The sequence below is a fragment of the Gimesia sp. genome (assembly GCF_048262075.1).
In the GTDB taxonomy this organism is placed as follows: Bacteria; Planctomycetota; Planctomycetia; order Planctomycetales; family Planctomycetaceae; genus Gimesia.
The window spans coordinates 230,687-288,357 of record NZ_JBLXFK010000004.1 but is presented as its reverse complement, the minus strand read 5'-3'; the positions used below and the strand labels follow the sequence as shown (position 1 = coordinate 288,357).

The 57,671-nt window shown below is 51.9% G+C and carries 40 protein-coding genes (2 of these 40 running past the window's edge); 21 read left to right on the top strand and 19 right to left on the bottom strand.

Features of this window, described 5'->3' with window-relative positions:
• Positions 1 to 362: the end of a SecDF P1 head subdomain-containing protein gene (locus ACN0YH_RS10855; RefSeq protein ID WP_417379596.1), read on the top strand. The gene continues 496 nt to the left of window position 1, outside the view; only the last 362 of its 858 coding nucleotides appear in the window; its start codon lies off the left edge, out of view; the stop codon is at positions 360 to 362.
• A 10-nt stretch (positions 363 to 372) separates the two neighbouring features.
• Here ACN0YH_RS10855 and ACN0YH_RS10850 read toward each other — a convergent pair whose 3' ends face one another.
• On the bottom strand, positions 373 to 1,749 hold the full coding sequence (locus tag ACN0YH_RS10850; RefSeq protein ID WP_417379595.1) for a DUF1501 domain-containing protein: 1,377 nt from the start codon (positions 1,747 to 1,749) through the stop codon (positions 373 to 375).
• 626 nt (positions 1,750 to 2,375) lie between these two features.
• Between ACN0YH_RS10850 and ilvB the strand changes: the two genes are divergently transcribed.
• From ilvB to ACN0YH_RS10830, 4 genes are all read left to right on the top strand, one after another.
• Positions 2,376 to 4,157: a biosynthetic-type acetolactate synthase large subunit gene (gene ilvB / locus ACN0YH_RS10845; protein ID WP_417379594.1), complete on the top strand. Its 1,782-nt coding sequence runs from the start codon at positions 2,376 to 2,378 to the stop codon at positions 4,155 to 4,157.
• Between the two features lie 143 nt (positions 4,158 to 4,300).
• Positions 4,301 to 4,495, top strand: coding sequence for a hypothetical protein (locus tag ACN0YH_RS10840; RefSeq protein ID WP_417379593.1), 195 nt, complete (start codon positions 4,301 to 4,303; stop codon positions 4,493 to 4,495).
• Between the two features lie 97 nt (positions 4,496 to 4,592).
• Positions 4,593 to 6,026, top strand: a complete 1,434-nt coding sequence (locus tag ACN0YH_RS10835; protein WP_417379592.1) for a hypothetical protein — start codon at positions 4,593 to 4,595, stop codon at positions 6,024 to 6,026.
• A gap of 114 nt (positions 6,027 to 6,140) precedes the next feature.
• A complete protein-coding gene (locus ACN0YH_RS10830) occupies positions 6,141 to 7,535 on the top strand; it encodes a glutamate decarboxylase (RefSeq protein ID WP_417379591.1) in 1,395 nt (464 codons plus the stop codon).
• Between the two features lie 12 nt (positions 7,536 to 7,547).
• On the opposite strand, the gene ACN0YH_RS10825 is transcribed toward ACN0YH_RS10830, so the two are convergent.
• Positions 7,548 to 7,961: a hypothetical protein gene (locus ACN0YH_RS10825; RefSeq protein WP_417379590.1), complete on the bottom strand. Its 414-nt coding sequence runs from the start codon at positions 7,959 to 7,961 to the stop codon at positions 7,548 to 7,550.
• 120 nt (positions 7,962 to 8,081) lie between these two features.
• Positions 8,082 to 9,092 carry a DUF1559 domain-containing protein gene (locus ACN0YH_RS10820; protein WP_417379589.1) on the bottom strand — a complete coding sequence of 337 codons (1,011 nt, stop codon included), beginning with the start codon at positions 9,090 to 9,092 and terminating at the stop codon, positions 8,082 to 8,084.
• A 624-nt stretch (positions 9,093 to 9,716) separates the two neighbouring features.
• Between ACN0YH_RS10820 and ACN0YH_RS10815 the strand changes: the two genes are divergently transcribed.
• On the top strand, positions 9,717 to 10,499 hold the full coding sequence (locus tag ACN0YH_RS10815; RefSeq protein WP_417379588.1) for a 3-keto-disaccharide hydrolase: 783 nt from the start codon (positions 9,717 to 9,719) through the stop codon (positions 10,497 to 10,499).
• Positions 10,500 to 10,508: 9 nt separating this feature from the next.
• Here the strand turns inward: ACN0YH_RS10815 and ACN0YH_RS10810 are convergent, their stop codons facing one another.
• Positions 10,509 to 12,071: an alkaline phosphatase D family protein gene (locus tag ACN0YH_RS10810; protein WP_417379587.1), complete on the bottom strand. Its 1,563-nt coding sequence runs from the start codon at positions 12,069 to 12,071 to the stop codon at positions 10,509 to 10,511.
• A 241-nt stretch (positions 12,072 to 12,312) separates the two neighbouring features.
• Between ACN0YH_RS10810 and ACN0YH_RS10805 the strand changes: the two genes are divergently transcribed.
• Complete coding sequence (locus ACN0YH_RS10805) at positions 12,313 to 13,095, top strand: SGNH/GDSL hydrolase family protein (RefSeq protein ID WP_417379586.1); 783 nt, start codon at positions 12,313 to 12,315, stop codon at positions 13,093 to 13,095.
• Here ACN0YH_RS10805 and ACN0YH_RS10800 read toward each other — a convergent pair.
• Together ACN0YH_RS10800 and ACN0YH_RS10795 are read right to left on the bottom strand one after the other, a co-directional pair.
• Positions 13,092 to 14,207, bottom strand: a complete 1,116-nt coding sequence (locus ACN0YH_RS10800; RefSeq protein WP_417379585.1) for a WD40/YVTN/BNR-like repeat-containing protein — start codon at positions 14,205 to 14,207, stop codon at positions 13,092 to 13,094. The two genes, ACN0YH_RS10805 and ACN0YH_RS10800, sit on opposite strands and share 4 nt — an antisense overlap.
• 52 nt (positions 14,208 to 14,259) lie before the next feature.
• Positions 14,260 to 14,529 carry a MoaD/ThiS family protein gene (locus ACN0YH_RS10795; RefSeq protein ID WP_417379584.1) on the bottom strand — a complete coding sequence of 90 codons (270 nt, stop codon included), beginning with the start codon at positions 14,527 to 14,529 and terminating at the stop codon, positions 14,260 to 14,262.
• 211 nt (positions 14,530 to 14,740) lie between these two features.
• On the opposite strand from ACN0YH_RS10795, the gene ACN0YH_RS10790 reads away from it, so the two are divergent.
• Positions 14,741 to 17,128: a redoxin domain-containing protein gene (locus tag ACN0YH_RS10790; RefSeq protein WP_417379583.1), complete on the top strand. Its 2,388-nt coding sequence runs from the start codon at positions 14,741 to 14,743 to the stop codon at positions 17,126 to 17,128.
• A 64-nt stretch (positions 17,129 to 17,192) separates the two neighbouring features.
• Positions 17,193 to 18,395 carry a hypothetical protein gene (locus ACN0YH_RS10785; protein WP_417379582.1) on the top strand — a complete coding sequence of 401 codons (1,203 nt, stop codon included), beginning with the start codon at positions 17,193 to 17,195 and terminating at the stop codon, positions 18,393 to 18,395.
• A 75-nt stretch (positions 18,396 to 18,470) separates the two neighbouring features.
• On the opposite strand, the gene ACN0YH_RS10780 is transcribed toward ACN0YH_RS10785, so the two are convergent.
• The 3 genes from ACN0YH_RS10780 to ACN0YH_RS10770 form a co-directional block, all read right to left on the bottom strand.
• A complete protein-coding gene (locus tag ACN0YH_RS10780; RefSeq protein ID WP_417379581.1) occupies positions 18,471 to 19,028 on the bottom strand; it encodes a hypothetical protein in 558 nt (185 codons plus the stop codon).
• A complete protein-coding gene (locus tag ACN0YH_RS10775; protein WP_417379580.1) occupies positions 19,025 to 19,573 on the bottom strand; it encodes a pyridoxamine 5'-phosphate oxidase family protein in 549 nt (182 codons plus the stop codon). Before ACN0YH_RS10775 ends, ACN0YH_RS10780 begins: the two co-directional genes overlap by 4 nt.
• Positions 19,574 to 19,710: 137 nt before the next feature.
• Positions 19,711 to 20,448 carry a helix-turn-helix domain-containing protein gene (locus ACN0YH_RS10770; protein ID WP_417379579.1) on the bottom strand — a complete coding sequence of 246 codons (738 nt, stop codon included), beginning with the start codon at positions 20,446 to 20,448 and terminating at the stop codon, positions 19,711 to 19,713.
• A gap of 182 nt (positions 20,449 to 20,630) precedes the next feature.
• Here ACN0YH_RS10770 and ACN0YH_RS10765 point away from each other — a divergent pair, with 182 nt between their 5' ends.
• From ACN0YH_RS10765 to ACN0YH_RS10755, 3 genes are all read left to right on the top strand, one after another.
• The gene (locus ACN0YH_RS10765; RefSeq protein ID WP_417379578.1) at positions 20,631 to 21,923 is read left to right on the top strand and encodes a Gfo/Idh/MocA family protein; all 1,293 of its coding nucleotides are present in this window, start codon (positions 20,631 to 20,633) and stop codon (positions 21,921 to 21,923) included.
• A gap of 71 nt (positions 21,924 to 21,994) precedes the next feature.
• Entirely contained in the window at positions 21,995 to 24,556 is a 2,562-nt protein-coding gene (locus ACN0YH_RS10760) for a DUF1080 domain-containing protein (RefSeq protein ID WP_417379577.1), read from the top strand.
• Positions 24,557 to 24,687: 131 nt separating this feature from the next.
• Complete coding sequence (locus ACN0YH_RS10755; RefSeq protein WP_417379576.1) at positions 24,688 to 26,769, top strand: ATP-dependent helicase; 2,082 nt, start codon at positions 24,688 to 24,690, stop codon at positions 26,767 to 26,769.
• A gap of 2 nt (positions 26,770 to 26,771) precedes the next feature.
• Here ACN0YH_RS10755 and ACN0YH_RS10750 read toward each other — a convergent pair whose 3' ends face one another.
• The gene (locus tag ACN0YH_RS10750; RefSeq protein ID WP_417379575.1) at positions 26,772 to 28,145 is read right to left on the bottom strand and encodes a THUMP domain-containing class I SAM-dependent RNA methyltransferase; all 1,374 of its coding nucleotides are present in this window, start codon (positions 28,143 to 28,145) and stop codon (positions 26,772 to 26,774) included.
• Between the two features lie 135 nt (positions 28,146 to 28,280).
• Between ACN0YH_RS10750 and ACN0YH_RS10745 the strand changes: the two genes are divergently transcribed.
• Both ACN0YH_RS10745 and ACN0YH_RS10740 read left to right on the top strand, forming a co-directional pair.
• On the top strand, positions 28,281 to 29,282 hold the full coding sequence (locus ACN0YH_RS10745) for a sugar phosphate isomerase/epimerase family protein (protein ID WP_417379574.1): 1,002 nt from the start codon (positions 28,281 to 28,283) through the stop codon (positions 29,280 to 29,282).
• A gap of 348 nt (positions 29,283 to 29,630) precedes the next feature.
• Positions 29,631 to 31,238 carry an arylsulfatase gene (locus ACN0YH_RS10740; RefSeq protein WP_417379573.1) on the top strand — a complete coding sequence of 536 codons (1,608 nt, stop codon included), beginning with the start codon at positions 29,631 to 29,633 and terminating at the stop codon, positions 31,236 to 31,238.
• 84 nt (positions 31,239 to 31,322) lie between these two features.
• Here ACN0YH_RS10740 and ACN0YH_RS10735 read toward each other — a convergent pair whose 3' ends face one another.
• Both ACN0YH_RS10735 and ACN0YH_RS10730 read right to left on the bottom strand, forming a co-directional pair.
• The gene (locus ACN0YH_RS10735; RefSeq protein ID WP_417379572.1) at positions 31,323 to 32,468 is read right to left on the bottom strand and encodes a hypothetical protein; all 1,146 of its coding nucleotides are present in this window, start codon (positions 32,466 to 32,468) and stop codon (positions 31,323 to 31,325) included.
• 268 nt (positions 32,469 to 32,736) lie between these two features.
• The gene (locus ACN0YH_RS10730; protein WP_417379571.1) at positions 32,737 to 34,911 is read right to left on the bottom strand and encodes a cation:dicarboxylate symporter family transporter; all 2,175 of its coding nucleotides are present in this window, start codon (positions 34,909 to 34,911) and stop codon (positions 32,737 to 32,739) included.
• A 224-nt stretch (positions 34,912 to 35,135) separates the two neighbouring features.
• On the opposite strand from ACN0YH_RS10730, the gene ACN0YH_RS10725 reads away from it, so the two are divergent.
• Complete coding sequence (locus ACN0YH_RS10725) at positions 35,136 to 35,711, top strand: class I SAM-dependent methyltransferase (protein ID WP_417379570.1); 576 nt, start codon at positions 35,136 to 35,138, stop codon at positions 35,709 to 35,711.
• A gap of 70 nt (positions 35,712 to 35,781) precedes the next feature.
• Here ACN0YH_RS10725 and carB read toward each other — a convergent pair whose 3' ends face one another.
• Positions 35,782 to 39,036 (bottom strand): carbamoyl-phosphate synthase large subunit, encoded by a 3,255-nt coding sequence (carB, locus tag ACN0YH_RS10720; RefSeq protein ID WP_417379569.1) that lies wholly within the window; start codon positions 39,034 to 39,036, stop codon positions 35,782 to 35,784.
• A gap of 704 nt (positions 39,037 to 39,740) precedes the next feature.
• Here carB and amt point away from each other — a divergent pair.
• Positions 39,741 to 42,392, top strand: a complete 2,652-nt coding sequence (amt, locus tag ACN0YH_RS10715) for an ammonium transporter (RefSeq protein ID WP_417379568.1) — start codon at positions 39,741 to 39,743, stop codon at positions 42,390 to 42,392.
• A 25-nt stretch (positions 42,393 to 42,417) separates the two neighbouring features.
• On the opposite strand, the gene ACN0YH_RS10710 is transcribed toward amt, so the two are convergent.
• The 6 genes from ACN0YH_RS10710 to ACN0YH_RS10685 form a co-directional block, all read right to left on the bottom strand.
• A complete protein-coding gene (locus ACN0YH_RS10710; protein WP_417379567.1) occupies positions 42,418 to 42,876 on the bottom strand; it encodes a DTW domain-containing protein in 459 nt (152 codons plus the stop codon).
• Positions 42,877 to 42,960: 84 nt separating this feature from the next.
• Positions 42,961 to 43,152: a hypothetical protein gene (locus tag ACN0YH_RS10705; RefSeq protein ID WP_417379566.1), complete on the bottom strand. Its 192-nt coding sequence runs from the start codon at positions 43,150 to 43,152 to the stop codon at positions 42,961 to 42,963.
• An 83-nt stretch (positions 43,153 to 43,235) separates the two neighbouring features.
• Complete coding sequence (locus ACN0YH_RS10700; RefSeq protein ID WP_417379565.1) at positions 43,236 to 45,485, bottom strand: BatA domain-containing protein; 2,250 nt, start codon at positions 45,483 to 45,485, stop codon at positions 43,236 to 43,238.
• A 21-nt stretch (positions 45,486 to 45,506) separates the two neighbouring features.
• The gene (locus ACN0YH_RS10695; RefSeq protein ID WP_417379564.1) at positions 45,507 to 46,412 is read right to left on the bottom strand and encodes a DUF58 domain-containing protein; all 906 of its coding nucleotides are present in this window, start codon (positions 46,410 to 46,412) and stop codon (positions 45,507 to 45,509) included.
• A complete protein-coding gene (locus ACN0YH_RS10690) occupies positions 46,369 to 47,457 on the bottom strand; it encodes an AAA family ATPase (protein WP_417379563.1) in 1,089 nt (362 codons plus the stop codon). The genes ACN0YH_RS10695 and ACN0YH_RS10690 overlap by 44 nt, the downstream gene beginning before the upstream one ends.
• 108 nt (positions 47,458 to 47,565) lie before the next feature.
• Positions 47,566 to 49,674: an alpha/beta hydrolase family protein gene (locus ACN0YH_RS10685; RefSeq protein ID WP_417379562.1), complete on the bottom strand. Its 2,109-nt coding sequence runs from the start codon at positions 49,672 to 49,674 to the stop codon at positions 47,566 to 47,568.
• Between the two features lie 379 nt (positions 49,675 to 50,053).
• On the opposite strand from ACN0YH_RS10685, the gene ACN0YH_RS10680 reads away from it, so the two are divergent.
• The 5 genes from ACN0YH_RS10680 to ACN0YH_RS10660 form a co-directional block, all read left to right on the top strand.
• The gene (locus ACN0YH_RS10680; RefSeq protein ID WP_417379561.1) at positions 50,054 to 51,007 is read left to right on the top strand and encodes an AAA family ATPase; all 954 of its coding nucleotides are present in this window, start codon (positions 50,054 to 50,056) and stop codon (positions 51,005 to 51,007) included.
• A 201-nt stretch (positions 51,008 to 51,208) separates the two neighbouring features.
• Positions 51,209 to 53,833 carry a DUF255 domain-containing protein gene (locus tag ACN0YH_RS10675; RefSeq protein ID WP_417379560.1) on the top strand — a complete coding sequence of 875 codons (2,625 nt, stop codon included), beginning with the start codon at positions 51,209 to 51,211 and terminating at the stop codon, positions 53,831 to 53,833.
• A gap of 72 nt (positions 53,834 to 53,905) precedes the next feature.
• Entirely contained in the window at positions 53,906 to 55,372 is a 1,467-nt protein-coding gene (gene pyk, locus ACN0YH_RS10670) for a pyruvate kinase (protein WP_417379559.1), read from the top strand.
• A 27-nt stretch (positions 55,373 to 55,399) separates the two neighbouring features.
• Positions 55,400 to 56,710: a PQQ-binding-like beta-propeller repeat protein gene (locus ACN0YH_RS10665; protein ID WP_417379558.1), complete on the top strand. Its 1,311-nt coding sequence runs from the start codon at positions 55,400 to 55,402 to the stop codon at positions 56,708 to 56,710.
• 413 nt (positions 56,711 to 57,123) lie between these two features.
• Positions 57,124 to 57,671: the 5' portion of a DUF1559 domain-containing protein gene (locus ACN0YH_RS10660; RefSeq protein WP_417379557.1), read on the top strand. The gene runs 439 nt beyond the window's last position; 548 of the gene's 987 nt are visible here — the first part of the coding sequence; its start codon is at positions 57,124 to 57,126; its stop codon lies off the right edge, out of view.

The following is a 57,671-nucleotide window of genomic DNA, read 5'->3' as shown; positions in this document are numbered from 1 at the left end:
TTTACCTGGCGGAAACCAGTCCCGGGGAAGGATTAGAAGAACACGTCATTCCCGCATCGGGGGATTCCATCTGGCTACCACAGGAACCAGTATTATCCAACGAACACTTTCTGGAAGCTCAGATCAATCTGGACCAATACCAAAATCGCAACATAAATGTGAAATTGAATCAAGAAGGCGCGGCGTTGATCTCGAAAGCAAGCCAGAAACATCGCTCGAAGCCTCTGGCAATTCTGGTCGATGGAAAAATTATCATGGCCCCGACCATTCATGATGCCGTTGGGAGTGAGTTCACTATCGCTGGAGCCATATCTCTCGAAGAAGCAGAACGGATCGCACGCTCTCTCTCCCGCAAGCAATAATCCCCCCGTATCAGCTCAATTCAACAATTGGTTTTCCACTGGGAAGAATCGGCATAGGGCGGCCGCTGTGGTCGAAGAATTCGTGGTTCTGGTCGATACCCAGGAAACGATATACGGTCGAAAGCAAATCGTTGGGATCAAGCTTGTTATCTTTTGCGTACGCACCGTTGGCTGTAGTGGAGCCGATGACCTGCCCCATCTGCATACCGCCACCGGAAACCAGGACCGACATCGCGCCGGGCCAGTGGTCGCGACCGGGCTGCATGACTTTGGAACGGGTCCCTTTCTGCGGGTTGATGCGGGGCGTACGACCGAATTCGCCGCTGACGATGACCATCACCTTTTCATCCAGGCCGCGCTCGTAAATGTCTTCAATCAGGGCAGAGACCGCACGGTCAAAGATGGGAAGGCGTCCGCGCAGGTCATCATAGAGGTGACCATTCACGGCGTGGATATCCCAGTTACCGGCGCAACCTGAAACACCCGGGTTCTGCATCTGCATCGTCACGAAACTGCTGCCCGCTTCGACCAGGCGGCGGGCCAGCAGGGCACGCTGTCCCCACTTATGGCGCCCATATTTGTCACGAGTCGCTTCACTTTCCTGCGTGATATCAAACGCATCGCGGGATTTATCACTGGTTAACATATCCAAAGCACGGCTGTTAAATTTGTCGATGGACTCCAGCGAACCGTTCTGATCCAGATCGCGGCGCATGTTGTCGAAAGAAGACAACAGTGTCACGCGGTCATCCAGGCGGTCTTTCAATTTATCGTCCAGGGTAATATTGGGGACGCGATAGTTTTTCGCATTCGGGTCGGAGCCCACGACAAAGGGGAGTGCAGACTCGCCCAGGTAAGCACTGCCACCACCGTACACGTTGGGTTGGTTTCCGATATAATTCGGGATGCCGATATTCACATGATCGCGCATTCTGGAAACGATGGGACCGATCGTGGGAAATTGGGAAGTGCGTTCCAGAGGTCGTAAGGGATCGCGACCAGACAGAAAACGACCTGCCCCGCCGGCATGATTCGCGAAGCCATGAGAAATAGAACGGATCAGCGTGAAACGATCGGCTACCTTCGCATGCAGGGGAAGCTGCTCGCAGATATCCATGCCCAGGACATTCGTATGTATCGGATTGAATTCCCCCCGATATTCAATCGGCGCGTCGGGTTTCATGTCATACGTTTCCATATGACTGGGGCCGCCTTGCAGCCAGATCAAAATCACCGAGGTATCAGGGGTCGATCCTGAAGTCGTAGCCGCCGCGGCTCTCAATCGCAGCAGATCCGCCAGACCCAGCCCCCCCAGGGTCAGAAAACCAGACTGGAGAAAGGATCGTCGGGAAAGCGTCGCCTGCATCAGATTTGCTGGATCTTTCATGTTCAATACCTCAGCTAGCTGATTATGGGTAGGAAGTTCAGGTGGGGTGTAAACAGACTCGCTTTGCTGCCTGTTATTACTGGTCGACAAAGCGACCAGAACAAATCATTTCAAAGTTCACTTATATATCATATCAAATCAAATTCCTGCCCACAAACCTTTCCTGCTAAAACCGTGTTTTCCGTTCAAGCCCGGGGTTTCACCAGACCATAAATGACTAATACCAATGCACTTAAATTGTTTTTACTTTGATTTTCGCGCAACGGATTTGTCAGTTCTTGACAAGCTGGCTGGATCGAACGTGTTAATCTGCACAATCGAAACAGCCTGTGTAACCTGCTTGCCGAAGCTGAATAACGGGGCTGTGTCTCGACGAATATTGGATTCTGGACAGGAAATGACTCGTTATTGTCTCTGGGAGAAGATAGAATTGACCGCCAATCAAGTGATTGAATACCAGAACGAACATTTGGCGTACGAGGTGCGTCTACGTATCTGTCTGTTGTGGTAACAGCGAAAGAGCGATCCATCAGTAACCGGAATTGAACCAGTGACAGTGATATCCGTTCGATTCCGCCATTAAATTTTGAGACAATTAGAGATTATCGAAACAGAAGGGTGAAACAGTGGCCACTGCCAACGAAAAAAACACGCAAACGAAGACAATCAATGGCGCTGAGATTCTGGTTCAGGCATTGGTGCGGCAGGGCGTGAAAACCATCTTTGCTTATCCCGGTGGTTGCAGCATGCCGTTACACCAGGCTTTAATGAAATACAAAGACGATATCCGCACATTACTGCCCCGCCATGAACAGGGGGGCGGATTTGCTGCTCAGGGGATTGCCCGCACGACCGGAGAAGTCGGCGTCTGCATGGCAACCAGCGGCCCTGGTGCCACCAACCTGGTAACGGCACTGGCAGATGCCAAGCTGGATTCGATTCCCATGGTGGCCATCACCGGTCAGGTGCCTCAAGCTGTCATTGGCAGTGATGCATTCCAGGAAACTCCCATGGTGGAAATTTCCCGCGCCATCACCAAACATCATTATATGGTGACTGATGTGAAAGACGTGGCCCGGATCGTGAAGGAAGCATTCTTCATCGCGAACACAGGGCGCCCCGGTCCCGTACTGATCGACTTCCCCAAAGACTGTCAGTTGGCAACACTGGATGCAGAACCCGATTACGATCCCGAAACTTATCTGCCCGGCTATCGCCCGGAAATGCGTAAAGCGGCTCCCGAACAGATCAAGCAGATTCTGGCAGCCATCAAACGTTCCAAAAAACCGGTTCTCTATGTTGGTGGTGGAGCCATTATTTCGGACGCTTCCGAAGAACTGGTCAAGTTTGCCCGCCGAACAAATATTCCCGTCACCACCACCGTGATGGGGCTGGGCGTCTTCCCGGGGGAAGATCCCCTGAGCCTGGATATGCTCGGAATGCATGGCACGGTCTATGCGAACTACGCCGTCAACGAAGCAGACCTGCTACTCGCATTTGGCGTACGCTTCGATGACCGTGTGACTGGTAAGCTCGAAGAGTTTGCCAAACACGGCAAGATCGTGCATGTCGATATCGATCCTTCTGAGTTGCAGAAAAACAAGGAAGCGCATATCCCCATCAATGCCGACCTGAAACATGTACTGGCCTCGCTCAACGAAGCCATTACCGATGACGACCTGCCACAGGTCGACAGTTGGCTGGCACAGTGTAAAGAGTGGAAAGAAAAATTCCCGCTGAAATATCCTGAGCTGGGTGACGTGATGTCGCAACAGTATGCGATCCATGAACTCTGGCAGCAGTCCAAAGACAGAGACCCCTACATTACCGTAGGCGTTGGTCAGCACCAGATGTGGGCAGCCCAGTTCTACAAATTCAACAAGCCCCGCCACTGGCTCAGTAGTTCCGGACTGGGAACGATGGGCTTCGGACTGCCCGCTGCAATGGGTGTGCAGGCACAGTTCCCCAATGACCTGGTAGTCGACATCGACGGCGATGGCTCGATGCTGATGAATATTCAGGAACTGGCGACACTGCATACCGAGAAGCTGCCTGTCAAAATCCTGTTATTAAACAACCAGCATTTGGGCATGGTAGTGCAATGGGAAGACCGTTTCATGGAAGGTCGCCGTGCTCATACTTATCTGGGTCCGGTACATCATCCGGAATGGGAGGGGAAAGGATCCGGGGAACATGCCGAAGACACCTATCCCGACTTTGTCTCCATCGCCAAGGGTTTTGGTCTGCAGGCAAAACAGGTACGATCCAAAGCAGAATTCCCGGCGGCTCTCGCAGAAATGCTGGCCTCGGATCAACCCTATCTGCTGGATGTGATCTGTACCTACCAGGAACATGTATTGCCTATGATTCCCAGTGGTGGTACTGTGAACGATATTATCACCGAGTGATCAAATACAGTAAACTGAAATTTCATTCCCGGGCCCCTCAATTACAGATTGACGGGGCTCGTGTTTTTTGGGCATTGAGAAACAGGGCCCCCACCTGATCTGACTTAGCGAAATTAATCTGATTATTTCAGGAAGAAACAAACATGTTCATTGCAGCGCAAATCCCTCAGGAATCCGGATACCTGGTCGGTTGGGGATCACTGGCATTGATCAATGCCGGCCTGGCACAGGGGAAGAACCGCAGTGGCCTGGCCTGGTTTCTGCTCTCTTTACTACTGGGACCAATTGCCACTTTTATACTCGTCGCTTTCTGCAACAAATTACCCGGGGTCCCGTAAAGTCAAAAAAAATCTCTGCACCAGGGTGGAGAAACATTCTGGTAGGCCGATAAGATAACAGTGATAGAGTTTTATTCTGCTACCACGTGAGGAAACCATGAGCCAGCAGAGACAGATCGGCGTGACGGTCTTACCGGAATACCTGCAGCACGAGGGAGTCGAGGCGGTTCTCGATAATCTCATGAAGCGCGCAGGGATCACGGCAGTTTCAACTTCTCCTTATGTAATGCAACTGGCTGACGAGCAGACGGGAGTTCGTGAGCCCCCTGCCGACGCCGGTGCCGGACAGGTCCGCCTGCTGGACCGCCCGCTGTGGGAAGGGAAGCGGGAACTATGGGTCAAAACCTCACCCAGTTTCGTCCCCGATCAATCACTTTACTCGGGGCTCCGCTATCAGCCCGCGCAAGCAGATGATCTCACTCACAGCGCAGGCCATGTCGTCGCAGAGTTGATTGAAGCCGCACAGGAACGGGGACTGGAAGTCTATTTCCAGGTCCAGGCTGCGATTCCCCCCGGGTATCGCGTGCAGTTTGGCGGACCGGTTGAAGAAGACATCCCCCGCCTGCCTGATGGATCACTGCCTCGCAGACGGGTTGCGAATAACGGCAGCCTGGCCAGTCCCCATATCATCGAATACCAGCATGCGTTGATTCGTGACTTACTCAACCAGTACCCTGATATCGACGGCCTGCGTTTTGACTGGCCGGAGTATCCGCCTTACTTTCTGGACTCTGCATTTTTTGATTTCAGTGACCATGCCCGGCAGGCAGCAAATCGCCTGGGTTACAATTTTGAGCATATGCAGTCAGATTCACAGGCGTTGTATCAGAAACTCAATGGGGGCTTGACGAATTACGATCTGGAAACCTGGCTCTCGGAAGATAATCAGGCCGCGAATTTCCCGGTCTGGCTGAACGACCATTTTCCCGGAGCCGCTGAGATGCTGCTGATGAAAGCCCAGCTTTCCAAAGAACTGCTGGCGGGTTTCCGGAACACAATGGACGATTGTGGAAAACCGGGTGTCGAACTGGCACCCAGCGCGTTTCCTCCCCCCTGGTCGATTCTGTCGGGTATGAATTACTCCCTGGCTGCAAAGTACTGTAACTCGGTGAGTGTGAAACTGTATGGGATGCACTGGTCGATGATGCTGCGTTCGTACGGCGATCAGATGCTGGCGGCCAATCCTGGCATCTCCGAATCACTGCTGGTCCGCGCCCTGTTCAAGTTTCTTGATATCACGGACTGGGCACACCCGACACGCCTGGCAGAAGTTTATTACCCGGGCCCCGATCAACCCCACATCGCAGGGCCGCTGGCACAAGAGCGAAAAATTCTGGCTGCCAGAAAACTCGCACGCCCCATGCCCATTTATGCACTCGCGCACGGTTACGGCCCCACAGAAGATTTTCGAAAGCGAATGCAGGTGGCAACCGACATCAGCCCGGATGGTGTCTGGATTAACCGCTACTGCTATCTGAACGATGACAAACTGGACATCATTGGACAGTGTGCCGTCGGCTGCAATACATAAACTTTGCAGAAAAACAGAACCTGCTTGTGATCTTCATTCAATTCTCAGCGCCAGACTGTAGGATAGCGGTAAACACTTTTGAATCCGTACTGATCAACCAGGAGGGCACTGTTCATGCTGCACGGCCAGAAAAATCTGCATCCCACTGACCCCGAATCTTTCATCACCCCTGCTTACGGAGGACGCTTCGTCGAGGAGCCCGTCCCCAAGTACGAAATGCCAGGCGAAGGTCTGCCTCCCAAGGTGGCCTATAACCTGATCCGCGATGAACTGATTCTGGATGGCAACTCGCGGTTGAACCTGGCTACCTTCGTCACCACATGGATGGAAGATGAAGCCCGGCAGTTGATGTCAGAAACGTTCGATAAGAACATGATCGACAAGGATGAATATCCGCAGACAGCCGAGATTGAACTGCGCTGTACCAACATGCTGTCGAAACTCTGGAATTCACCCTCAGAAGAAAATGCCGTCGGGTGTTCCACCATCGGGTCCAGTGAAGCAGCCATGCTGGGCGGGATGGCCCTCAAGTGGAACTGGCGGAAACGCAGAGAAGCCGCAGGGAAACCTGCTGATAAACCGAACATGGTTATGGGTATCAACGTGCAGGTCTGCTGGGAAAAATTCTGTCGGTACTGGGAAATCGAACCACGGTTTGTGCCGATGGAAGGGGACCGCTACTGCCTGACCGCTGAAGAAGCCTTGAAACTGGTTGATGAAAATACGATTGGTGTGGTCGCGATTATGGGGAGTACCTTTGATGGTCGCTATGAGGACGTCAAAGAAGTCAACGACGCGCTGGTCAAACTCAATGCCGAAACCGGTTGGGAAGTCCCAATTCATGTCGATGCCGCTTCGGGTGGATTTGTCGCACCCTTTCTACAACCGGACCTGGAATGGGATTTCCGGCTGCCCCTGGTGAAATCAATCAATACTTCGGGACATAAATTCGGGCTGGTTTATCCCGGTGTTGGCTGGATCATTTGGCGAGAGAAAGCAGAACTGCCGGAAGAACTGATTTTTCACTGCAATTACCTGGGGGGCGATCTGCCCAACTTCGCGCTGAATTTTTCCCGCCCCGGTAATCAGGTGGTAGCGCAATATTATAATTTCTTACGACTGGGGCACGAAGGCTATCGGGAGATCCATCAGACATCGCAGGATGTCGCCTTGCATCTGTCAGCGGGTATCGCAAAACTCGGGCCCTTCGACCTGATCTCGGACGGAAGTGACATTCCCGTGTTTGCGTTTACCACCAATGAAACCGCAAATTTCAGTGTGTTCGATATTTCAAATAAAGTACGTGAACGTGGCTGGCTGGTACCCGCTTATACCTTCCCCAAAAACCGTGACGACCTCGCCGTATTACGTTGCGTCTGCAAAGAAGGATTCACGCGCGATATGGCCGAAATGCTACTGGGTGATCTGCAGCATGCGATCGATTATTTCGCAGCCCATCCCCAGCATACACCCCAGACAGAAGCAGAGGGTTCCGGCTTTCACCATTAAACTGTGCTGAGTTTATTTGAGGTCGAACGTAAACTCGTTGCTGCCTGCTTTGATTTCCGCCTTTAACGGACTGTTTTGCAGACTGCGATACTGCGCAGGGATCTCGGGGTAGTCTTTTTGGGGAGCCGGGTTGTCGGGAGTCCCTTCCGGTGGCGTCACCGTCACAGTGTAGCTGCCGAGCACGACATCAGAGAGTTCAACCTGCCCTGATTCGTCGAGTACGCCCATCGCCCCCTCGCCTTTACCGTCCATCATCAGCCGCAGTTCCCCTTCGGTGACGGGTGCACCATCGTGCGTCACGGTGACCGTGATGTCAGCACGCGGCTTATCTTCCTCACTGCTTCCGCCACAGCCAACCAGGATTGAACTGGAACCAAGCAGCAGAGAGAACAGAAAAAATCGCTTAACATAATTCTGAGTGAACATTTCAGAGTGAATCCATTTATGATCAATTAATATAGTACGAAACACAGCACAGACCCCGTTTGTCTGACGAACAGGGTCTGCGCCTTCATTCACGTTTTAATGCAGCGTTGGTGATTTCAGTTAAAACTCGCCCAGCACCTGACCGTCATTTTTCGATGCCAGATTCGCCAGGGTACTGAAATCAATGTTTTCAGAGACAAAGCGGACGGCTCCATCGGTCAGCAGAACATGGGTTCCGCCGGTATGAAAAGAGTTCAGAACCGTATTGGCCCCATAGGGAGCACTGGCTTCAGTCGGTGCACCGGAAGTCCAGAAGCTGTTAATGGAATACATCACCGTCGTCGTTCCTGACCCCCAGGCAGAACCAGAGCCCAGTGCAGACATTTTGGAAGTAGTACCAATTCCGCTCCAGCCGCCATAGTAGTTGGAACGACAGTCTTTGCCATTCACCTGGCCAGACTGCTCTGCCACGATCATCGTGTTTGAAGTGCCGTCTTTCACATCGCGGATTCGGAAACTGTCATTGGGAGCCAGTAGACCGTTATTACAGAATGTGCCGTTCCCATAACCGGCTCCCGTAGCAGAACAGGAACCTGTGCTGCTACCCGGCGCAGGAGTGGCACCGGCGATCCCGACATAATCCATCGTTTGCCCCTGGTCATAGTTATTCATGCCGTTCTCGTTGGATGAATTGGAAAATGGACTGGAAGGGCAGTTATAAACGGGGACACGCAATGTTTTTAAAACCTCGTTGGTTCCAGTACCAGTCCCGTAGCCATACGAGCCACCGCTATTCTCTGACATAAAGCCCCCCACCGTGGTGCTGATATCAAAGTTCATCTGGTTGTAAGCGGGTGCCTGATCCAGGTAGGGGAGAATCGGGGCGCGCCAGTTCGGGCGAATCCGGCCGAACTGTTCGCCGATCGGAAAACGCAGAAAGTTATCGTGGTAGTTGTGCAGCGCCAGACCGATCTGCTTCAGTTGATTTTTACAAGTGCTGCGCCGGGCGGCTTCCCGCGCCTGCTGAACCGCCGGTAAGAGTAACGCAATCAAAATCGCGATAATCGCAATCACAACCAGCAATTCAATTAACGTGAAACCACGTATACGTAATTTGTGCCTGCTCAACATGGATGTTTCCTTCAATAAATACGGAATGACGAGAGTTCTTTTCTTTAGTGGGAAGTAGGCAGGAAAGAGGGTGGGATCTTCAGGGGAGTAACCAGTCTCTTCTCAATCTGTATCTCAGTTCAAAAATGTCGACTCTCTACCTTTCACAATGACGTGAGAATAAAACCAATGCTAACGATCATGCAGAAACTGCAACCAAATCTATTAGCTGACATATCAAGTATGCGAATCTCATGCCTAACCAGCTTCCCCAAACAAAGCAACGATTCTGTTGAACAGTGAAAAACCAGGTTGAATCCGCTGCTTTGGAATCGAGACTGCCGCCCTTAACTTTTTTTCAATAACCAAAAACTGCTGGTTTATTTCAACTTAGCGAATACCCACACACACATCATAAATCACTGATATCGCTTACATTTCTTTTTGGTTTTAAAAATATTAGTGAATCGATTCTACCTGTAGAGTGTCTTCCCGGTTCAGATTGCCCAGTAAAGTGGCAACCTTAAGCAGGAACTCGACTTTCGTTCAGAATTGCTTCAAATCGATTTCTCTGTTTGTGCTGCTCTCAGAATTATCACATAATACTACTTTGATCTCACTCTCCCGATTTCATGAGGATTCACCATGCGCTTCATCAGTCCTGCTGTCACTCTCTGTTCTCTCCTGTTTCTGTCCCTGCTCTGTTCAATTGCGCAGGCCGATGTAGGCATCGGTGCACAGGCACCCACGGATGCAGAAATCCTGCTGGACGGCAGCCGGGAAATGCTGGATCAGAAATGGACTTACTGGGAGGGCCCCCGGTTCAGTTCCTCGCTGCCCATTAAATGGAAAGTAGTGGAAGATCCCATCGACGCGGGTACGGTCATCATGTCAGACGACCCGGCTGCGGCGGGTGGCAAATATGGAACCGCCGACATCGTCACAAAAAAGAAATACCGTGACTTCCGCCTGCACGTGGAATTTCTGGTCACAAAGCCGGGGGGCAATAGTGGTGTTTACCTGCAGAACCGCTATGAAATCCAGGTTCTGGATGGCGATAAAACCAAACACGGCATGGCGGCCGTCATCAACGAAACTGAGTCACCCTACCACGCTTATAACGGAACCGGCAAATGGAACGCCTACGATATCACATTCCGCGCGGCCCGGTTCAAAGATGGCAAGCTCGTTGAAAAACCTTTAGTCTCGATGTATTTCAACGGGAAAAAAGTCCACGAGAATATCACGATCAACAAAGTCTGGGGAGGTGCAAACTCCGGACTGGACGGAGGCAATGATAACGGTTTCGGCATCACCGACACCCCCGGCGGGATTAAACTCCAGTGTGAAGGCCATGACGTCCGTTATCGCAATATCTGGATTCAACCCCTCGATCTGAAAACGGCGGATACCAATTTTAAAGAATAGCGGAAGCGATTAATCCGCTTTCTTCCCGCTGTTCTGAGGAACGTCATGCTGGTAGAGCAGCTTGCCTTTTTCATCGTGAAACAGAAAGGACAGGGTCGCCGGATCTTGTTTATCAGCTGGTGTAACTCTCACCTGCAGAAAACCACCCGATCGCGGGTCCTGAAGATAGGGCTGCTTGATCAGTCCTTCAGGGTCCGTAGATTTCGGGTCGCCCGATTTGCGCCCCAGCCGCGAATTAGCATCAACAAGTGCCCCACTGGAAAACTCTTCGAAGCCACTCGGATCGATGGCATGATACTGCCAGTGACGATCTCCACAGACTATGAAAAAATTCTGCTGATCCAGCCCGTTCTCTTTGAGCCAGTTGAAGAACTCATCCCGTTCATGACGGAATCCGCCGATGTCACAGTGATTATCGGTCTTACGCAAATCATCGGGTCCAATCATCGGCGTCGGCGAGATGAGCAGTTTGAAAGTCGCATTGCTTTCTTTGAGCGTTTTCTTCAACCACGCTTTCTGCTCAGCACCCCAGATCGATTTCTCAGGACCGTCTTCCATGGCATTGGGGCTGCGATACATACGGTTTTCCGGCAGCCAGATCTGTAAATTTTTATTCACCCGATGCGTACGGTATGTCTTGGCTTCGGTATCTTTCATGGGTGCTACGGGAAGCTGCTCCAGCATCATCGCGCGCCCTTCTTCCGGGGTCGGATGATGATCGCCGGTGTTATCGCCATCATCAATACGGTAATCGTGATCGTCAATTTCCCAGTAGGTCGGCACCGCAGCAAACAGTTCCTGGTAGCGGGGCTGCACAAACTGCTCGTGCCATTTCTGACGCATTTCGGGAATGGTTTCGGCGCGGGGTTTATCGGGTGTGTCGTAATACACGTTATCACCGGTGCCAATAAAGAAATCAGGTTTCTGTTTGAGAATGGTTTCCAGGGCCGGATATCCCAGGTGCTTGTCCGGACCGGAATAGGGTTGAGGAAGATTCGTGTTGTTTTCTTCGAGATGTTGTTTTTTATCGATTCGATCGTCGCCGTGAAACTTGGCATAGTTCATACCAGTTACCACCACAAAATCGACAGGCGTCGCATAGCTGGCCCCCGGTAGTGTTTTAAAGCGGGCAGTGGGGCCGTCGTGCAGGTTGTCCTCGGTTTCACCGATCTGCGTCTTGCACTCATACTCGGTGCCGGGCATGAGACCGTTAAACGAAGCCCGCGCAATAAAATCATGATCGGCAACCGCTTTCACGACCTGCGTATCAACCAGTTTGGAAACAGTCTTCACCTTTGTATAAGGATTGATTGAGAATTTGACGATCCCCGGCATCCCCGGCACATCGCGATCAATCAGTTTGTCTGTTCTGGTCAGCCGCACCTGTACCAGAGCCGTATCAGAGGTGACCTCTCCCGTCATGATTCCCATCCCCGCCAGGGGCAGAGCCGTTTCTCCTTCACTGGGCGCTGACGCTTCCTCACCCTGTTCCACGGCAGGGGTAACAACTTCCGGCTTAGGTTTTTCACAGCCGAACACAAATAATAAGCAGCAGAGACAGTAAATTCTCATGTGAGCACTTCCTTGAATTCCAGACCTTGATATGTTTTCGCTTCCCATTCTATTGATTCCCCCTTCCGGCCCCAACAGAAAACCGCTGTGATTTATCTTATTCCTGAGATGCCGGGTTTTTTAGATTTCCTCAGCAAATCAACTTGCTGTTCTGATCGGAAACTTACCAGAATAGAACAGACGTGACGGAGCGACGTTCTGGTTATTCCTGCAGATACCCTTTAAGAAAAGAAGACGCATCATGAAATCCATCAAACTGCTAGCCTTGTTCTCCGCCTGCCTGCTCGCAGGTTCCTCTACTGTTTTCGCTGAGGAACAGGCATCCGATGCCTGGAAAAAACTGGTCCGCTCTCCCCGCTTCAATAAGCGTCCCACCTTTCAGTTTGTGGAAAATGACCCAAACCTGCCCAATGTCTTTCTGTACGGCGATTCCATTTCCATCGCGTACACCGATGCCACCCGCGCTGCCCTCAAGGGGAAAGCCAATGTATATCGTTTATACTGTAATGGAGGTGATTCATCCTCTGTTATTACCAAAATGAAAACCATGCACGATACGATGCGTAACCCCCAACTCGCCGGCCACTGGGACTTTGACTGGGATGTGATCCATTTCAATGTCGGACTGCATGACCTGAAATACATGAACGGGAAAAAGCTGGACCGCGTGAATGGCAAACAGGTCACCTCCCCCGCAGACTACGAAAAGAACCTGCGTGCGATAATTGCCTACCTGAAAGAACTGGCGCCCAAAGCGAAACTGATTTTTGTAACCACTACCCCGGTCCCAGAAGGCGAAGCAGGCCGCATTAATGGGGATGCTGCCAAATATAATCAAGTCGCGCTGAAAGTCCTGAAAGACTATCCCGAGATCGGAGTCAACGATCTGTATGCATTCACCAAACCACATCACGCCAAATGGTGGACCAAACCGGGTAACGTGCATTTCAATTCGGAAGGCGCCACAGCGCAAGGCAAAGAATCCGCCCGCGTGATCGAACAGGAACTGAAGAAACGGGATTAACTCTTCACAAAGCGGACGCAATGGATCGGAGGCAGGCTGGTGGAGATCGTCTGCCAGCTGTCGCCTCCATCTTCGGTGATCCAGAAGTTGCCGGTGGTCGAACCGACGGCCAGACAGTCGCCGGTTTCATCGGTGTCCAGTGCATGTCGATAGACAATGTCGTAGCTGTGTTCTCCCGGTAAACCATTCGAGAGCACTTCAGAAGTCGCGCCGCCATCCGTCGTGCGGGCGATGACGAATCGGCCGTCCACGGGGATACGACACTCGTCTTTTACGCCTGGTGCAAACCATGCCGTCTCTGGACGCTGCGGATGGACGGCGACCGCGAACCCGAACACGGAAGGTTGGATCCCGGTCACTTCCTGCCACGACTGTGCACCATCGGTCGTTTTAAACACGCCGTTATGATGCTGAATCCAGTAGTGGTTCGGCTGCGTGGGTGACTGCACCATGCGATGCGCATCCTGAATATTGGGATCGTGCGCGAGATCCGGAGGCATATACTCGGCCCGCAACCCGTCCGCCTTGCAGGTCCAGTTGACGCCATCATCTTCAGTGATCCACACTCCGCCACAGGAAATCGCAACAGCAACATTCTGACTGTTTTCCGGATGCACACAGATGGAATGAATACCGGGATCGTCCTTGCCGCCGCCAAACCATTTCAGGCGTTCGGGCAGATCCCATAATGAATCCACCAACTGCCAGCTGGAACCGCGATCATCCGAACGAAACAGGCCGCCGGGAATCGTTCCACACCAGAGTCGATTTGGCTGATCATCGCCCCCCGGTTCCAATGACCAGATTTCGCTCAGACTGGCCGGTTTGGGCTCTGCATTTTCTGTAAAGGGATCGGCTGCTTTTTTGGCCCCTTCCGGGTAAACGGGCACGGCGCACTCTTCCCAGTTTTCACCCGCATCCGCACTGCGATGCAGCTTGACCCCGAAGTGACCATGATTCAAAGCGGCGTACGTCGTGTCATCCCGCGAGTCATGCAGGACCATCGAAACATTTTCACCGGGAAAATCGTGACGTCGAATTTTCCAGCCGTCTGAATTTCGGTCGAGCTGAAACAGACCTTTACGGGTCGCAATCTGTACCTGAGAACTCATGGTAAACGCCTTCGGAAATGTTGCTGACAGAAATGAACAAACGGTAAAACCATTAACCGCCGGAAAGTGCCTGCATCACATAAATCTCACTCTCGGGTGAGATGGAATCACTTAAATGGACCCGGTCCACAATCGTCTGGCCGTCTACGAAGATCACCATATGCTGACGCAGTCGGCTCTGATCGTCGAGAATATAACTGCGGAGTCGCTGCTGCGTTTCAAACACCACCTCCAATGCTTCCCGCACCGTTGTGCCGGAGACAGTTTCTTCCGGACAACTGAGATGACGTTCCAGATTGGCAGTAAATACGACTCGGACCATATTCGTCATATCCTACACTGTACATATTTCGGAGGCAATGAAAATCAGGTTAGCGATCAAAAGCAGACCATCGGGGTTTTTGAAATTACTGCCTGAAAATACCCGGAAGCATCGACATTCCCCAAGTGGTCTCGGTAAAATGGCATGTTCTACATCAAGTTTCTCTCCTGAAGATAAACCACCATCCTCATTCTCATAAAAGTTGACTCACATGAACAACTTCCTGCCCGAGACCATGCGTAGAAATCGTGTTTTTCTTATATTGACTGCCAGCCTGCTCTGCCTGCCGCTGACAACGGCTTACAGCGCCGACAAAGCAGCAACAGACGTGGAGAAAACGGAAACGAAATCCGCCGAGGAAACCCTGGCCGGTCACTCGTATCATGGCGAAGTTTTTAATGAAGGTCCCCGCCGTCAGGCCTACCTGATGGGGGGCACCGGTGATGTGCACTTTGATGTGACGGTGAAGAATCCGGCCGCACAGAAGTTTCTCGACCAGGCGCTGGGGCAGCTCCACGGTTTCTGGTACCTGGAAGCCGAACGCTCCTTCCGTCACGCCGCGAATTTAGACCCCGACTGTGCCATGGCATTCTGGGGCGCTGCGATGTGTAATCTGAAAAATGAAAAACGCGCCAAAGGATTTATCGAAGAAGCCAACAAACGGCTGGACAAAGCCAGCCCGCGCGAAAAGCAGTACATCAAAGCGCTCACAGCCTACATCAACGCGGATAAGAAAAAATCCAAAGAGCGTAACGAAGCTTATACCAAAGCGCTGGAAGACCTGATCCTCGCGTACCCCGATGATCTGGAAGCCAAAGCCTTTCTGGCGGTGCACCTGTATAATTCACGTTCTGCCAGTACCAGCTACATCGCAGCCGAAGCGCTGCTACAGGACATCTTCGCAAAGAACCCGATGCACCCCGCTCACCATTATCGCATCCATCTGTGGGATCACCGCAAACCGGAACAGGCGCTGACGTCGGCAGCGAACTGCGGACAGTCCTCCCCCGGCATTGCCCACATGTGGCATATGCCCGGCCATATCTATTCGCGATTAAACCGCTATGAGGATGCGGTCTGGCAGCAGGAAGCCTCGGCCCGCGTCGATCACGCACACATGATGCGCGACGCTGTCTTGCCTGATCAGATCCACAACTACGCCCACAATAACGAATGGCTGATCCGCAACCTGATCTTTATCGGTCGTGTCCACGATGCCCTGGCACTCGCCAAAAACATGACAGAACTGCCTCAGCATCCCAAATTTAATACCTTCAAAAAACGAGGCAGTGCTAAATACGGACGCATGCGTCTGCTGCAGGTGCTGCGAACGTATGAACTGTGGGACGAACTGATCGCTTTGAGCCAGACCCCATATTTAGAGCCAACCGATGAGGAAGAAGAACAGATCAACCGCCTGCGGTATCTGGGACTGGCGTATTACCAGACCCAAAATATCAAACAGGGTGATGCCCAGTTGACTCAACTGAAAAAGCGGCTGGAGAAAGTTTCAGCCGAACGCAAACGAACCGTTGAAAAAGCGGAAGCCAAAGCAAAAACCAGCCTGACTGCAGAACCTCTGGTCGCCCTCAGACCAGACGAAAGTCGTACTTCTGTCATTGAAGATGCTAAAAAATCGGCAGGAAAACCATTTATTTCGCGCGTCCGGAAACTGGAACAGAATATTAAAGCTCTGGAAGCACACCAGACCATCGCCAAGGGTGATCTCAAAAAAGGTTACGAACTGTTGAAGAAAGCGGGGGGCGCGGATGAAGTCTATCTGCTCGCCATACAATGGAAATCAGGCGATCGGAAAAAAGCAGAGAAAGCGTTACGCAAACTGATTGGCTCTCATAAAAATGAAGTTTACCCGCAGGCGACACTCGTGGAACTGCTCTGGGAAGCCGGTGACAAAGACACAGCGAAAAAAGAATTCGAAAAGCTGCAGAAGATCTCCGCCTCCATTGATCTGGACATGCCCCTCTTTACGAGACTAGCGCCAATCGCTGCCGAACTGAAATTCAAACCGGACTGGCGGATGGAAAAAACAGCCGCCACCGATGTGGGGGACCGTCCCGACTTGAATTCACTGGGTCCCTTCCGCTGGAAACCCAGTCCTGCTCCGACCTGGGAGTTGAAAGACGCGACCGGCAAAGTGCGCCGCTCTGACGAATTTCGCGGCAAACCTCATGTGCTGATTTTCTATCTGGGCTTCAGTTGTCTGCATTGTGCCGAGCAGCTGCAGGCATTCGCTCCCATGGTGCAGGAATTCGAACAGGCCGGCTTCCCGCTGATGGCCATCAGTACGGATAACATTGAAGGTTTGAAAACTTCCATCAAAAATTATGATAAAGGTGACCTCCCCATCCCGCTGTTTTCCAACAACAAGCTGGACGTCTTCAAATCCTTCCACGTCTTCGACGACTTCGAAAAACAACCCCTGCATGGCACCTTCATCATCGACGGCAAAGGCAACGTCGCCTGGCAGGATATCAGCTACGAACCGTTCATGGATCCGAAATTTGTCCTGCAGGAAGCACAACGACTGCTGCCGAATACCGGTAACAAAGAAGTGGTCGGCGCCATTTCGAAGAAGTAAAGGAGTGATCCTCGGGTGGTCGCGAGTATCATTTGGAATTACCAAAGGCAACAGGAAATTGACGATGATCGATATGCTTGAGTCATTCGATCCTGAATATCTCTCCTCAGAGCTGGAAAAATATATAAAACCGGATGTTTTGAAGCGGATTTCAGAATGCTGTTATGCCAAAACTGTCACCTGGCGATGGGCGTCTGACGATATGTCTCGCAAGGAACCGTTTCGCGCTGAACTCTACAACACGAAGCATGAATGGCTCAAAGAGGGGGCTAGACCGAAGCCGGGAGATCTTCGACACGGACTGGACAATAATGGCAGAATCCAGGTCATTGAAAACTACTGGCTCAACGATAAGCGAAAGAAAGAACCGTATAGTACTTGCTACCTGATTTACGGAAAAAGTCATTCAGATGAAATCCAGGTCACCAACTATAATTCCCAGGTAATGTATCTGAGACGTTTCCGATTCAAAGCAGGTCATCCCATCAGGTCTTATACCCAGCATCATTTCGGGTCCGTAGCGGAAAGTCATTACTCGTACGCGAATGGTAAACTCGTCACAGAAACGTCGGTCAACTGGAAATCTGGAGAGGTTTCGGCACGCACTCAGCGTACATACGAATGTGATGAATGGGGCGGGCTTGAAAGGATCATTCAGCGCTATCTGAATGAAGATGGTTCCGTGTATGAGAAGATTGCGCCGATTATTGAGTATGAGCGCCCCAGAAAGAACGAGAACTTAAGTCAACTGGCAAAACAGATTGAACCGATGCTACTGGAACAGATTCTGGAAACCATCGAGCAAGCGTCTCCCCCGGAAAGGTTTTATTGTCTGCTCCTCTGCTATTGCGAAGAAGATTTTAGTGCAGGCTGGCCTCCATTTTTATTACTGGGCAGTCTACAGGAACGTGAACGGATTATGAACAGTTCGGATCCGCAGTGGTATTTGCTCTGGGCTCCTGATGAAATGCGCAACAGAGAACAGAATGTCGAACTTCCACTGAATGATAATATTTTAGAACGGAAGTGCGCGATTCACTGTCGGCAGATGGACCAGATTGATGATTATCGATCTGGAAAAAAGATTCTTCGAAAGGTTGTGAAGAAATTAAACAAGATCGACTGGTCTCAAACCATTGACGTGACACCTGATTTTATTGTCGCTGCCATTGATAACACCGGAGAAAAAAATCCTTATCACGATATCAAATCAGCCGTTTCCTGGAGCCGTTTTCGGTCTTTGAAAAAACAGGGCTATCTTTCATAAGGATGACTCCTTTTTCATTCACAACTTCCTGCTCGCTGCGCTCGGCCCGAATTGTATTCGGGCTTACCCTTTTCTTTATTCATCCACTGTATAAACGGCAAAAATACGATACGGGCCTGGTTCGCAGCCTTTGAAAACACCTTGTGATAAAAGTGTTTTCGCTTCATCAAATGTTTCAATCAGACAATGGCGATTCACTTTGATGGTTTCTGCCATGTGATTGCAAGATAAGTAAGAACATTCTGGCGCATGGCCCATCGAAAACGATACGATATCGTAACCTTCAAGTTGTTTGTCTACAGGAACCTTCACATTGGTCAACATCGATTTTTCTGGTTTGAATGTCTCCCATACAGAATCTTCTTCGTCGTACTGATCTTTGTAAACTTCATAGTAAAACAGCTTTGTGCCCTGTAAATTGATGTCATGCGCTGTGGCTAATGCTTTGATTATTTCCGGTGAATCGAAGAACCAGTAGCCGTTGTGTTTCCAGAATTCGGTGTAATCTGCGAATTGGTCAGAGATACAGTTGCTGACGGAGTAGATATCTTCTACCTGATAATTCTTTAGAAAGTCCGGTTTGCTTTCGACTCGCTTGGCCATATACCCGACGGGAATCATGTCAAGCATCATTCACCATCCAGAATATTCGTCGGAATGCCGTCCAGGCTCTGCTGGTTTTTATCGTGCCAGTACTGGTGGATGCCGGCGTCTCCCTGTTTGCTGGCCCAGGTGGCAAGCTGTTCGCGTTCCTCGACGTAATCAAAAAAGGGAACCGCCATCCCGCATGAGGTCTGTACCAGATCGACGCTCATGTCGAACACCTGTCGGGCACCGGGAATCGAAGGAAAGTGCGCAAACAGTTCGTCCCAGTCGGCATCATAGGGATGAATGACGCGTGCCTGACCGTAGAGTCGCAGGATCAAAGGCTTGCCGGTAAACGCGCAGAACATGACCGTCATGCGTCCGTCTTGCTGAATATGGGCCGATGTCTCATTGCCGCTGCCGGTCACGTTCAACCAGATCACACGATTCGGCCCCAGCACACGAAATGAATCCATTCCCTTCGGCGACACATTGATGCGACTGTCGGCGGTTGCAGTGCCGACAAAGAACAGCTTTTGTGCGGCGATGAATTTGATATGCTGTTCTTCGAGTTCGGGTATTTGTTTTCCCATGTTCTGGATGCTCTTAGTTTGAATACTAGATCAGAAAGTCGGCAGTCAGCAGATTACGATGTCGCAATCATAGCAGAGGGACAAGAACAGGGCAAAATCGGTTCGAGAAAATTAACCACACACAAACAGATCAGCGGTTACTGATACTGACGGCGGTAGACGGTCGGGCTGACGCCGGTCTGTGATTTAAAGACTTTCGAAAAATGACTGTGATCGTAAAAGCCGGTCTGGTTCGCGATTTGCGAAATTGTGGCGGTCGTCGAAGTCAACAGTCGACAGGCGGCCTGAATGCGAACGTGACTAATATAACTGGCCGGGCTCGTATCAAACAGCTTGCGGAACCGTCGCTGAAACTGACTGGTGGAAAGCCCCATCAACGCCGCCAGTTCCGTCACGAAAATTTCGCGATGAAAATGATCGTTAATGAAATCAAAGACGCGCTGCATTTCCAGGTAGGGAGCAATCGCCAGACCCGCGCGACGGAAGTCGCGCATCATTCCCACGATGCCCGCCACATTACCACGCACATCAAACAGCGGTTCTTTGATCACCTGAAACCAGGTCGTCGCCCCTTCGCCGCCCGTCACCGGATGCACCAGATCAACCAGCGGCTCCCCTGTCTCCATCACACGTCGATCTTCCCGCCGATACGCTTCGGCCTGATCGCGGGCATGAATGTCATAGTCCGTCTTGCCGATCAGCGTTTCCCCCGATTCCACCTTGAGCCAGCTTAACAATGCCGCATTATGATTGATGAAACGTCCTCGTTCATCTTTCACCACCAGGTACACATCGGGCAGATGCTCGAACAGGCGGCAGGTCTGCTCAATACCGGGGACTTTTTTGAAAAACTGCTGTTGTAACGAAACATTCATAACAAATTATCAAAACTAGAAATGCGCCAAATATACACAAATTCGCCTCGAATTTCCAAGACGCCCCCCGTCCCGTCGATTACAATTTACAAACCCAGGCAGACACTGGTTTCACCAACCCGCTATAATCATTGATTCATATACCAGCCAACTCTTCCCCCCAGGCTAACGAGGAGAAACAGATGACGAAGAAAAGTGCTCTCAATCGTCGTGACTTCATGAAGACGGCAGCCGCCGCCAGTACTGTTTTCACAGCCCCCACGATTATCCCGGCAACCGCACTCGGTCTGAATGGAACCGTGGCTCCCAGCGAACGGATTAATCTGGGAGGCATCGGTATTCGCAGACGCGGCGGTTATGTGTTGAGCCACATGCTTGAGCAGCCGGATGTCCGTTTCGTCGCTATCGCCGATGTTCGCGCCGATCAACGGAAGACCGTCAAAGAGATGGCCGACAAACAGAACGGCGACCAGAAATGCGACACCTATCGCGACTTCCGCGAACTGCTGGCCCGCGATGATATCGACGCCGTCCTGATTGCCACGGGCGACCGCTGGCATGCGACCGCCTCGATGATGGCAGCCGAAGCCGGCAAAGATGTCTACTCGGAAAAACCTTGTGCGATCTCCATTGAGCTGGCACGACGACTGCAGGAAACCATTCAACGGACCGGTCGCGTCTTCCAGGCGGGGACCCAACGCCGCAACGTTTCCAACTTTGGCCACGCCGCCAAACTGGCGCAGACCGGACAGCTGGGAAAAATTCATACCGTCCACGCTTCGATCTACCAGTTGATCGATCGCCACGACTGGCTGCCTGCTGAACCGGAACCCGATCCCGAAGTCGTTGACTGGAACATGTGGCTCGGCCCTGCACCGTGGCGTCCTTATAACCATGCGTATGTGGATGGTGCGTGGAGAGGTCATTACGACTTCGACTCTGGTGCCAAACTGCTCGACTGGGGCGCACACACGCTCGACATCTGCCAATGGGCGCTGGATGCCGACGATACGATGCCCGTTACCTACGAGCCCAAGGACGTTCCCAATGACAATGTCATTGAGTGTGTCTACGAAAACGGGGTAAAACTTGTCATGCGTCGTAATGGCTGGCTGGGACTGGGAACCTGTCCCGTCCGTTTTGAAGGGGAAGCCGGTTGGGTCGAAACGGGTGACTCCGGTCAGACCGCGGTCTCTTCGAATGAGCTCCGCGCCTCACTCCCTTCACCCAGTTCGATTCCGGGGACCTCGCCCAAGTTTCATGTGCGTGACTTCTTTAACTGTGTGAAAACCCGCTCCAAGCCTGCAGCCAATGAAGATGTCATGGCCCGCTCACACATCGCCTGTCACGCAGCCGCGATTGCCTGGAAACTGGGACGCAAGGTGCAATTCGACCCCGTCACGGAACAGTTTGTCAACGACGAAGAAGCCAACCGCATGCGAAGCCGCGCGATGCGCGAGCCGTGGACTGTCTGATTCGCGTCTTGCTTTTACAACGAATTTGAATATTTCCGATAACGTCTTCTTCCCCCGAGGATTTTGTGCTCATGTCTATCTGTCGATTTACCGGTTTCATTTTGTGCGCATCCAGCCTGCTGCTGACACCGACAATGAATTTTGCCGCTGATAATTCCACCCCCGATAAAAATGCACCCGAAGCCGCCCGGCTGGTTAAGGTACTCAACTCCGATGCCGATACCTACGACAAAGCGATGGCCTGTCGTCGGCTGGCAGCCATTGGAGATGCATCGTCGGTAACTGTCATTGCCAAGTACCTGGGCAATGAAAAGCTGGCAACTTATGCCCGTTCGGCCCTGGAAAACATCCCCGCTCCAGCAGCAGACAAAGCCCTGCGGGACGCCTTGAAAACGGTCAAAGGCAATCTGCTGGTTGGCGTCATCAACTCCATTTCCAAGCGGAAAGACAAACAGGCGGTCAAAGATCTGACTCCGCTCCTCTCCGATAAAAACACAAATGTGGCTATTGCCGCCGCCCACGCTTTGGGCGAAATTGGTACGCCCGCCGCTGCAAAGTCTCTACAGGCAGCATTGGGAAAAGGAGATAAGAAACTACAACAGGAAGTCGGATTCGCCTGCCTGATGTGTGCGAAGTCACTGGCGGAAGCGAAAGACAGCACAACCGCTGTCGCATTAACAACCGCGGTTCGGAATGCGGATTTTCCGGAAAACCTCAAGCTGGCAGCGACGCAACGATTGATCGTACTGCAGGGTAAAGCGGGCCTGGGACTCCTAGCCGAACAACTCAAATCGGACGATCTCAAACAGTTCCGCACCGGTCTGCAGGCGGCTCAGAAACTGGGAAAACTATCCACGTCCACTCTCATTGAAACCTACCCGAGACTGCCTGAAGAACGCAAAGCATTATTGGTGGCGGCGATGGGGACCATACACGATCCTGCAGCCCTGCCCACGATCATCAAAGCCACCACAGGCGATTCACAGGAACTGAAACTGCAGGCGATTTTTGCCGTTGGAGAACTGGCTCCTGCTGCGAACAACAAACAGAAAACACAGGCTCTGGACCACCTGCTGGCGATGGTGAAACAGCAAGACGCCGACCTCGCGGGAGCGGCAGAATCGGTAATCATCAAACTGAATTCCAGCCAGCCTTCTGCTGAAATCGAAAAACAGATCGATACCAGTATCCGCAAGCTGCTGGAGAGCGAAACTCGCGAACAACAGCTGGCAGGCATCAAACTGGCAGGTGGCTGTCGCCTCAGCTCAGCGACTCCGGTCCTGTTGCAACTGGTGCATCATTCAAACCCTGAAGTGAAATCGGCAGCGATCTCCGCTTTAGGCGGTACCACATCCCTAAATGATCTTCCGCAATTGATTAAGCTCGCTCTCACTTCCGGCCCCGACTCCCCCGCCAGCCAGGCACTCATCGCCGCCTGTTCGCGACTGCCGCTGGATGAAACCGCACAGGCTCTGGCCGGCGCGATGGGGGGAGCAACCAATGACCAGAAACTGATCCTGCTCAACCAGTTGGCAGCCATCGGAGGCGAAACCGCGCTTAATACCGTTGTGGCAGCTGCCCGTTCGAATGACGACGCACTGCAGAACAAAGCGACCGACCTGCTGGGGAAATGGGTCACCATCGACGTCGCGCCTCCCTTGCTGGAACTGGCGAAAACACTGGAGAACAACAAATACAAAATTCGCTCGCTGCGTGGTTACATCCGCGTCGCCCGGCAGTTGAATATGACGCCAGAAGAGCGTCTGGAAGTCTGCCGCAATACACTGGCGATTGCCGAACGCAACGATGAAAAGAAGCTCGTGTTCGAAGTGCTCCGCCGCAACCCGACGCCTCAGGCCGTCAACTACACAGTTTCACTGCTCAAGGATAAATCATTGAATGTCCCTGCGAGTGCGACGATTGTCTCCTGGGCCGAACGGGGAACTCCGATTGACGACGAACTGCTGGCCGATGCGTTACAACGCGTCATCGCTTCCACATCAAATAACGGTCTCAAACAGCGGGCCACCCAGCAGCACGAACGGATCTCTGCACAGGCGAAACAGAGCGAGAAAGAACTCGGCTTTCAAGCCTTGTTCGATGGTAAAACGTTCGACGGCTGGCATGGCAATGAAGAGATCTTTCGCATTGAAGATGGTGAAATCATCGCGGGCAGCCTGACCGAGAAAGTCGAACGCAATGAATTCCTCCGCTCGAATAAAGAGTACGATGATTTTGAGCTCAAACTTGAATTCAAACTGCTGGGTGAGAAAACCAACGCCGGCGTGCAGATTCGGACCGCGGAAATACCCGATCATCACGAAGTCAGTGGCTACCAGGCGGACCTGGGAACCGGCTACTGGGGCTGCCTGTACGATGAATCCCGCCGTAAAAAGATTCTGGCAGGGCCACCCGCAGAACTGCGTGATCAGCCTGTCCGCATGAACGACTGGAACAGCTACCGTATTCGCTGTGAAGGGCCCCGCATCCGTATCTGGATTAACGATGTACAGACAGTCGACTTTACGGAAGCAGACCCCCAGATTCCGTTGAAAGGCATCATCGCATTGCAGATTCATGGAAATCTGGTGAATGAAGCGCATTACCGTAATGTCCGCCTGCGGGAACTGTGATCGCATCCTGAATCGCAGGAAAAACAGTCGTTCAGCAACATTTTTGATTTCCGCCCCTTGCGGTCACCGTCTGTCTGGCGAAAATAGAAAGAAAGCAGATTCGCAATTCTTTCGACCTCGGCGAGGCATGGATGTCAGAAATCCCCCCACAACTGGAAGACCTTTTCAAACAGCTCAATCCGGAGCAACAGGCGGCGGCCTGCCATGATTCGGGTCCGTTGCTGATTATCGCGGGTGCGGGGACCGGAAAAACAACCACGCTTTCGCATCGTGTTGCGTACCTGATTGCGCAAGGCATTGATCCCAGCCGGATTCTGCTGCTGACATTTTCCCGCCGTGCCGCGAATGAAATGGTCCGTCGCGTCGATGCGCTGCTACGTGCAATGGGCGCGGGGCGCGAGAATTCCGCCTCGGCCCGATCGCGGAGTATCTGGGGCGGTACGTTTCACTCAACGGCAGCACGACTGCTGCGGCGTTACGGACAGGCCATCGGTCTGCCCGATGACTTCACCATCATTGACCGCAGTGATGCCGAAGATTTAATGAGCGCCCTCCGCAGTGAACTCGAGCTGGGCAATAACGGCAAGAAGTTTCCCCGCAAAGGGACCCTGCTGGAAATTTACAGCCGCTGTGTGAATACCTGCTCCAAACTGGAACCAATCCTCGAACGACACTACCCCTGGTGCCTGGAACATACCGACGAGCTGAAGAAACTGTTTCAGGCGTTTGTAGATCGCAAAGAGAAACAGAATATTCTCGACTATGACGATCTGCTTTTATTCTGGCATGCGCTGGCCGCTGATCCCGCGGGTGGCAAGCTGCTGCGAGGCCAGTTCGAAGCGGTACTGGTGGACGAATACCAGGATACGAACATCCTGCAGTCGGGTATTCTGAAAAATCTCTGTCCCGATGGTGAGGGACTGACTGTCGTCGGCGACGATGCACAGTCGATCTATTCCTTCCGGGCCGCGACCGTGCGGAACATTCTGGACTTTCCCCAGGAATACGAGGGAACGACGGTCGTTACGCTGGAAGAAAATTATCGCAGCACACAACCCATCCTGCAGGCGACCAATCAGATTATCGACGAAGCGCACGAACGCCATGAGAAAAATCTGTGGTCCTCCAAAATCAGCGGTGAAGCGCCCTGCCTGGTCGACTGCAGCGACAACAACGAACAGGCCGACTTCGTCGTGCAGCAGGTACTCGAACACAGGGAAGCCGGGATTCCCCTGAATCAGCAGGCGGTCCTGTTCCGGGCTTCACACCACAGCCTCTCGCTGGAAGTAGAATTGGCGCGTCGCAATATCGCCTATCACAAATATGGCGGCTTGAAGTTTATCGAAACCGCACACGTCAAAGACCTGATGGCGTACCTGCGACTGGCAGAAAATCCCCGCGATGCCGTCTCGGGACTGCGGGTACTGACCCTGTTGCCGGGCATTGGCCAGAAAAAGGCACAACAGTTGATTAACCTGCTGGCGGAATCGCAGTTTCGCTTTGATGCGTGGTCGGAATTCAAACCGCCGGCGGCGACGGTCGAGCATTGGCCACTGTTTGTGCGATTGATGAAAAACCTGAGTTCGCCGCAATCAGAAAAGCGGGGCATCTCGGCGGAAGTACATCAGGTGCGCACGTTTTACAGTCCCCTGCTCGACCAGCAATATGATAACGCCACGTCGCGGCAGCGGGACCTGGAACAACTGGAGCAGGTTGCCAGTCGCTTCAGCAGTCGCATGAGTTTCCTGGAAGAGATCACCCTTGACCCACCCAGTTCGACACAGGATGTCTCTGCTGCCAGTAGTGCGGACGACGATGATTTTCTGGTACTGAGTACCATTCACTCATCGAAAGGTCTGGAGTGGGACGCCGTCTACGTGCTGCAGGCCGCCGATGGTAGTATTCCGTCCGAGATGTCACTGGAAAGCGAAGACGAAATCGACGAAGAACGCCGCCTGTTTTATGTCGCGCTGACGCGGGCGAAAAACTGGCTCTATGTCTGCTTTCCTCATCGGCAGTATTTCCAGAATCGTCGCTGGAACCAGGCACACAGTTATGCCCAGCTGACGCGGTTTGTTTCTCCAAAGACGATCCCGCTGTTTCAGCGACGACCGGCGTTCAGTGCCGATGCGTTGGATACGCCTCAGGAAGCCGAGATCGAAACGACGGCAGAAGACATTCGCAAGAACATCCGCAACATGTGGTCTGCCTGACGCTACTCTTGCCTGTCTTCCGTTTCTTCATTCGATTTTTCATGTGTCGCAGAATCTTCAGCTGGAGTAGACTCAGTAGGAACCGTCTCAATCGATCCTGCAGCAGCCGAGTTCTCGCTTACCACTTCGGGTGGAGTGACGTTCGGCTCGGAAGCAACTTCTTCCTGCCGCGTTTCATCGACGTCATCTGTTTCCTCAGCTGAATCGGATTGTGTCCCAGCCGCCTGTTCCCAGGGAGACTTCTTCCGCGGCGGAGGAGGACCGGGAAATTGATAGTAGACGCATTCAATCCGACCGTTATACAGTTTGCGGCGGCGGGCCTTTTGTTCGTAAATGCGTTCGAAACCCGGATGCGAGGTAATTACATAAATCGACCACATCTCCAGTGGCGCGAACACGCGTTTCATTTCGCGGTAGATGACTTCGGCGTCTGCTTTATCGCCCAGTCGTTCGCCGTAGGGAGGGTTGGTAATGATACAGCCATACTTGCGGGGCGTGCTGAATTCTGAAAGAGGTTGATCCTGGAAATGAATGAACTCTTCCATGCCGGCCTGCTGCGCGTGGTAGCGGGCCATACTGATCATGGCGGGATCAATATCATAGCCCTGCAGCCGATAGTCGATATCGCTGCGTTCCAGAGACCGTGCTTCTTCGCGGGCCGCTTCCCACATTTCGGGTGGTAGCTGCTGCCAGCCTTCTGCAGCGAATTCGCGGTTGATGCCCGGCGCGGTGTTGGTACCGATCAGAGCAGCTTCGATGGGAATCGTCCCCGTACCACAACAGGGGTCAACAAATGGCCGTTCACGATTCCAGTAGCTGAGCTGGACCAGACCTGCCGCCAGTGTTTCTTTAATCTGCGCGCCGGCAGCCAGTTTGCGATAGCCGCGTTTATGCAGCCCCGGCCCGGTGGTGTCGATGCAGACGGAAGCCTTGTCTTTCAGGATCGACAGGCTAACCGAGTACAGGGGGCCGTCTTCAGGGAACCAGTCTTTGATGTAGTGCTCTTTCAGGCGTTCGGCAATCGCTTTCTTGACCAGTTTCTGACAGTTCTTGGGACTGTTGATTTTGGAACGGACGGCGGTGGCCCGGACAGGAAACTGGGCCGAGGGGGGCAGCCAGCGTTCCCATTCAATATCGCGAATTTCGTCGAACAGGTCATCGAAATCGAGTGCCGTGAATTCCGCCAGGCTGAGCAGCACCCGGTCGGCACTGCGGAGCCAGAGATTGCAGTGGCAGATCGCGGCGAGATCGCCTTGAAAGGTGATGCGGCCGTTTTCGATTGTCTGTTCTTCGTATCCCAGTTGTTTCAGTTCGCGCGATACCACGGCTTCCAGGCCAAAAGCGGAAGTGGCAACGAGTGTGAGTGGCTCGGACATATTCAACGGGGATCTCTTTCGATTTCAGTAAATCAGGCAAATCTGGTAGAAAAAGGGTCGGTCTCAGTTCATACTACTATAAAATGGCTTTCCTCGAAATCTACAGGACAACGGATCATAAAGAAGGTTTTCAACATGCGGAATACTCCCTCCCCCTATAATCGGCTTCCCCGCCGTGATTTTCTGAAACAGACCGCCGCTCAGGTATTAACGGGTACAGCAGTCGTTGGCCTGTTGCAGTCACAACAAGAGTTACAGGCGGGCGAAGATTCCACAGCGAAACCAAAGCCGACAGCCGGATATCAGCTGGGCGCCTTCACCAAAAGCTTCCAGGATATGCCGATCCCCGAGGTGTGTCAGGCGTTCAAATCAATTGGTCTGGATGGCCTTGACCTGACCGTGCGTCCCAAGGGGCATATTCTTCCCGAAAATGCTGAGAAAGAACTGCCGCAGGCCTGCGCGGCCGCCAAAGACGCAGGCGTGAAAATCCTGTTTCTGACCACGATGATTGACGAACCCGACAAGAACGCCGAACGCATTCTGGCAACCGCCCAGGAACAGGGGATCGACCGCGTCAAAATTGGCTATTACCGCTACAAACCGTTCGGCACTCTGGCACAGCAACTGAAAGAGACGACAAAGAAAATCGGCAAGGTAGCAAAGCTGTGTCAGAAATACGATGTGTTGCCTTGCGTGCACGTGCATTCGAATGCGTTTCTTCCTTCACACGGGACGCAGCTGTATCAGTTGATCCAGGATTTCTCGCCGCAGGAAGTCGGTGCGTATGTGGATATGCTGCACATGGTCAAAGAGGGGAGCGGCGACGGCTGGCGACAGGGCCTTGATCTGCTGGCCCCCTGGATTTCGTTGTGTGCGGTTAAGAATTTCTCCTGGGAACGGGGTGATGGCCGCGACAAGCACGGTCACCAGAAATGGGAAGTCAAAACAGTTCCCGTCGCTGATGGAATTTCTCCCATTCCAGACTACGTCGCTGCACTGCGAAAGCTGGGTTATGAAGGAACCTTCTCTTTGCACAGTGAATACAAAGGACGTCACAGCTGGAAAGAACTTTCGACCCAGGAATGCCTGGCCCAGACGGCCGCCGATGCGAACTATTTCCGTTCACTGTGGTCGTAATCTGAATCAAGAGATTGAAGCGGTACGGTGTCAGCTGTCGGTATTTACTGCGGGCCTGTAAATAATACCGATGGCTGGCGCCATTCCGTTCAGATTGGTGCTGTTTATGATCCAGACTGGTGTGGACCTGAATAATATTCAGGCCGAGCGCAGCGAGCAGGAAACTGACAATTGATTTTCTAATTGTTGAAGGAAATCACGATACAGGATTCAATAGAGGTCGGTAACGTCTTTCCTGTTTGCAACCATGTTCTGACAGTTTCCTGTTGTCTTTGACAACCGCGAATGGCATTCACGGCCACCCACACCGAGAACCTGATGACTTTCTGAGTAGGAGGGATACTGTTTATGGTTCGGATAATCTTAACTGTTCTGGTCGTCTGGCTGGTTCCATGCATTGCGGAATCAGCTGACAGACCCAATATCATTCTGATCATGGTCGATGATATGGGTTTCTCCGACATTGGCTGTTATGGCGGCGAAATCGAAACGCCAAACATCGATGCACTGGCCGCCGGTGGCGTGCGGTTTTCACAGTTTTATAATTCGGGTCGCTGCTGCCCTACGCGGGCAACATTGATGACGGGCCTGCATCCCCACCAGACGGGAATTGGCTGGATGACCAACCCACCCGGCGATACCCGCGGCTATTCCAAACCGCCGACTTACCAGGGCTATCTGAACCGCAACTGCGTCACGCTGGCGGAAGTGCTGAAACCAGCCGGTTATGCGACGCTGATGACAGGCAAATGGCACCTGGGCTTTAACGCGCAGGATCGCTGGCCTCTGCAGCGCGGGTTCGAAAAGTTTTTCGGCTGCGTCTCGGGGGCGACCCGCTTCTTTCACCCCGTCGCACCGCGGGCTATGACATTTGGAAATGAAGACATTGAAACGCCCGCCAGTACCACAGACCGACGGTTCTACACCACCGACGCGTACACGGACTATGCGATCCGTTTTCTCAGTGAACATCAACAGACAAAAGAACTGCATGACAAACCCTTCTTTCTGTATCTCGCTTACACCGCACCGCATTGGCCACTACAGGCACATGAAGAGGAGATCAGAAAGTACCGCGGCAAATACATGATCGGCTGGGATGAACTCCGCCAACAGCGTCTGGCGAAACAGAAATCGCTGGGCCTGCTGCCGGCGGATACAAAGCTGTCACCGCGAGATTCTGCGGTTCCCGCCTGGAATACTCTAAGTGCCAAAAAACAGGACGAGATGGATCTTAAAATGGCCACCTACGCGGCGATGGTGGATCGCGTGGACCAGAACATCGGTAAACTGGTTAATTCATTGAAAACTAGTGGGCAGTATGAAAATACGCTGATTCTATTTCTGTCGGACAATGGCGGCTGTGCCGAGGGAGGCGTGCTGGGACGCGGCGAATTCTATGATGTGGAAAAACGCAATCTCGATCACAGCAACAGCTATGGAAAAGCTTGGGCGAATGCATCGAATACGCCGTTCCGTCTGTATAAACATTTCGCCCACGAAGGGGGTACGTCGACACCGTTTATCATGCATTGGCCGGCAGAGATGAAACCACAAACAGACTGGTACACGGAACCGGCCCAGCTGATTGATCTCATGCCGACACTGATCGATGTGGCAGAGGTGAAGTACCCTGAGACATTCAACGGGAATCCAATCCCGGCCCTGGATGGCATTTCCTTGCGGCCGGCGATGCAGGGAGAATCGCTTAACCGCATGGAGCCGATTTTCATTGAACACGAAAGCAATGCGTTCGTGAGAGCCGGGGACTGGAAGCTGGTGGGTCGCGGCGTCTCACCGGCGAAAGGCTATCAGCCACAGAAATGGGAACTGTATGACGTGAAGACGGACCGCACGGAGCTGAATAACCTGGCGGCGCGCAGGCGGGCCATCGTAGTTGATCTGGTTCAGAAGTGGGAAGCCTGGGCAAAACGTGTGGGCGTGTATCCCAAGTGATTTTTGCTACCACGAAAAACACGAAATGACACGAACGGATTTTATGGCTGACTTCCAATAGCAGCTGTTTCCAGGTCGCTGAATTCAATTCTTACTTTGTGATTCTTTGTTGAATTCAAATTCTTCGGCGGGGACGAGGCCGTCGTGGTCCTGGATGAAGGCTTTATTTTTGGTTCTGTCCAGCATGCGTTCGCCATACTGCAGGTTGAATGATTTGATCTGGAACTGATCCGGGTTAATGGGTTGATTCAGTTTTGAATCAAGTAACGTATAAGTGCGGCGTAAGGTCAGTTCACGCTCACCGGCTGGTCTGATTTGAAAGTCCTCGAAGATGACTTTCTCAGGCAGGTAGATGCCATCGACGTTTTTATAAGAGAATGTATAGATGCGATCCGGGACAGTACCGTGTAACCCCTCATATTTCACCGGATTATATCCAAATCGGGAGTCGTAGGTCACTTGACTGAATCTGGGAAGACTATTTGGTTTCGCGGGTTTGTACTTGATCTTAACGATCAATTGTTTCTGCTGGTGTTTCAGTATTCTCTCCGCGATAGTAACCCGTCTGGAAAACGTCTCCTGTTTTTCCTTTCCCTCTGCACCACTGAGTACTTTTGCATACAACTCAGGGGTGCGGGCAAAGCTGCCTGAGGCTGTCCCCAGTACCTTTTTTCTGGGGTCAAAAAACCGCCCGTCCCGTTCGACTTCAAAATCCCATTTTCGATAGAGAATTCTGCCTCCACCAATCTGTTTCTGAACTTCATCAGGAAAACCAAAGACGGGACCGAAGCGTTCCTCGCTCAACTCCAGGCTTTCTTCCCCTTTGACAACAATCCATTGTACGTTCATACTATTTTGAATTTTGGCTGGTACCGGTTGTAACTGGTCGAGCTCATCGGGTTTTTCTGTCAGATTATAATTGACACGCAGTTTATCCTGCCGTTGATCCAGCCAGAAGGGGAGCAGTCGATAAGTGGTCTTCCAACCGGGGAGTTCAAACTTGCTCCGATGGAATAGAGATTCTCTTACAAACGCATAGGTTCCCTGCCAGGTATGAATGGCGTCGTTATTCGCGGTGATCTGTTTCGCCAGGAAAACGAGCATCTGCTGCGTTTCTTCCGGGTTCAGTTGACGCTGTTGATCGTCAACCGGTTCTGCTGCAGGAACTGGTGACCGTAAACAGAGACTGAGTAACAGCAGTAATACTGTGAATGACAGACGATCGGCCATACTTCACTCCGCGCTGTATTTTTTTCATGAGAAAGAAACAGACACATTCGTCAATGCAGTGTAGCAGAAAGGAAGCGGTATAGACAAATTATTTCTACCACGAAAACACACGAACGAGATAGACGGCTGATTTTGAGATTCGTAAAACTGTTGCAGTTCAGCGTTTTGCTTTGACAGTTTCCTGCTCGTTACGCTCGGCCCGCATTCTATTCGGGCCCATCCGATCTGATTGAGTCCGTCGCTTTGAGCGGTTCCACTACGCGTTACGTTAATCTACCCAGTGCAGGACGTTGCGGATGATGGACCAGCGTGGGGGGGGTGGATCGATCACTTCGCCGAGGATCCAGTATTTGTAGAGCGTGTCGAAGACGCCTTCTTTCTTTTTGAGCTCAAGCCAGACTTCCATGAACTCTTCGAACTCGATGTCGTGAGCCCCCAGGTAATACATGGGGACGCGAATATTTTTCTTGAAGGGATTGATCACCGAAAATTTCGGATACAGCAGCGTCCAGGCAGCGCCCGTTTCAGCACTGGTCACCAGCAGGTCGGCGTGAGAGGCGTTGCCTTCAAAGAAATCTTCTTCTGAATTGATGGATACAAAACTCGCGTTGGGGAAAAACTCGTGGGCTTTTTCGTCGTAGAAACTGTTGGCGACGACCGCGATTTTCAGATCGGCGGAATGGCGTAGTTTGTCGAACTCCAGAAAATCGACTTTGCGGAAGTCGGGTAGCACCAGTGCCAGCGTCACGTCCATATAAGAATCGGCAACGGGGAACGCAGTCGCTCGTTCGATGGTCCCTTCCAGTCCTGACATCGCCAGATCAAAATGATCCTGATTCAACTGATTGACCAGTGTTTGCGGGGTAAAGGGGACAAATTCGATATCGACTCTCAAATCGAGGGCCAGTCGATGTGCCATATCGATATCGAGGCCCACCAGTTGTCCACGATCATTGAAGTAGGAAAAGGGAAGCCGTTTGGCGTCGAAACCAAGCCGAATGGTTCCCCGGCGGCGGATACGGTCGATGCGGGTTTCACCGGATAGAATGGGATCGGGGTTGGGGGCCGAATCTTTCAGAATGGTCTCTTTGACCCCCGGATAGAGCAGTTGACGATCGGCGATAAGAGCTTTGGATTGATAGATGTCTTTGAAGGTATAATTGAGTACTGCGTGAATGCCGGCAATCACAACACCGGCGACACATAATGAAAACAATGACCACGAGATGAAACGTTTCCACTGAATCTTTAACGTGCCGGAAAGCGAGGCGGCGGCGAGGATGGCGAACGAAAACAGGTAAACGGATCGCAGTGCATCCCCCAGGCGAGTGGTGTAGACACCCACCGCAAGATAGAGCTGGAAAATATCATGGGGGATATGCATCAGGTCCAGCAGCCAGGGAATGGTGACGGCTGGCTTGGCGAAGGAACCGGCCATGCCCAGCGAAAGGAAGCGGGGGTATTCTTCGGGCAGCATGCTGGAACCATAAAACCAGGCGGAAAAGGGAATGAAGATCAACCCGATAATCCGCCCCAGGTCGGGAAAAGGAAAAACGAGCGGAATGAGGACATCCGGTGAGCCTCCGGTTTCGTCTTTTTCCAGATGATAGCGATCCAGGATTTCGCGGGCCGCTTCGACGATGAGCGGCAGAACGGCAAATGTGCTGCCCAGCACAAACGATGCGATGACGGCGGTCTGCGAAACTTTGAGGGCATCCCAGTAGCGTACCGGAGTACAGACAGAAATCAGCATGGGGAGAATGCCAATCGCCAGCAGCAGAGTGGCGGCAGAAAACGTAATCAGGTAGGCCTGGAGCAATCCAAATTTTTCAAAGGGAAGCGTGCCCATGGCATAAGAGACGATGGCAAATATTCCGATGGGCGAAACATGGACGATCATACGGTTAAGTCGCATCAAAGCGTTGACGGCGACGGACAGTGGTTCCAGCAGGCGTTCGCGTTTGGGAATGCCACTGATGGCGATGCCCATCCCGATCGAAAACAGAACGACTGCAGGGACGGCATTATTGGCAAGCGAGAAAAACGGATTTGAGGGAATGAACAGATCATATAGGCTCTCAGTCTTGGGCCCTTCAATAAAACTGGTACTGAAGAAAGCGCCTTTCTGCCAGAAGGGAAAGGAGAGCGACATGATACAGACCGAAAACAATCCAATGCACCACAGTATTAACAGCAGGACGATGACGGTAAACGCCATGTTGCGCGTCTGCTTAAGGGAGATGCGGCCCAGGTTCAAAATCAGCGAGAGGGTAATGTAAGGCAGAACAGTCATCTGCAGCAGCCCGATGAAGACATCGCCGACCACTTTCAGTGGGGAACACAGGTCACCAAAAAAGAGTCCGCACATTATCCCCAGCCCCAGGCTTGTTAGAATCCAGGTGGTTAAGCCGGGCTTAAAATGTGTCAGAATAACTTTTTCCATTCGCCAGATCCTTGAGCACACCGGTATCAGGGCTTTGAAAATGATCCTGTCTTAGAGCAAAACCTGATACTTGTCATGGATAAATTCTTGCCGGAAGTGTATGGTTCCCTTGAAGATACCGTTCCTAACGTAACCTTCACAGTGAGTCCGGACAATCATTGGATTCCTTCGAATCTGGATTCTTAACAGAAAACCCTTTCTATCACCAGACTTATCGAATCAACATGTCCTTTTCCCTAACGTATCATCGTCAGCAGTTCAGTTTTGAAACGACGCCCGAGCTGTTCTCTCCCAAAGGTCTGGATCGAGGCACCGAGGCAATGCTCTCCACTGTCACTTTTGCGGCGGGTGAACGAGTGCTGGACCTGGGCTGCGGGTGTGGCGTAGTGGGAATCCTGGCTGCGAAAATAGTTGGTGCGGAAAATGTGGTGATGACCGACGTCGAGGCAGAAGCAGTACGCCTCTCACAAAAGAATGCAGAAGGCAATGCAGTTGCGGGCGTGACGGTTTTACAGAGTGATGGCTTTCGCGATCATGCAGAGAGCGATTTCGACTGGATTCTGTCAAACCCGCCTTACCATGAAGATTTTTCCGTCGCCAAGAACTTCATCATGAAAGGATTCAACCGACTGAAAATTGGCGGAAAGATGGTCATGGTCACCCGTCGACGACTGTGGTATCAGAAGAAGCTGACCAGCATTTTTGGCGGAACCGAAGTCCATGAGCTCAACGGTTACTTTGTATTTCACGCAGAGAAACGCCGCGACAGCTATGCAGCACGGAAGCGGCGTAATCGATAAAAAATGCTTGAACCCATCAGAGGGAAATTCAGGGAACATCCGGAGAAGAATGTTCCCTGAAGCCCATGAATCACATATCCGCCATCCAGTCCTGTAGAGCACGGACCTGGGGGGTTGGATCGTCGGCAAGTGCCTCCAACGCTTTGACGACCGCCAGGCAGCCCGGGATCGTCGTCACGCAGGTGACGCCATACGAAACGGAAGCCGATCGAATTTTGCCTTCGTCGGTACGCGAACCTTTACCGCTGGGTGTGTTGAAGATGAACTGTACTTCCTGGTTGGCCATCATGTCCAGCAGGTTCGGTCGTCCTTCTTTCAGCTTCTTGACGGTAGCCACTTCGAGTCCTGCTTCTTTGAGGACGCGGGCGGTACCTGAAGTCGAAACGATTTTGAAGCCCAGTTCAATCAGCCGACGTGCCGGTTCGATGATCATCTCTTTATAGACATCAGCCATACTGATGAAGACCGTGCCTTCGGAAGGCAGGCTGGTACTGGCTGCAAGTTGACTTTTGGCAAAAGCCATCGCGAATCCATCCGAGATGCCCATGACTTCGCCGGTCGAACGCATTTCGGGGCCGAGGATGATATCGACGCCAAGGAATCGGGAGAACGGGAACACACTTTCTTTGACGGATGTATGTTTGGGTTCAGGCTCACGCGTAATCCCCTGTTCGAGCAGCGAGACTCCCGCCATCACTTTGGCGGCGATGCGGGGCAGTGAAATCCCCGTGGCCTTGGAGACAAACGGTGACGTCCGGCTGGCGCGGGGATTGACTTCCAGGATGTAGACTTTGAAATCGTCATCAGTCTGTTTGACAGCAAACTGAAGATTCATCAACCCTCTGACTTTGAGTTCGCGTGCGAGGGCGTGTGTGGCGCGTTTGATTTCATTGATGACCGATTCAGGAAGTGAGTGGGGGGGGAGCACACAGGCAGAGTCGCCGGAATGCACGCCGGCTTCTTCAATGTGTTCCATCACGCCACCAACCAAAGTAGTGATACCATCGGAGATGGCGTCGACGTCGACTTCAATCGCATCTTCAAGAAAGCGGTCGACGAGAACCGGATGATCGGGAGAAGCGTTGACGGCTTCATTCATGTAGCGCACGAGGGATTCTTCATCGTAGCAGATTTCCATGGCTCGACCGCCAAGCACGTAGCTGGGGCGAACAAGGATGGGGTAACTGATGTTGTTGGCAACGTTGCGTGCGCTTTCGATATCTGTGGCGATGCCATTCGGGGGCTGATGCAGTTCGAGCTTTTCGAGAATTGCCTGAAAGCGTTCCCGGTCTTCAGCGGCATCGATCATTTCAGGACTGGTGCCGATAATGTTGACACCGGCCGCTTCGAGTCCACGCGCCAGGTTGAGCGGCGTCTGTCCGCCGAACTGCACGATCACGCCATCGGGTTTCATGCGGTCGCAGATATTCAAAACGTCTTCGGTAGTCAGTGGTTCGAAGAACAGATGGTCCGAAGTGTCGTAGTCAGTCGAAACGGTTTCGGGGTTTGAGTTGACCATGATACTTTCGATGCCCAGCTCCTGCAGTGCGAAGGAGGCCTGGCAGCAGCAGTAATCAAATTCGATCCCCTGCCCGATGCGGTTCGGTCCGCCGCCCAGAATCATGATGCGGCGTTTGTGATCGGGATTCGCAGGAGTTTCGTCTTCTTCTTCGTAGGTGGAATAGAAGTAGGGGGTAAAGGCTTCGAACTCGGCGGCACAGGTATCGACCTGTTTGAAAGTCGCTTCAATTCCCAGATTCTTGCGATACTGGCGGACATCCATTTCGGTCGAGTCAAGCCAGAAGGCGAGTTGCTTATCCGAATAGCCGGCCTGCTTGGCTTTTCTCATGGCGGCGTAGTCCATGTCTTCCAGGCGGGAAAGGGCGCGGATCTGATCTTCCAGTTCGACCAGTTGCCGAATGTGATTCAGGAACCAGGGATCGATGTCACTGAGCTCGTGAATCTGTTCGGTCGTCATTCCCAGCTTGAAGGCATAGCGGACGTAAAAGATTCGCTCTTCATTGGGAACCGAAAGCTTGGACTGGATCGTATCCTTGGAAGGTTGTTTGGTAGTCCCCCACAGGTCTTTTTTTCCGCCGCCCAGTCCGAAGTGACCAATTTCCAGGCCTCGCAGTGCTTTCTGCAGGGACTCTTTAAAAGTACGACCGATGGACATGGTTTCGCCGACCGATTTCATCTGCACGGTGAGAACCGGGTCTGCATCCGGGAATTTTTCGAACGTCCAGCGGGGAATTTTGGTAACGACGTAGTCGATGGTTGGTTCGAAACAGGCAAACGTTTCACGGGTGATGTCGTTGCGAATTTCGTCAAGCCGATACCCAACGGCAAGCTTCGCGGCGATTTTAGCGATCGGGAAGCCGGTTGCTTTGGAAGCCAGGGCACTGGAGCGGCTGACGCGGGGATTCATTTCGATGATCGTCATACGGCCCGTATCGGGGTTAATGGCGAACTGGACGTTGGAGCCCCCGGTTTCGACACCGATCTCGCGCATACAGGCGATGGTCGCATCCCGCATCCGCTGATATTCTTTATCGGTCAGTGTTTGTGCCGGCGCGACGGTGATGGAGTCACCGGTATGTACGCCCATGGGGTCGAAGTTTTCGATGGCGCAGATGATGACAACATTGTCAGCCTGATCGCGCATCACTTCCATCTCGTATTCTTTCCAGCCGAGGATGGATTCTTCGAGCAGGACTTCATTCACAGGAGATAATGCCAGACCACTGCGGACTTTTTCATCGAACTCTTCGCGATTATAAGCCACGCCCCCACCGGTTCCCCCGAGTGTGTAGCTGGCGCGAATGATGATCGGCAAGCCGATATCCTTCATGGCCGCATTGGCTTCTTCCATGTTATGCACCACGGCGCTACGAGGGCAGTCGAGGCCGATTTTTATCATGGCTTCTTTGAACTGGTCGCGACTTTCGGCCTTGGCAATGACTGACTCTTTGGCACCGATGAGTTCCACGCCCAGTTGATCCAGAATGCCACGTCGGGCGAGATCCATCGCAGCATTCAAACCAGTCTGTCCGCCGAGGGTCGGCAGCAGAGCATCGGGTTTTTCAATCTCGATGACTTTCTGAATATACTGCCAGGTAATCGGCTCGATATAAGTGCGATGGGCTGTTTCCGGATCGGTCATGATCGTGGCTGGGTTCGAGTTCACCAGCACAACCTCATAACCATCTTCTCGCAGAGCCTTACAGGCCTGGGTTCCGGAATAGTCAAATTCACAAGCCTGGCCGATCACAATGGGACCGGAACCAATGATCAAAATTTTATGAATATCGTCGCGTCTGGGCACTTTCTCGGATCACTTTCAAAGCAAATGTACATTGTCTTCTGGCTCGGAGACCTTTATCTGCGCAAATCTTCCCAACGTTAACAAGCACACCAGAATAATCAAGCAAGGCAGACAAGAAAGTACCAGAACTGGCTTTGAAACGTCAGCGTGTCGGCATCACGCCGGTACGGACATTGATTGACACTGGCAGCGGGGTGATTCCAATGTCAGTTCATCCAAATTAGACACTTTTGTACGATAAACAATTTGAGTCAGGGTGGCATTTCGCACCCTATATCATCAGCAGCAGTAATAATTCCTCTGAATGGTTCCAGTCAGAACAATAAAGCTGGATCAGCGATTCAGTCCGGTTGTAACGGGCCAGAGAGTACTCGACGAATTTCTCTAAGTGACTATTTGGAAACTCTTTTTATTGCAGGAGGTATTTTATTCTTCAATTTCGTTCATCTATACAGGTTAAAACGTTCCCCTCCTGATGAATTAAGGGTTTTCACGCAAATCAGGCTGCAGGATGAACAGGTACTGCGATAATGTTGATCTATGGCACATGTTGACAAAAAAAAACATAAGCTTTTTGTGAATGAAACAGTGTTTCGTTTTATTCCTGAAACCTGAATATCTTCCTCGAGTGTGTGCGTGAGAACACGTTCGGTAAAACGGGAAGCTTAAAATAAATTGTTTTGTTAGATACATGAGCCGAAATCATGGAACTCCATCAACAAATTGACATTCTCTGGATTTTAGTCTGCAGTATATTTGTCCTGTTTATGCAGGCGGGTTTCTGTTGTCTGGAATCTGGTCTTTCCCGCTCCAAAAACAGCATCCACGTCGCCATTAAAAATATTATCGACGTAAGTATTGTGGGAATCCTGTACTGGATTTTCGGCTTCGGCCTGATGTTTGGTACGACGACCGGAGGTTTAATCGGCACCACTCATTTTCCGTTTACGAATTCAGGTTCCGATATATTTCTATCCGCGTTTTTTCTGTTTCAACTGATGCTGTGTGCGACTGCCGCCACGATCGCATCGGGTGCCTCAGCAGAGCGTATGCGTTTTACGGCTTATTTGATTCTCTCGATCGTTCTGGGGGGCATCATCTATCCTGTATTTGGACATTGGGCCTGGACCAGTCATTTTACGGGTAAAGCGCCCGGCTGGCTGGAATCATTAGGATTTCGGGACTTCAGCGGTTCGACAGTCGTCCATTCTCTGGGAGCATGGGCTGCGCTGGCATCAATCATGATTATCGGGCCTCGTATTGGAAAATTCGATAAGGGTTCCGGTTCTAAGAAATTACAAGGTCACAATCTGACCCTGGCAACGACCGGGGTCTTTATTCTCTGGATAGGCTGGTTTGGATTTAACGGCGGAAGTAAATTTGGTTTTACTTCACATGTACCACAAATCTTTATTAATACATTTCTGGCTTCTGCCTGTGGTGCCATCACAATGCTGGTGTGGCAGTTCTATCAGCGGAAACAGATCGAAATCGAAAACATCCTGAATGGTCTGCTGGCAGGCCTGGTTGCCAGCAGTGCCAGCTGTGATGCGATCTCGCCGGCTTCAGCCGTCGTGATTGGAATGATCGCTGCGATTGTCATGGAAGCAGGCGTCTGGGTTCTGGAGCGATTCCAGCTCGATGACACGATCGGAGTGATTCCCGTTCATGGTTTCGCTGGTGTCTGGGGCACACTGGCAGTCGCCTTGTTTATTCCGGCAGAACTCCTGTCACATTCCCGCTGGGAACAGTTTCTGATCCAGGCTTTAGGTTGTGCTGTCTGCTTCGTCTGGTGTTTCTCCTTCTGCTGGGTTACGTTACGAATCATTAGTCATTTTGTACGTCTGCGTGCGACCAAAGATGAAGAAAAACTGGGTCTGAATATGGCAGAGCATGGTGCCACTTCTGAAATGTATGACTTGCTGAACCTGATGGAACTGCATATTCAAGGCGACTCCGATCTGGAAGAAGATATGGACGAATACAGCGATGTCAGCCTGATTGCAAAACAATACAACCGGGTTTCACAAGTGCGGGATATGGCTTTAAATGAACTGAAAGACCGGACGGAAAACCTGGAATTGACCCGCCGCGAACTGGAAGAAAAAGCTGCACGCCTGAAGCAGGCCAATAGAGATGCCGAAGCTGCTTCACGGGCCAAGAGTGAATTTCTGGCGAATATGAGCCACGAAATCCGGACGCCGATGACAGCCGTCCTGGGATACACCGATTTGCTGATAGAAGAAAGCTGGGGACGTCCGGGCAGCATTCAATTACTGGATGTCATTAAACGCAACGGGAATTACCTGCTGGAACTGATCAATGACATCCTCGACCTCTCCAAAATTGAATCTGGAAACCTGACCATTGAAACCATTCAATTTCCTCTACTGGAAAAGCTGAATGAAATTCATGCTCTGATGAAAGTCCGGGCGGAACACCGGGGTTTGTACTTCAAGCTGTCTTTTGACGGTACAATCCCGATTGAGATTCAGAGTGATCCAACACGTCTCAAACAGATTCTGATCAATCTGATTGGTAACGCGATCAAATTCTCTCCCGAAGGTGGAAAAGTTTTACTGGAAACCACATTTTTGAATTCGGCTGCGGATGAACCCTTGCTGGAATTTAAAATCCATGACACGGGAATCGGCATGTCTCCCGAGCAGATCGGCATGTTGTATCAGCCGTTCGTCCAGGCAGATTCTTCGACAACACGGAAATTTGGAGGAACAGGACTGGGACTGGCCATCAGCAAACGACTGGCTAAGATGCTGGGTGGTGATCTGACGTGTGAAAGTGTGCCCGGTGAAGGTACCGTTTTCACATTGACCATTGGTATCGGCAAACCGGACCCACTGCAGTTTCATAAAAATCCACAGATCGACTTCAAACACACTCAAGTAATCCAGCAAAATCAGGAAGTACCTGGAATCGCTGCAGATACCCGGAACAAGGGGACCTGTTCGATACTGCTGGCGGAAGATGGTATTGATAACCAGCGTTTGATTTCCATGTTGTTAAAAAAAGAAAAAGCTCATGTGGTACTGGCTGAGAATGGTGATATCGCAGTCCGCAGGACTCTGGATGCCAAACAACAGGGTAAACCGTTTGATGTCATTCTAATGGATATGTCGATGCCGGTCATGGATGGATATGAGGCTACAAGAAAATTGCGGGACTTGGGAATCAAAACTCCCATCATTGCATTGACCGCGCACGCCATGACCGGGGATCGGCAGAAATGTCTCGACGCCGGATGTACAGATTACGCGACCAAACCGGTCAACCGTGAGAAGCTCCGCAATATCGTCCAGAAACATCAAGGTCGTACTCAGACAGAGCCTGCCCGGTAGTCATTCAAGTGATGATGATTTCGAATTACTGCAGTTGATCGCGATTCAGTTCCAGAAACCGATCTGCCCAGTAGTAACCTTCCAACAGGCCCGTTGTGTCCAACCCCATCAGATAATATGCGATATAGATGGCTTCGATGGTGGCAAGTCCGGTCGAGGGATCTTCAAACTGTTTGGAGACACGAGGGTAAGCCGTTTTCCATTCAGGCAGGCTGCGAACGGGCAGTTCCTGGTAATCGGGTTCCATTTTCTCAGCCAGCCGCCAGGTTCCATCCAGAACCAGCAGACCCGAACCTGCGTCCGCCGGACTGAGAAGAGGACCATCCAGTCCCAGTCGAACGTAGCCCTGTATGCGGTCGGCTTCCTTGCGGGGATACTTCCAGAAGACAAATTCTTCACGGGTACGCAACGGCTGCACCGTGCATTTACTTTTGCGTTCTTTGGGATGTACCACAATCACTGTGGGAGGATGTGAGCCAGACACTGCTTCGGTCTTATCATCTAATGTGCCCGCTTTTGTATGTCAGGCGCAGTTTGTGAATGAATTGATTTGACGGAGGAAACCGGGTCAAGAAGCTTCCTGAACTTTTTTGATCAGTTCTTCCTGGGCGGCAATTTCCTGTTCGAGATTTTTGACTTCCTGGGGGTCATCCATCTGCTCTTTGGCACCGGTTAATCGCTGCCGCAATTTTTGGATTTTCTGACGGGCCACGTCAATCTGTTTTTTCTGCTTTTTATTCAGGCTCATTGGGGACTGCATTTCCTCTTCTTCAGGATAGGAATCAACTTTTCGGACGGGTCAGTATATCAAAGCGGAATGGAAAATCACAGACTCGCTGCCCGTTAGCGCAGGAAAAACAGGCTCAGGCAGGAGAGCAGCATGACCGCCAGAAACGTGAGCGCGCCAGCAGAAAACCGCCAGAGTAATAACTGTTCGACGACGATCAGAGCCAGCACTGTCAGCAACAGGTTTTCCGCCAGTCCGGCTTGAGAACTGCGTTCTTCCGGTACTTCTGCCAGTTGGCTTTGAGCCCCTTCGGGTCGTCGAAAATACTGAGGGGGAACAACCTGTGGTCCAATATGATTCAAATTACTTTCCTGCGGAGATACATTCACTGCATACAGTGTATTTTCTGTAGCGGCCGAGCCCCAGTCCAGTTCGTAGATTCCCGAAAGCAGGGTCTGCGGGAAAGTGATGGTACGGGACTCATTCTTGCTGTCGAGGACACTTCTGAGTGGATACTTTTCCTGGTCGGGTGCAACCATCTGCGGAGTGAGTGTGAGCTGGTTTTCCTGTGTCATGATTTCCAGGGGTTGTCCCACCCGGGTCTCGCGACTTCCCCATTTACCTGTTGCCACATACAGCACGAGTTCATTCACCATCGGTGGAAAACTGGGCCAGATCGCCCATGTCCCCCAGAGACGATCGAGCGAAGTGGTAATCAGAATCACTTTTCCCCGCCCGAGTGAACCTTCAATGATCGCTGGATCATTCGTATCATAATTCAAGATCAATCGCGTATTGGGATCGGGGGGAAGTTCTGTTTGGAAGTATTCATAGATATGTGTGGTTTCCAGACCGGCGTCAGGGTTTCCCTTGAAGATTTCAATAACAGGATGCTGATACTGCAGGGGATCAAACTCAAACAGCATGGTCTGCTTGCGGGCATCGCCCCGTCGGTCCAGTAATTTCAGGGATAACAGTCCCTGCTCTGGTTGAAAGATCGTCTGGTTATAATTCTTGACGTTCACCTGCTCGCCCAGACTGAAGATCAACCCGCCTCCGCGGCTGACATAGTGCTTTAGCAAATCGCGTTCGTGGTCTGTAAACAGTGCCACATCACAGATGACGACCGCGTCGTACAGACTCAGTTCTGTCGTCGCCAGTTCGCCTTCATTGATTACATGTGGTTTGATGATTCCCTGCCAGGGTTGTTCCTGCAGCGAGGGAGACAACGCCAGTTCAAGAAAATCTGTCGCGCGGCCCATCGCTTCTGTCGAGCGTCTGCCATTGACCAGCAGGACATTGATTTCTTTTTTGACCGGCATGACTTTCCAGCGGTGGTTATCCAGAGGCAGTCGATCATCGGCAAGGCGGACTTCCAGACGATGATCACCCACACGGGTAAACTGATGTGTAAACTCAACCTGCGTGTCGGTGTTCGCCGGCAGGTCCACCGGCTTCTGATTGACCAGTTGCTGGTCCACGAACAACTGCAGATTGACGCCATCCTGATTCAGAAGTCCAAAATTATGCAGGGTGACACTCAATCGAACCGGCTGATTCAAAGTAGCAAAAACTGACTTGCTGTTGAAATCAACGATGGCAAGATTCGATTCTTCCGTTGCGCCCACATCTTTAAGAATCAGCGTCGCTTTTTTCGATAACGCTTCCATCAAAGACAGGATGCGCGAATTCCCCTGTTCCGCCTGCTGAGGGGACCAGCTCTCCGCCTGGAAATCGCTGATGACAATCACTTCTTTATGCGCCAGGTCCTGGGCCTGCCCGAGAAATTCCAGCGCCGCCTGCAGCGCCTGCCCTGCATTGCCATATTCCTGGGTCGGTTGCAGTTTCGATATTTCATCAAGCACATAGGCCTGCTGCCGAGAGGGACGGGAAATCAGTTTCTGTGGTGAAGCACTGGAAATCTGAACGAGTTGAAACGCGTCTCCCTGCCTGGAAGCAGAGACAATCGATCGCGCGATTTCTTTGGTTTCTTCAAACAGGGTCTCTTCCTCTCCCTGCCAGCGCATGCTGAAAGAAGTATCCACGACCAGAATCCGATGTACGGGCGCCGCGGCTTCAAAAAAAGCTCCTTGCAGGGACCAGTAGGGACGTGAAAATGCAATCGCCAGCAGTAGTAGAATCAGACACCTGACAAGCAGAATCAACAGTTGCTCAAAGCGGACCCGCCGGGAATATTTCCTGGTCGCCGCCAGGAGGAACTTCATGGCCGCCCATTCGGTTTCGATAAACTTCCGCTTATGCAGCAAATGGATCAGGATCGGAATTCCCGCCGCCAGCAGTCCCATCAGTAACCAGGGACTGGCAAATCCAAACGCGAACACGGGCTGAAAATACAATGCGTTCATGACACTTCGAATCAATGCAACCTAAGAGCCCACCCGTGATTGACGGTGTGAGAGAAATGTTGACAGCGCCAGATCCAGAGACTGATCGGTACGAACCAGTCCGTAATCCATATTCAGATCACGGCAGCCACGCTGCGCTGCTTTCAGAAATTTTTCAAACTCTGCCTGGTAGGCTTTTTTGAGCGAGCGGGGTTCTGCCATCTGTTGCGGCTGATTTTCCAGTCCACGAAAGAGCACTGGCTCCTGGAAGGGGAAGTCCTGTTCCGCGGGGTCAATCACCTGCAACAGGCTGACATCATGTTTGCGGTGACGAAAATGTTTTAACCCCAGCATGACCGAGTCGAGATCATCAAACAGATCGCTGATGATAATGATCAGGCTGCGACGGTTAATCCGTTCTGCCAGCTCATGGAAGACCTTGCCCAGTCCTGATTCCCCCGCTGCTTCCGTATGTTCCAGGGTGTAATAAATCTGTTTCAGATGGGTTGGCTGACTGGCCGGCCTGAGAAAGTCGACCACGCGATCATTAACCGTACACAGCCCGGCTGCATCCTGCTGTTTGAGAACCACATAAGCCAGGGCAGCGGCAACCAGCCGCGCATACTCCCACTTGGAGAGCGCGGTTCCCTCGGATCGATATCGCATGGATTCGCTGCAGTCGAGCAGCAGATAGCAGGTGAAATTGGTTTCGGCTTCAAACTGCTTGAGATAGTAACGATCTGATTTGGCATAAACTTTCCAATCGACGTAGCGGAGGTCATCGCCGGTCGCGTATTCACGATGCTGCGCAAACTCTGCTGAGAAACCATGAAAGGGGCTTTTATGTGCTCCTGATACATAGCCTTCCACAATCTGTCGCGCCGCCAGATCCAGATTCTGAACTTTAGCGAGCGTCTGCGGATCTAAATACTTGCGGTAATCGTCCATCAAGTTTTTCCTGAGAGGAGTCGACCGGGATGAGTTGAATCAGTCGATCCACAATTTTATCGGGAGTCATCCCCTCGGCTTCCGCATTGAAGTTGGTAATAATGCGGTGCCTGAGTACGGGATGCGCGACGGCTCGAATATCATCGGTGCTCACATACATTCGCCCATGCAGAATGGCGCGGGATTTGGCTCCCAGTACCAGATTCTGGCTGGCACGGGGACCGGCGCCCCAACTGACAAATTCGCGAATAAAATCGGGAACTTCTTCCGCCTGTGTGTCGCTGCCGGGAATGATACGCGTCATACGGGCGAATTGCATCGCATAACGAATGACATGGTCGGCGACGGGTACTTTACGCACGAGTGACTGAAAAGAGAGCAGTTCCTCCAGATCCAGTACCTTCTTCACCGAGTACGATTCATCAGACGTCGTCTGTCTGACAATCGCAAACTCTTCTTCTTCACTGGGATACTCGACTTTGATCTCGAACATGAAACGGTCGAGCTGTGCTTCGGGCAACGGGTATGTGCCTTCCTGCTCAATCGGGTTTTGAGTTGCCAGTACAAAAAAAGGAACCGGGAGTTTATGCTTACGTCCCCCGGCCGTCACCTGGTGTTCCTGCATCGCTTCCAGCAGGGCAGCCTGTGTCTTGGGAGGCGTGCGGTTAATTTCATCAGCCAGCACAACATTCGAAAAGACAGGACCGGGCAGAAATTTAAAATCGCGATTGCCTGTATTCTTATCTTCCTGAATCACGTCGGTACCGGTAATATCGGCGGGCATGAGATCGGGGGTAAATTGAACCCGGTTGAAAGAAAGATTGAGCGTATCCGCCAGCGTATGCACGATGAGCGTTTTAGCAAGCCCGGGAACACCAACCAACAGGCTGTGTCCGCCTGCCAACAATGAGATCAATAATTCTTCGACCACTTGCTGCTGCCCGATGATAACCTGGTTCACTTCCTGCAGGAGTCGCTGATATGCCTGGTGTAATTTTTCGACGGCTTCCAGATCGGAAGTTTCCGTCGTAGGGTCGCTGCTCACGATGTTGCCAGTTTCTTGTTCAGAGAAAAGAATTAAGCCCGCCGGTTGTTAACTCATACTATTGTGACGGGCGTACCCGGGAAGATGCAAGGCTGTTGGCAGGAGATCTCAGCTGTCAGCGCCTTTTGCCCCCCAGGGAGCAATTTGCGTAAGCCCTTTGCTCGATTTCAGTTCAGCATAACAGTCAGGCATATCAAAGACGGTCAATACGTTCGGAACCAGTGTGGATAAAGGCCACTCATAATGCTCTGTTTCTGCAATATCGCTGAAGGAGGTCAGTGCATTTTTCAGGGTTACCTGTTTCACGTGCGGCGAGTACAGGGCGGCAAATGTCGCCGGCAGGGCACCCCAGCCGCGACCGATCAGGTGAATATCGGTATGCCCACTGGCTGCCATCCAGTCGAGGACCCTGAGCACATCGAATGTTTTCTGACCCACATAGGGATCATCCAGCATGACAGCATGGGCCGCGTAGAAGTAATCGCTGCCATAGGGAGTGAAGAAGGAATTTGCGTTGGTGGTATCCGGCATCGATTCCCCTACTCCGCGCACGTCACAGGTATACAGAATACGATTTTTGTCCTGACTGGCGGTTTTCAGGAGTGGCTCTTCCCGCAGTTCAGCATCGGCAGAGACATGGGAGATATACAGTGTTGCCTGTTTGCCAGCGTCTTGAGGCGGCCTGGAATAAAGTTTCTCGTCAGACACCCGGTACACGATGGCCTGAATGCCTGGTTCTGTTTCCACGGCATAAGCGATGGTATATTTCAGTGGATAATTTTTACCGCCCCGGTTTCTGAGGATGCGATAATCGGGTGTTCCTTCCAGATGTTTTAAACGTAAAGTATCTGCGACCGCCGACTGCAGGGCAGCGCCCGATTTCGGCTTTCGCTCCGCCGCCAGTGCTTTTGAATGCTCTGCCGTAAAAACATGCAGGGGTTTAGATCCGATATCCGCAACAGAACCTTTCGGCGTACACCAGAGCGTTTCATCTTTCTCAATGACCAGCTTCGGCTCTTTTGATTCACTGGAAACACCGGTCGCCTGGTTAAACCACTCATACATGGCTTCGCGATTTTCCTGCGAATAGCCATGATAGGTAGGCCCCACGAACAACGACACCTTGTCTTCGTGGCCCAGCAGTTTGTAGAGTCGCTTCAGCCGCAGATACGCTTCCCGCGCCCCCCGCACATCAAAAAAGTCGCGTTCCTTACTGAGAATGCGAACCGGTTTTGGTGCCTGCGCTGCGAGGAAGTCGGCATGATCCAGTTCCAGTGCCAAAGCTTTAGGCGGACACTGTTCTGTATCAGCGGGGAGTTCGTTTTCCATGTTGCGGCGGAAGGTGGTCACGAAACAACTGGGGGCTGCCATCGTCCAGCGTGGCTCGACACCACACAGCCAGGTGGTCATGGTCCCGCCTCCTGAGTTTCCGGTGACACCGACCTGTTCTGGATCGACTTCTTTACGCGTCAGCAGATAATCAAGAGCTCGGATGCCGTCCCAGGCACGCCACATCGCCAGATTTTCTCCGACGAGGAACTGCTGATTTCCGCCATGCAGATGCTCGCGAACGCCGACACCCACCGTGGATTTGAGATCGTCACCACTGTATTGCACGCGTTCCCCCTGGCCGATGGGATCGTAAATCAGGACGACATAACCTTTGCGTGCGAGGCCTTGTGAGAACGACTGATAAGCGGTCTCTGCTTTCCCGTTATGTGAATGCCCGCAGGTTCCCACGACGCCGGGCGCTGGTTTGGTAATCCCTTTGGGAACGTACAGATTCGCAGTAACCAGAAAGCCGGGACGGCTCTCGAAGATCACATTTTCTATCGTGTAGGTATCGCGATCGGTCGTCCTGGTGGTTCGCGCGTTGAGTGGAGTACGTTCGGGCTCAGGGCCGAACGATTCGCGAATGCGTTTTTTCACGGAGGTGACATAAGCTTCCGCATCTGCTTTGGTTTTCAAAGCATCGAGACGCTGAATCGTTTTGGCTTCCTGTTCCCTGACGCGTTCAACAAAGTATTCCTGTACCATCCGCGGGAAGCGGTTTAATGTTTCTATTTTTTGATCTGCAGCCGCGGGTGCCGCTACCAGTTCCTGAAATACCAGATGATCTAACAGACTCAGGCCAGCCAGGCTCATCCCCCCTGACTGTAAAAAAGACCGTCGTGTGAGAGAGGCGAACTGGTCGATCGACTGTTTTGGGCCCGACATGCAGTATAATCCTGATGAATTGATAATTTATGACGATATCGAAATGAAGGAGCATGAGAGTTGTCGGTCAGTGAAAGGACTGAACACGATGACGAAGCCCCTGAATTCCCTAAATGATTGCTACCAGCAATGATTGTTATCAAAATTTGGTTTTCTTTACAATCGGCTTCTCTATAATGAAACTCAGTCAGACAATTGTACAGAAATATTTTCTCTGTTTTTATATAATTCCATATCCCCTCGAAACCAGTTAGACTGTCAGTTGAAATCAATGCGGGAATCCTGTATTTCTGAACGTTGATATTCCGTCTGAACGTTGATATTCCGACTGTGCTCTTCGTTATATCAGCAACAATGCTCATCAGAAAATGGATCTTTAATGGAAGTCAGCTCCCAGCAAGAAACCGCCAGCCTGGTTAAGACACTGCATGATAACATCTCCAGCGTCCTCATTGGCAAACCGGATGTGGTACAGCTGGCGATCGTCACTCTACTGGCTGAAGGTCATGTGCTGATTGAAGATGCCCCCGGCGTCGGTAAAACATCGCTCGCGAAAGCAATAGCCAAGAGCCTCGACTGCAACTACACGCGAGTGCAGTTCACTCCGGATATGCTCCCCTCTGATATTCTGGGATCGAATGTTTTTCTACCTGGCCTGGGTGAGTTCGAATTCCGTAAAGGCCCGATCTTCTCTAATATACTGCTGGCAGATGAAATCAATCGTACGCCTCCCCGTACGCAAAGTGCGCTGCTGGAAGCCATGAATGAAGGCCAGGTCAGTGTGGAAGGCCAGACAATTCCCCTGTCACCCCCCTTCTTCGTACTGGCTACACAAAACCCCTACGAGTTCGAAGGAACCTATCCCCTGCCGGAAAACCAGCTTGACCGCTTTATGATGTGTATTGATATCGGTTACCCGGACCGTTCCATTGAACGTGAAGTGCTGATTCAGCATCGTAATGGCGAGCCTGTAGATACCCTGCAGTCTGTCCTGTCGCTGAAACAACTGCGTGAGATGCAGCAGGCAGTGCGAAATGTCCGGGTCGATGACTCTCTGACGGACTATATATTGGAAATCGTAGATGTGACCCGCAACCACCCCGAATTGACACTGGGCGTCAGCACCCGTGGGGCGATTACGTTTTCGCATGCGGTTCAGGGGAAAGCATTTACGGAAGGACGAGATTATGTCATCCCGGATGATATCAAACAGTTGGCAGTACCTGTGTTAGCACATCGAGTCATTACCCGGTCCCTGGTTCGTGAGAGCCAGCGAAACCGTGCCACGGAGATTATTCGCCAGATTCTTCAACAGATCCCGGTCCCTGCCTGAAACGGATGCTGTGGCTTGAGGTGTGGCTGCAGTGAAGTGCTGAATTTCGATTCTTCTGTTATTATTAAATAGTCGACTGGACGGGTATCGGATAAGATAATGCTACCCACTGCTGGATCAGCCGATAATCTGCTGGCTGGCGCAGACTGAAATGTGAAACGGGCAAAGAAACATCTGCCCGCCCTCCGAAGGAATCATAAAATGGATTTGCATAAAAATATGAAATGGTGGATTGTCCTGCTGCTGACTATCTTATTCTTTGTTTCCAACTGGAATCCAGCGAAGCTGTCCGCCAGTGAAGATACGAAAACCAAAGCAAGCGAATCTGAAAAGACGAAAAACAAAGCCATGTTTACCAACCGTCTTTCCAAGGAGACCAGCCCGTACCTGCTGTTACATCAGCACAACCCTGTCGACTGGTATCCCTGGGGACAGGAAGCGTTTGAGAAAGCGAAGCAGGAAAACAAAATCATTTTTCTGTCTGTGGGCTATAGCAGCTGCTACTGGTGTCACGTGATGGAACGGCTGGTTTTCGAGAATCCTGAAATTGCCAAGTACATGAACGAGAACTTTGTGAACATCAAGGTTGATCGTGAAGAACGGCCTGATATTGACGATATCTATATGACATCGTTAAGCGTCTACTTTCACCTGATTGGTGCGCCTGACAATGGAGGCTGGCCGCTTTCGATGTTTTTAACCCCCGATCGCGAGCCCTTTGCGGGTGGCACGTATTTTCCACCCACCGACCAGGGAGGGCAGATGAGCTTTCCGCGGGTCTTATCGAAAGTGAATGAGCTGTGGAGCGGCGATAAAGCCAAGGTACAGCAGAGCGCCACGATCATCGCGAAAGAAGTCGCCCGGCTGCAGAAAGAAGAAGCTGCTTCTGAAACCATTCCCATCGAAGGCAGACTGGTGAAAGCAGGTGTGCGTTCCATCAATGCCAGTTTTGACGCGGAGTATGGCGGAATCGACTTTTCTGAAGTCAGTCCGAATGGTCCGAAGTTCCCCACCTCTTCCAAGCTGGTGTTACTGCAGTACGATATTGAATCGCCGATGGCAGAAAGTACCTCCGCGGAATCTGCGAAAGTGCTGTATCAGACACTGGACGCGATGGCCAATGGCGGCATCTACGATCACCTGGGAGGCGGTTTTCACCGTTACAGTACCGACCGCTACTGGCATGTGCCCCACTTTGAAAAGATGCTGTATGACAACGGGCAGCTGGCATCGCTGTATGCGAAAGCATATGAGCAGACAGGCAACCAACATTACAAACAGGTCGCCGAAGGCATCATCGATTTTGTATTGCGCGAGTTGACCGATCCCCAGGGAGGGTTTTATTCGGCTTTGGATGCAGAAACGGATGGCGTGGAAGGCGAACATTACGCCTGGTCTCAGGAAGAACTGAAAAACATTCTGGATGAAGGCTATCCCCTGTTCGCTGAATTTTATGGCTTAAACGAACCGGTTCGCTTTGAACACGGCTACGTGCTGCATCGTGTGACCACCCTCAAAGCACTGGCTGAAAAGCAGAAGATGACTCTGGAAGCGCTGGAGACACAACTGGCGACGATGCGCGACAAACTGCATACAGTGCGCGATCAGCGCCAATCCCTGTTGAAAGATGATAAAATTTTGACCAGTTGGAACGGCCTGATGATCACTGGTATGGCGAACGCAGGCCGGATCCTGAAGCGTCCCGCCTATACGGCTGCTGCAGAGAAAGCAGCCCGGTTTATTCTGGATCAGATGCGCGACGATCAGGGGCACCTGTATCGCAGCTATCGCGCCGGTCAGGCAAGGCTGAATGCATACCTGGATGACTATGCCTTTCTGGTTCAGGGACTGCTCGCTCTGTATGAAGCGACCGGTAAACAGCAGTGGCTGGATCAGGCGCAGGCATTAACTGATCTGCAGATCAAACTGTTCTGGGATCAGAAAGAGCATGGCTTCTTTTTCACCACGCATGACCACGAACAGCTCATCGCCCGCACTAAAAATGCGTACGACGCCGCGATTCCTTCCGGCAACAGTATCAGTACACGAAACCTGATTCAGTTGTCGCAGTTGACCGGTAATCCCCAATATCGACAGCATGCAGATCAGACGCTGCAACTGTTTGGTCGCGTGATTAAACGCTATCCGGATCGCTGTGCCCAACTGGTACAGGCTGTAGGGGAATTCCTGGAAACGCCCGCTGATCAGAAGCAATCGTCACTGACGGCCCCGAATGCAGATGCGGGCTTTACTCTGGGTTCTCTGGAACAATTCGAAGAAAACTCGGAACAACTGGCGGGCGTCACACCGGGACTGGAACTGCTCGCACTGGCCGGGCTGGGCCAGGTCAACCCGAAACAAAAACTGGTCTCTGCAAAAGCCTATCTCTCTGTGGATAAACTGCCTGCCGGAAAAACCTGCCGGGTCGCCATTGTGCTCTCCATCGAAGAAGGCTGGCATATCAATGCGAATCCCGCCAAACCTGACTTCATGGTACCCACCACGTTTACGGTAAAATCAAATCAGCAGGTCAAACTGTCTCAAATCAAATATCCGGCTGGTCACACATTTACTGTCGAGGGCTTCGATGAACCACTGCTGGTTTACGAAAAGCAGGCTGTCATCCGGGGCACTCTGACGATTCCCGCTGCAGCAGCAGGCAAACCGGAACAGCTGGAACTCAATGTCAAGTACCAGGCCTGCAATGATAAAACCTGTATTCGCCCGACGACAGTCAGTCTGAAAGGTAGTTTTCAGATCGCCAAACCGGGAGAACCTGTCAAACAGGTAAATCAGAAATGGTTTCAGACGGATGGAAAAAACTGAGCACATCTGCTTTCAAGCAGGTTCAGGCGCACGCTACGATCTGCTTTCGGAAAACTCTTTTTAAGGTTCATGATGAACGACAAACAATATGCAGAACATCCACTGGTAAAAACAAAAATCATCGCTACAGTCGGACCCGCTTCCGATTCGCGGGAAATGCTTCAGAAACTGATTATTGCGGGGGTGGATCTGTTTCGTCTGAACTTTGCTCACGGCAAGCATGAGTGGCTGTCGGAGATTGTGAAAAATATCCACGAGATCTCGGCTGAAATGGAAAAGCCGATTGGAATTTTAGGCGACTTGTCCGGCCCCAAAATTCGCCTGGGTGTACTGCCTGACGGTGAAATCACGTGTCGACATAACATGCATTTCCGCTTTATTCGGGGACTGAAAACTGATAGCCCCCAGGAATTGACGTGCACTTACGAATCGCTGATCAACGACCTGCGCGTTGGTGATCCGGTTCTGCTGGCGGATGGGATGGTCGCCATGCGAGTGGTTGAAAAATCTCCAGATGACGAATTCGTCGAGTGTGTGGTGGAGCGGGAAGGAATTATCCGCAGCAAGCAGGGAGTGAATCTGCCTGGCGTGCAGTTGAGCACCCCCTGTCTGACAGAGAAGGATCTGAAAGATCTGGCCTGGGCCATCGAACATGGGCTGGATTATATCGGCCTCAGTTTCGTGCGCTCCGCAGACGATATTAAACAGCTGAATGAAGAAATTGAAAAACTGAATCCGGTTGACGCGCCACATATCGTTGCCAAGATCGAAAAGATTGAAGCGGTCAGTGATATCGAACAGATTCTCAAGTTGACCGATGCCGTCATGGTAGCGCGTGGCGATCTGGGAGTCGAAGTGGATATCGAACGTGTGCCCATCATCCAGAAACGGATCATTCATCTCTGCAATCAATATCGCGTCCCTGTGATTACAGCCACGCAGATGCTGGACAGCATGCAGTTCAACACCTTCCCGACCCGGGCAGAAGCCAGCGATGTTGCCAATGCGGTGCTGGACGGCAGCGATGCCGTGATGCTTTCAGGCGAAACGGCCGTGGGCGTGAGCCCCCTGGCAGCGGTGGAAATGATGAGCCGCATCGTCCGCGAGGCGGCCCGCATTCTGTCTTCCAATCTGCATTCTGAAGAAGCCACCAGTAATCGTCGACTGTATGCCCGCGAAGTCACCGAAGCCGTCACGATGGGCGCGGGGATCACTGCAGAAAAACTGGATGCCGATCTGATGGTGACCTGCACACACGAAGGTAAAACTGCGATGGCGTTATCGAAACAGCGACGGACTGTCCCGACCGTCGCCTTGACTGATCGCCCGGCAACGGCGCGGCGGATGACTTTATACTGGGGTGTGACTTCACTGTTGACCGATGTGGTCGAAAAGTCGCCGTCCAAGATTTTAAAGTTCATCGCCAGCTACGGCAAAAAACATGGATTCCTGTCAACCGGAAGCCAGATTGTCCTGATCTCCGGAACTGACTGGACCTCGCAGGGACATGACATGCTCCTGGTCCACGAAGTGAAATAATTCTTTCCGTTCCCCCTTGAGGTAATCATGACCATCACACGCTGTCTGCTCGCGTTCGTATTCTGTTTCAGTTTCGCTTCGCAGCAGGGCTTCTGTGACGACTGGCCTCAATGGGGAGGACCAGAGCACGATCTGGTCTGGCGGGAAACGGGAATTGTAGAAACCCTGCCTACCTCCGGCATGCTGCCCCGTGTCTGGTCAACGCCGATCGGAGAAGGTTATGCCGGACCAGCGGTCGCTCAAGTGAATTCACGCTGGTGCGTCTTTGTGACGGACCGCATTTTCAAACAGCGGGTCAGCTTTGAACGTGTTTTATGTCTCGACGCGAATACCGGAAAGATCATCTGGAAATATGAGTACCCTGTAGAGTACTCGGTCAGTTATCCCGCTGGCCCCCGTTCGACGCCTGTCATTAACGATGATCGCGTCTATACCGTCGGCGCGCAGGGACATCTGCTCTGCCTGGATGCGAAGAACGGGAACGTGCTCTGGGGTAAGAATTTTGTATCCGAATATGGAACACAACTCCCCACCTGGGGCATGGTCGCTGCGCCGCTGGTGGATGGTAACCAGTTGATTGCGCTGGTAGGCGGTCAGAAGAATTCGCTTGTAGTCAGTTTTGATAAGCAGACCGGAAAAGAGCTGTGGCGTTCGCTGGAAGACGCGGCCGTCGGATATGCGCCCCCTGTCATCTTTGAATTTGGCGGCCAGCGGGAACTGATTGTGTGGCACCCGACGGCGGTTTCCGCGATCAACCCGGAGAATGGGAAACGGATCTGGGAGGTCCCCAATGGAGTACGCTACGGCTTGTCGATCGCCACGCCCCGCAAGGTGGGAAACCGGTTGTTTGTCGCCAGCTTTTATAACGGACCGCGGATGATTGAAGTCTCGCCTCATGGCAATCAGGCAAAGATTGTCTGGTCAGGCAAGAGTGACAGCGAAATCAATACCGATGGGCTGCATCCGATTATGATGACCCCTGTCTTCAATGGAAAGAATATTTACGGAGTCGGCAGCTACGGACAGTTGCGAGCCCTGGATGCGAGTAACGGAAAGCGACTGTGGGAAACCTTCCAGGCCACAGGCAAAGGCCGCTGGTGGAATGCGTTTATCATTCCCCATGAAGATCGCTACTTTTTGCACAACGAGCAAGGCGATCTGATCATCGCGAATCTGACTCCCGCAGGCTACGAAGAACTGAGCCGGGCAAAACTGATCGAACCGACGCGGCGTGTCCAGCGGCGGATGACAATCTGGTCGCATCCCGCCTTCGCGATGAAAAGCGTATTCGCCCGTAACGATAAAGAGATCATTCGCGTCGATCTGTCTGCCAGATAGCGTCACCTGCTGTTGATTGTAGAACCAGTTTTCCGGATGGCTCACACTGACCTGCAATCAGCCTGCGCTCTATTATGATTCTGCTTCTCCTGTCATTTGCAAAACGTATCTTATTCTTGTGAATGCATTTAGCAATTCTTTCTTTTGAAAAGATTTCCGAAATCTGATCATCTGCTCAAATTTGTTATTGCGAGAACATAAGTGGGCCCTTATATTCTTAGTATTACTTACAAAGAACTCGTAACTTACCCCCTGCCCAGATTCATCCCCTGCCTTTAGGCTCCCCATTAAACCACCTTCCAAACACACCGATCAAGTCAGGGCAATCCGCTGGATGCCCCTGCTCACTGCCTGAGCAAAAGCTTGTTTTTCCTTCCTCATAATCACTCCTTAATTAAATGAAGAGGCCTCCTATGTACCCGCCGAACAAATCGAAACGAGGATTTACTTTAATTGAGCTGCTGGTCGTTATCGCTATTATCGCCATTCTGATCGCTCTGTTACTTCCTGCAGTGCAACAGGCCCGGGAAGCGGCAAGGCGGAGCACCTGTAAAAATAACATGAAGCAGATCGGCCTCGCCTTACATAATTATCATGAAACCTACAGTGCGTTTCCCGTGGGTGCCCTTCCCGGCAACCGCCCTAACTGGCGCTATGGCTTACTGCCCAGCATGGACCAGGCACCGCTTTTTAACCAGTTGAATGTTTCTGGGCACTGGGCTTCCGGCTGTAATTCATCGAGCAGCTATGGCCAACAGGCCACTAACACGAATTTAGTTATCGTGGGAATCAAGGTACCTGTTTTTCAGTGTCCTTCCAGTCCGCTGGATCCTAACAACCCCTCGGGCAGCATGTGTAATTACGATCGACTGCAATGCCATGATTATGTCGGCATCAGCGGCGCCACTCCTGACCCGGCCGGTCGCTCGAATGTCTGCTCTACCGCGGCTGACTACGGCGT

What these genes read in the sequence shown, in the direction of transcription:
- ACN0YH_RS10800 (WP_417379585.1), bottom strand. Translation starts at nt 14,207, where the DNA reads ATGAGTTCTCAGGTACAGATTGCGACCCGTAAAGGTCTGTTTCAGCTC.
- ACN0YH_RS10665 (WP_417379558.1), top strand. Translation starts at nt 55,400, where the DNA reads ATGACCATCACACGCTGTCTGCTCGCGTTCGTATTCTGTTTCAGTTTC.
- ACN0YH_RS10750 (WP_417379575.1), bottom strand. Translation starts at nt 28,145, where the DNA reads ATGTCCGAGCCACTCACACTCGTTGCCACTTCCGCTTTTGGCCTGGAA.
- ACN0YH_RS10850 (WP_417379595.1), bottom strand. Translation starts at nt 1,749, where the DNA reads ATGAAAGATCCAGCAAATCTGATGCAGGCGACGCTTTCCCGACGATCC.
- ACN0YH_RS10810 (WP_417379587.1), bottom strand. Translation starts at nt 12,071, where the DNA reads ATGAGAATTTACTGTCTCTGCTGCTTATTATTTGTGTTCGGCTGTGAA.
- ACN0YH_RS10725 (WP_417379570.1), top strand. Translation starts at nt 35,136, where the DNA reads ATGTCCTTTTCCCTAACGTATCATCGTCAGCAGTTCAGTTTTGAAACG.
- ACN0YH_RS10825 (WP_417379590.1), bottom strand. Translation starts at nt 7,961, where the DNA reads ATGTTCACTCAGAATTATGTTAAGCGATTTTTTCTGTTCTCTCTGCTG.
- ACN0YH_RS10755 (WP_417379576.1), top strand. Translation starts at nt 24,688, where the DNA reads ATGTCAGAAATCCCCCCACAACTGGAAGACCTTTTCAAACAGCTCAAT.
- ACN0YH_RS10700 (WP_417379565.1), bottom strand. Translation starts at nt 45,485, where the DNA reads ATGAACGCATTGTATTTTCAGCCCGTGTTCGCGTTTGGATTTGCCAGT.
- ACN0YH_RS10705 (WP_417379566.1), bottom strand. Translation starts at nt 43,152, where the DNA reads ATGCAGTCCCCAATGAGCCTGAATAAAAAGCAGAAAAAACAGATTGAC.
- ACN0YH_RS10675 (WP_417379560.1), top strand. Translation starts at nt 51,209, where the DNA reads ATGGATTTGCATAAAAATATGAAATGGTGGATTGTCCTGCTGCTGACT.
- ACN0YH_RS10795 (WP_417379584.1), bottom strand. Translation starts at nt 14,529, where the DNA reads ATGGTCCGAGTCGTATTTACTGCCAATCTGGAACGTCATCTCAGTTGT.
- ACN0YH_RS10835 (WP_417379592.1), top strand. Translation starts at nt 4,593, where the DNA reads ATGAGCCAGCAGAGACAGATCGGCGTGACGGTCTTACCGGAATACCTG.
- ACN0YH_RS10740 (WP_417379573.1), top strand. Translation starts at nt 29,631, where the DNA reads ATGGTTCGGATAATCTTAACTGTTCTGGTCGTCTGGCTGGTTCCATGC.
- ACN0YH_RS10830 (WP_417379591.1), top strand. Translation starts at nt 6,141, where the DNA reads ATGCTGCACGGCCAGAAAAATCTGCATCCCACTGACCCCGAATCTTTC.
- pyk (WP_417379559.1), top strand. Translation starts at nt 53,906, where the DNA reads ATGAACGACAAACAATATGCAGAACATCCACTGGTAAAAACAAAAATC.
- ACN0YH_RS10760 (WP_417379577.1), top strand. Translation starts at nt 21,995, where the DNA reads ATGTCTATCTGTCGATTTACCGGTTTCATTTTGTGCGCATCCAGCCTG.
- amt (WP_417379568.1), top strand. Translation starts at nt 39,741, where the DNA reads ATGGAACTCCATCAACAAATTGACATTCTCTGGATTTTAGTCTGCAGT.
- ACN0YH_RS10805 (WP_417379586.1), top strand. Translation starts at nt 12,313, where the DNA reads ATGAAATCCATCAAACTGCTAGCCTTGTTCTCCGCCTGCCTGCTCGCA.
- ACN0YH_RS10815 (WP_417379588.1), top strand. Translation starts at nt 9,717, where the DNA reads ATGCGCTTCATCAGTCCTGCTGTCACTCTCTGTTCTCTCCTGTTTCTG.
- ACN0YH_RS10770 (WP_417379579.1), bottom strand. Translation starts at nt 20,448, where the DNA reads ATGAATGTTTCGTTACAACAGCAGTTTTTCAAAAAAGTCCCCGGTATT.
- ACN0YH_RS10730 (WP_417379571.1), bottom strand. Translation starts at nt 34,911, where the DNA reads ATGGAAAAAGTTATTCTGACACATTTTAAGCCCGGCTTAACCACCTGG.
- ACN0YH_RS10780 (WP_417379581.1), bottom strand. Translation starts at nt 19,028, where the DNA reads ATGATGCTTGACATGATTCCCGTCGGGTATATGGCCAAGCGAGTCGAA.
- ACN0YH_RS10695 (WP_417379564.1), bottom strand. Translation starts at nt 46,412, where the DNA reads ATGGACGATTACCGCAAGTATTTAGATCCGCAGACGCTCGCTAAAGTT.
- ACN0YH_RS10840 (WP_417379593.1), top strand. Translation starts at nt 4,301, where the DNA reads ATGTTCATTGCAGCGCAAATCCCTCAGGAATCCGGATACCTGGTCGGT.
- ACN0YH_RS10775 (WP_417379580.1), bottom strand. Translation starts at nt 19,573, where the DNA reads ATGGGAAAACAAATACCCGAACTCGAAGAACAGCATATCAAATTCATC.
- ACN0YH_RS10680 (WP_417379561.1), top strand. Translation starts at nt 50,054, where the DNA reads ATGGAAGTCAGCTCCCAGCAAGAAACCGCCAGCCTGGTTAAGACACTG.
- ACN0YH_RS10790 (WP_417379583.1), top strand. Translation starts at nt 14,741, where the DNA reads ATGAACAACTTCCTGCCCGAGACCATGCGTAGAAATCGTGTTTTTCTT.
- ACN0YH_RS10685 (WP_417379562.1), bottom strand. Translation starts at nt 49,674, where the DNA reads ATGTCGGGCCCAAAACAGTCGATCGACCAGTTCGCCTCTCTCACACGA.
- ACN0YH_RS10745 (WP_417379574.1), top strand. Translation starts at nt 28,281, where the DNA reads ATGCGGAATACTCCCTCCCCCTATAATCGGCTTCCCCGCCGTGATTTT.
- ACN0YH_RS10735 (WP_417379572.1), bottom strand. Translation starts at nt 32,468, where the DNA reads ATGGCCGATCGTCTGTCATTCACAGTATTACTGCTGTTACTCAGTCTC.
- ACN0YH_RS10765 (WP_417379578.1), top strand. Translation starts at nt 20,631, where the DNA reads ATGACGAAGAAAAGTGCTCTCAATCGTCGTGACTTCATGAAGACGGCA.
- ACN0YH_RS10785 (WP_417379582.1), top strand. Translation starts at nt 17,193, where the DNA reads ATGATCGATATGCTTGAGTCATTCGATCCTGAATATCTCTCCTCAGAG.
- ACN0YH_RS10820 (WP_417379589.1), bottom strand. Translation starts at nt 9,092, where the DNA reads ATGTTGAGCAGGCACAAATTACGTATACGTGGTTTCACGTTAATTGAA.